At 53.0% G+C, this 49,811-nt stretch carries 41 protein-coding genes and 1 pseudogene; 25 read left to right on the top strand and 17 right to left on the bottom strand.

The features are described 5' to 3' along the window. Positions 1-129 precede the first annotated feature (129 nt). The 10 genes from J7M22_03140 (at position 130) to J7M22_03185 (ending at position 10,414) form a co-directional block, all read left to right on the top strand. The gene (locus tag J7M22_03140; protein ID MCD6505600.1) at positions 130-2,643 is read left to right on the top strand and encodes an Ig-like domain-containing protein; all 2,514 of its coding nucleotides are present in this window, start codon (positions 130-132) and stop codon (positions 2,641-2,643) included. A gap of 14 nt (positions 2,644-2,657) precedes the next feature. Then, positions 2,658-2,813, top strand: coding sequence for a hypothetical protein (locus J7M22_03145; protein MCD6505601.1), 156 nt, complete (start codon positions 2,658-2,660; stop codon positions 2,811-2,813). A gap of 87 nt (positions 2,814-2,900) precedes the next feature. Next, positions 2,901-3,629, top strand: coding sequence for a hypothetical protein (locus J7M22_03150; GenBank protein ID MCD6505602.1), 729 nt, complete (start codon positions 2,901-2,903; stop codon positions 3,627-3,629). Continuing rightward, positions 3,605-5,452 carry a hypothetical protein gene (locus J7M22_03155; GenBank protein ID MCD6505603.1) on the top strand — a complete coding sequence of 616 codons (1,848 nt, stop codon included), beginning with the start codon at positions 3,605-3,607 and terminating at the stop codon, positions 5,450-5,452. The genes J7M22_03150 and J7M22_03155 overlap by 25 nt, the downstream gene beginning before the upstream one ends. A gap of 152 nt (positions 5,453-5,604) precedes the next feature. Beyond that, a complete protein-coding gene (locus tag J7M22_03160; protein MCD6505604.1) occupies positions 5,605-6,555 on the top strand; it encodes a M28 family peptidase in 951 nt (316 codons plus the stop codon). Beyond that, positions 6,552-6,893 carry a hypothetical protein gene (locus tag J7M22_03165; protein ID MCD6505605.1) on the top strand — a complete coding sequence of 114 codons (342 nt, stop codon included), beginning with the start codon at positions 6,552-6,554 and terminating at the stop codon, positions 6,891-6,893. The genes J7M22_03160 and J7M22_03165 overlap by 4 nt, the downstream gene beginning before the upstream one ends. A 244-nt stretch (positions 6,894-7,137) precedes the next feature. Then, entirely contained in the window at positions 7,138-7,584 is a 447-nt protein-coding gene (locus tag J7M22_03170; protein MCD6505606.1) for a GatB/YqeY domain-containing protein, read from the top strand. Beyond that, positions 7,581-9,011, top strand: coding sequence for a sigma-54-dependent Fis family transcriptional regulator (locus J7M22_03175; protein MCD6505607.1), 1,431 nt, complete (start codon positions 7,581-7,583; stop codon positions 9,009-9,011). The genes J7M22_03170 and J7M22_03175 overlap by 4 nt, the downstream gene beginning before the upstream one ends. 61 nt (positions 9,012-9,072) lie before the next feature. After that, positions 9,073-9,471 carry a hypothetical protein gene (locus tag J7M22_03180; protein ID MCD6505608.1) on the top strand — a complete coding sequence of 133 codons (399 nt, stop codon included), beginning with the start codon at positions 9,073-9,075 and terminating at the stop codon, positions 9,469-9,471. Next, positions 9,455-10,414: a MoxR family ATPase gene (locus J7M22_03185; GenBank protein ID MCD6505609.1), complete on the top strand. Its 960-nt coding sequence runs from the start codon at positions 9,455-9,457 to the stop codon at positions 10,412-10,414. Before J7M22_03180 ends, J7M22_03185 begins: the two co-directional genes overlap by 17 nt. Here the strand turns inward: J7M22_03185 and rpe are convergent. Beyond that, a complete protein-coding gene (gene rpe, locus J7M22_03190; protein MCD6505610.1) occupies positions 10,380-11,093 on the bottom strand; it encodes a ribulose-phosphate 3-epimerase in 714 nt (237 codons plus the stop codon). The two genes, J7M22_03185 and rpe, sit on opposite strands and share 35 nt — an antisense overlap. Positions 11,094-11,291: 198 nt before the next feature. On the opposite strand from rpe, the gene J7M22_03195 reads away from it, so the two are divergent. Both J7M22_03195 and J7M22_03200 read left to right on the top strand, forming a co-directional pair. Beyond that, positions 11,292-11,792 (top strand): hypothetical protein, encoded by a 501-nt coding sequence (locus J7M22_03195; GenBank protein ID MCD6505611.1) that lies wholly within the window; start codon positions 11,292-11,294, stop codon positions 11,790-11,792. A 20-nt stretch (positions 11,793-11,812) separates the two neighbouring features. Beyond that, positions 11,813-16,456, top strand: a complete 4,644-nt coding sequence (locus J7M22_03200; protein MCD6505612.1) for a T9SS type A sorting domain-containing protein — start codon at positions 11,813-11,815, stop codon at positions 16,454-16,456. A 156-nt stretch (positions 16,457-16,612) separates the two neighbouring features. On the opposite strand, the pseudogene J7M22_03205 reads toward J7M22_03200, so the two are convergent. Further along, a pseudogene (locus tag J7M22_03205) lies at positions 16,613-16,894 on the bottom strand (LamG domain-containing protein). After that, positions 16,864-17,283: a hypothetical protein gene (locus tag J7M22_03210; protein ID MCD6505613.1), complete on the bottom strand. Its 420-nt coding sequence runs from the start codon at positions 17,281-17,283 to the stop codon at positions 16,864-16,866. Before J7M22_03210 ends, J7M22_03205 begins: the two are co-directional and overlap by 31 nt. Positions 17,284-17,435: 152 nt before the next feature. On the opposite strand from J7M22_03210, the gene J7M22_03215 reads away from it, so the two are divergent. From J7M22_03215 to rsgA, 6 genes are all read left to right on the top strand, one after another. Next, positions 17,436-18,422 (top strand): ATP-binding cassette domain-containing protein, encoded by a 987-nt coding sequence (locus J7M22_03215; GenBank protein MCD6505614.1) that lies wholly within the window; start codon positions 17,436-17,438, stop codon positions 18,420-18,422. Further along, positions 18,419-19,144, top strand: a complete 726-nt coding sequence (locus J7M22_03220) for an ABC transporter permease subunit (GenBank protein ID MCD6505615.1) — start codon at positions 18,419-18,421, stop codon at positions 19,142-19,144. The genes J7M22_03215 and J7M22_03220 overlap by 4 nt, the downstream gene beginning before the upstream one ends. A gap of 5 nt (positions 19,145-19,149) precedes the next feature. Further along, the gene (locus J7M22_03225; GenBank protein MCD6505616.1) at positions 19,150-20,754 is read left to right on the top strand and encodes a GldG family protein; all 1,605 of its coding nucleotides are present in this window, start codon (positions 19,150-19,152) and stop codon (positions 20,752-20,754) included. Positions 20,755-20,757: 3 nt separating this feature from the next. Continuing rightward, positions 20,758-22,518 (top strand): DUF4340 domain-containing protein, encoded by a 1,761-nt coding sequence (locus tag J7M22_03230; protein MCD6505617.1) that lies wholly within the window; start codon positions 20,758-20,760, stop codon positions 22,516-22,518. 261 nt (positions 22,519-22,779) lie between these two features. Beyond that, complete coding sequence (locus J7M22_03235; GenBank protein ID MCD6505618.1) at positions 22,780-23,814, top strand: Gfo/Idh/MocA family oxidoreductase; 1,035 nt, start codon at positions 22,780-22,782, stop codon at positions 23,812-23,814. 120 nt (positions 23,815-23,934) lie between these two features. Next, positions 23,935-25,029, top strand: coding sequence for a ribosome small subunit-dependent GTPase A (rsgA, locus tag J7M22_03240; GenBank protein ID MCD6505619.1), 1,095 nt, complete (start codon positions 23,935-23,937; stop codon positions 25,027-25,029). A gap of 40 nt (positions 25,030-25,069) precedes the next feature. Here rsgA and J7M22_03245 read toward each other — a convergent pair whose 3' ends face one another. From J7M22_03245 to polA, 6 genes are all read right to left on the bottom strand, one after another. After that, a complete protein-coding gene (locus tag J7M22_03245) occupies positions 25,070-25,603 on the bottom strand; it encodes a flavin reductase (protein MCD6505620.1) in 534 nt (177 codons plus the stop codon). 22 nt (positions 25,604-25,625) lie between these two features. Continuing rightward, positions 25,626-26,378, bottom strand: coding sequence for a hypothetical protein (locus J7M22_03250; GenBank protein MCD6505621.1), 753 nt, complete (start codon positions 26,376-26,378; stop codon positions 25,626-25,628). Between the two features lie 98 nt (positions 26,379-26,476). Then, positions 26,477-27,505, bottom strand: coding sequence for a hypothetical protein (locus J7M22_03255; protein ID MCD6505622.1), 1,029 nt, complete (start codon positions 27,503-27,505; stop codon positions 26,477-26,479). Between the two features lie 43 nt (positions 27,506-27,548). Further along, positions 27,549-28,466 (bottom strand): hypothetical protein, encoded by a 918-nt coding sequence (locus J7M22_03260; protein MCD6505623.1) that lies wholly within the window; start codon positions 28,464-28,466, stop codon positions 27,549-27,551. A 97-nt stretch (positions 28,467-28,563) separates the two neighbouring features. After that, the gene (locus tag J7M22_03265) at positions 28,564-29,211 is read right to left on the bottom strand and encodes a dephospho-CoA kinase (GenBank protein ID MCD6505624.1); all 648 of its coding nucleotides are present in this window, start codon (positions 29,209-29,211) and stop codon (positions 28,564-28,566) included. Further along, a complete protein-coding gene (polA, locus tag J7M22_03270) occupies positions 29,208-31,892 on the bottom strand; it encodes a DNA polymerase I (GenBank protein ID MCD6505625.1) in 2,685 nt (894 codons plus the stop codon). The genes J7M22_03265 and polA overlap by 4 nt, the downstream gene beginning before the upstream one ends. Positions 31,893-32,089: 197 nt before the next feature. Between polA and J7M22_03275 the strand changes: the two genes are divergently transcribed. Then, complete coding sequence (locus J7M22_03275; protein ID MCD6505626.1) at positions 32,090-32,818, top strand: creatininase family protein; 729 nt, start codon at positions 32,090-32,092, stop codon at positions 32,816-32,818. Positions 32,819-32,891: 73 nt separating this feature from the next. Then, positions 32,892-33,884: a hypothetical protein gene (locus tag J7M22_03280; protein MCD6505627.1), complete on the top strand. Its 993-nt coding sequence runs from the start codon at positions 32,892-32,894 to the stop codon at positions 33,882-33,884. 8 nt (positions 33,885-33,892) lie between these two features. Here J7M22_03280 and J7M22_03285 read toward each other — a convergent pair whose 3' ends face one another. The 3 genes from J7M22_03285 to mfd form a co-directional block, all read right to left on the bottom strand. Next, positions 33,893-34,879, bottom strand: coding sequence for a DUF4185 domain-containing protein (locus tag J7M22_03285; GenBank protein ID MCD6505628.1), 987 nt, complete (start codon positions 34,877-34,879; stop codon positions 33,893-33,895). Positions 34,880-35,006: 127 nt separating this feature from the next. Next, entirely contained in the window at positions 35,007-36,839 is a 1,833-nt protein-coding gene (locus J7M22_03290; GenBank protein MCD6505629.1) for a peptidyl-prolyl cis-trans isomerase, read from the bottom strand. Next, positions 36,836-40,303: a transcription-repair coupling factor gene (mfd, locus tag J7M22_03295; protein MCD6505630.1), complete on the bottom strand. Its 3,468-nt coding sequence runs from the start codon at positions 40,301-40,303 to the stop codon at positions 36,836-36,838. Before mfd ends, J7M22_03290 begins: the two co-directional genes overlap by 4 nt. A 233-nt stretch (positions 40,304-40,536) precedes the next feature. Here mfd and J7M22_03300 point away from each other — a divergent pair, with 233 nt between their 5' ends. The 4 genes from J7M22_03300 to J7M22_03315 all read left to right on the top strand — a co-directional run bounded on the left by J7M22_03300 (position 40,537) and on the right by J7M22_03315 (position 43,080). Continuing rightward, entirely contained in the window at positions 40,537-41,334 is a 798-nt protein-coding gene (locus J7M22_03300) for a LamG domain-containing protein (protein MCD6505631.1), read from the top strand. Positions 41,335-41,415: 81 nt separating this feature from the next. Continuing rightward, complete coding sequence (locus tag J7M22_03305) at positions 41,416-42,393, top strand: glycosyltransferase family 2 protein (GenBank protein MCD6505632.1); 978 nt, start codon at positions 41,416-41,418, stop codon at positions 42,391-42,393. After that, positions 42,390-42,755, top strand: a complete 366-nt coding sequence (locus J7M22_03310) for an EamA family transporter (protein ID MCD6505633.1) — start codon at positions 42,390-42,392, stop codon at positions 42,753-42,755. The genes J7M22_03305 and J7M22_03310 overlap by 4 nt, the downstream gene beginning before the upstream one ends. A 10-nt stretch (positions 42,756-42,765) precedes the next feature. Further along, the gene (locus J7M22_03315; protein ID MCD6505634.1) at positions 42,766-43,080 is read left to right on the top strand and encodes a hypothetical protein; all 315 of its coding nucleotides are present in this window, start codon (positions 42,766-42,768) and stop codon (positions 43,078-43,080) included. Here the strand turns inward: J7M22_03315 and J7M22_03320 are convergent. After that, positions 43,073-43,399, bottom strand: coding sequence for a hypothetical protein (locus J7M22_03320; protein MCD6505635.1), 327 nt, complete (start codon positions 43,397-43,399; stop codon positions 43,073-43,075). The two genes, J7M22_03315 and J7M22_03320, sit on opposite strands and share 8 nt — an antisense overlap. A gap of 361 nt (positions 43,400-43,760) precedes the next feature. Between J7M22_03320 and J7M22_03325 the strand changes: the two genes are divergently transcribed. Continuing rightward, on the top strand, positions 43,761-44,024 hold the full coding sequence (locus J7M22_03325; protein MCD6505636.1) for a zinc ribbon domain-containing protein: 264 nt from the start codon (positions 43,761-43,763) through the stop codon (positions 44,022-44,024). A 2-nt stretch (positions 44,025-44,026) separates the two neighbouring features. Here J7M22_03325 and J7M22_03330 read toward each other — a convergent pair whose 3' ends face one another. From J7M22_03330 to J7M22_03345, 4 genes are all read right to left on the bottom strand, one after another. Next, positions 44,027-45,046, bottom strand: a complete 1,020-nt coding sequence (locus tag J7M22_03330; GenBank protein MCD6505637.1) for a dihydrodipicolinate reductase — start codon at positions 45,044-45,046, stop codon at positions 44,027-44,029. Beyond that, entirely contained in the window at positions 45,034-47,301 is a 2,268-nt protein-coding gene (locus J7M22_03335) for a hypothetical protein (GenBank protein MCD6505638.1), read from the bottom strand. The genes J7M22_03330 and J7M22_03335 overlap by 13 nt, the downstream gene beginning before the upstream one ends. Before the next feature lie 14 nt (positions 47,302-47,315). After that, positions 47,316-48,059 (bottom strand): hypothetical protein, encoded by a 744-nt coding sequence (locus J7M22_03340; GenBank protein ID MCD6505639.1) that lies wholly within the window; start codon positions 48,057-48,059, stop codon positions 47,316-47,318. 5 nt (positions 48,060-48,064) lie between these two features. Beyond that, positions 48,065-49,811 (bottom strand): hypothetical protein (locus tag J7M22_03345; GenBank protein ID MCD6505640.1); only part of this gene is annotated, 1,747 nt, incomplete at its 5' end.

A 49,811-nucleotide genomic window follows, 5' to 3' on the forward strand; every position in this document is an offset into this window, starting at 1 on the left:
AAAGCAAGGTATTATATATCTGATTGATCGTCACAGCACACCTCCTGAAGGGATTTTCCTGTATTATCCCTTTTATGTGCTGTGACTTTCAACCTCTACCTCATCTCCAAAACTGTCAGGTAGCTAGGTATGGATTTAAAGGAGGAAAATGGTGGAGGAATATATATTGATTACAATAACAAGGTCGACATCGAAGGTTGCTTGATAGTAGAAAACACAGCTCGGAATGCTCCTGCGATTTATTTTCAAGCCAACGAAGACGATAGCGAAAGGCGAATTAAGGGTAATCTCATCACAGGGAATATAGCAACGGGGCATCAGGGATCAACCTGCGCCGTTTACATCAGTGGCTATCCATCTGTCAACAACAACGATATTTACGGTAACACAGCAGATTACGAAGTCTATATCGGAAACAACTACACCCCGGGTAGAGTCGTTAACCTTAAGAACAATTATTGGGGCACGGCTGATGAATTTGAGGTGATAAGCAAGATCTACTGCTGGTTTAACGATTCCAACAGAGGTATGGTAGAATACCAACCTTTCCTAACTACACCTGTTTGGGAGGAAAAACAAGACACAACTCCGCCAGCGAAGATTCAAGATTTAACGGTTATCGGTAAAACTAAGACTTCTATCACCCTTCAATGGACCGCCCCAGGAGATGATGGAAACACCGGAAGGGCTTCCGCATACGAAATACGCTACTCCACGACGTCTCCGTTCAACTGGGATGACGCTACTTCTCTTTCTAATCCGCCAACGCCCCGACAGGCAGGCGCAACCGAACAGTTCACAGTGGGCGGACTCTCCCCAGGTACAACATACTATTTCGCTCTGAAAGCAGCCGATGAAGCTCATAACTGGTCAGAGATCTCCAATATAGCTGAAGGGAAAACAGAAACTCCGCAGGCCGCCACAAGTATGAAGAAGATCTCAGGGGATGGACAAACAGGGGTAGTCGGCACGATACTTCAACCGCTCGTCATTATGGTAACAGATCAAAACGGTAATCCAATAGCGGGGGTATCTGTAAAGTTTGAAGTGATAGAAGGTAGCGGAACACTGTCAACGGATGAAACCGTAACGGGTGACGATGGCAAAGCGAATGTTGAATTAACGCTGGGTAGTGTGCCTGGGACCGTGAAAGTGAAGGCGTATCTGAGGAACAAACCTGATGTATTCGTGGAATTCATATTGACAGCTACCCAGCAGACAGAAGGTTATCCTCCGATTGCTCCCAGACTTGATCTAGATACCGTCAGACCTGGACAGGAATTCTGGCTGGAAATTATTGTGGGAAGTAAAAACTATCCCGTTTCCAATCTCTTCGGGGTAAGTTTCGTTCTGAATTACGGTACCGATTATCTTGACGCTAAGGAGGCCTCTCAGGGCGATCTTCTGGAAAATGACGTGTTATTCCTCCCACCGACGGTTGATGATGTGAACGGTAAGGTTCCGATCGGCATAACCCGTAAAAGGCCAAATCCTGGAATTAATGGATTTGGTGTAGTGGCTAGGGTCAAATTCAAGATTGATGAAAACGCACCAAGGGATACTATCCTTAACTTCTCACTGAGCGAGGTAGTAGCTAAAGACCCAAATGGAAATGAAATACCGCTTACGCCTCAAACCTTACAAATTAAAGTTGGAATTACAATCATGGTCTGGCCTGGCGATACGGATAATGACGGGAAGGTTGACCAAACGGATGTTTTGCCTATCGGACTTCACTGGAATAGAGAGGGACCTGCAAGAACAAACGCGAGTATGAGTTGGCAAGGGCAAGCTGTAGAGCCTTGGGATCCAGAGGATGCCACTTATGCAGATGCGGATGGTAGCGGTAAGGTCGATCAGGCTGATGTGCTTCCTATTGGGTTGAACTGGAATCTAACACACGATAGCGGTGGTTCACCAGCTCCCACTGGATTCTCAGAGGATCGAACAGAGGCTACTTTAATACTACTACCACCTTATGCAAAGGCCGGAGAGGAGTTCTATGCTGAAATAGCGGTGATTCAACCCGATGAGATACTCGGTCTTAGCTTTGTTCTCAAATATGATCTCGACTTAGTGGACGTGCTTTCAGTTGAGAAGGGGGAATTGCTGGGCAGCGATGTCCTTTCCCTGTATAGAGTTGAAAGTGGTAAAATTTCGATCGGAATCACCCGTAAGGTAACCGCCGGAGGAGTAAGTGAAGCTGGCGTTGCTGTTAGAGTTAGAATGAGATGCCGAATGGAGAAGCGCACTGAAGCACGATTCGAGATGAACGAAATCATGATAAGCTATGCAAATGGGAAAATGAGAAAACAGAACGGAATACAAAAGATGCTTAAGCTTGTACCGACGAAAACAGCTCTGTTTCCAAACTACCCTAATCCGTTCAATCCTGAAACTTGGATACCATTTGCTCTGGCAGAGAATAGTGAAGTAATTGTGCGGATTTACAATCTACAGGGGAAGTTGGTTCGTGAGATGAACTTGGGCGAATTATCAGCGGGCTATTACCTGAGCAAAAACAAGGCGATCCGGTGGGATGGGCGGAATAAGGTGGGCGAGCGAGCAGCAAGCGGAATATACCTCGTGGAGATGAAAGCCGGAAAAAAGCGGTCTGTAAGGAGGATCGTTATGATAAAGTGACAAAGAGGTGGAACATGACCAGATCAGCGGTTACCATTATGGTTTCCCTCCCTTCCGAAGAAAAGAGGGAAGAGGGAAGGGCCAGAAGCGAGCTTGTGAGGGAAGCGCTGAGGAGATACTTCGAGGAGCAGGAGTGGTCACCCGCTGTTGAAAAGATCCGGCAGATGTGAGATAATATCGTCGGTTCAAATCGGTCGGAGAATCGGGGTCTCCTCGAGGTTAGCTAAGAAGAAAAACTAAAAAGGAGGGATGATGGAATGCGCCTGATGGCGTGCGTATCGATCGGTTTGATCTCCATCATGTTTCTTCCCCTATCGGAGGGCAAGACGCTGTTCGAGACCGACTTCAGCGAGGGTTTCGATGAGTCCAAATGGGTCGTGCTGGGCAACCCTGAAATCGAGGTGGTTGAGGACAAATCCGCACCGGAATACGGTCCGAAGGTCCTGAGCATCGATAACGGCGCCTCGATAATGGGCATCTACGTCAAGGACCTGGTCTTCGAGGATGGGATCATCGAGATATTGTGGAAGGATATGGAGGTGAACCAGAATCCCGATAGGGACGCTGACGGACCGCTGTTCGCCAGGGCCGACATAGAGCAATCGGTTCAGAAGAAGATGTGGGTGGGATACGTGATGGAGCTGGATGCCGATTCGGGTTTCCACGTGAACGTGGGGGACGGAGCGCAGGCCCCCGTGCTCGCCATCTTGCCCGATCTCAGAAGCAAAGGGGAATGGAACTGGGTGAAATGGAGGTTGAAGGGCAACTCATTACAGCTCAAGACCTGGAACGCCGGCGAGCCTGAACCTGAGAAGTGGATGCTGGAGGCGGAGGATAAAACCTACTCCTCCGGCGAGGTCGGGATACAGGTGTGGTCCGGGAAGATCCACGTCGCCCTCTTCAGGGTGACAGATCTGGAGGGACCCTCCCCGGTCGAACCGGAAGATAAGCTGTCGACGATATGGGCGAGCGTGAAACTCCGCTGAAAATCTCCCTGACTTTGACGGCGCTGTTCGCCTTGGCCCTCTTCGTGACGGTCTGGCGAGGGTATTCGTTCGGCATCTCCGATCATGCCGTGCACATACCGTTCATGAAGCATATCATCGACCCGACCCTGTATCCCAATGACCCGATGATAGCGACCTCCAAGAGGTATGTCAGCTATTTCCCCCTGTTCCTCTCCGTTCTGATACGGATCTTCGGAAACCTGGAGATCATCTTCTTCACGATCCATCTGATCTCCGTGACCCTGTTTCTCCTCATTCTGTATCGGCTGAGCCTTCAACTGTTCGATGACCGGTTCAGCGCCGTCCTGCTGCTCACACTGATGTTGCCTAAGAGGCTGGTGCTCGGCAAAGGCGCCATCTACCTGGGAGGGATGTATCCATCGTTCGTCCTCCTGCCCTTTGGTCTTCTCGCCATACACCTCTTCCTGAAGGGGAAACGCGTGATGGCGTTTTCGATCCTGGGTGCGACGGCAAACTTCCACATGCTCGTCTCCTTCTACGCCTTCTGCATGTTGAGCCTTTGCACGCTTTTCGAGGTCGGCCGTGATCTGCTCCGCGGCCGTCGGGAGGCCGGCTTAAGGAGGTTTCTGATCGAACGGATCGTTTTCCCGTTCTCCGCTTATCTGATCCTAGCGTCGCCCGTCCTGATATGGAGTTTGAGGTCGTATACACCCGCGACGGACGAGTGGGTGAGACTGCTGAGGATTCGATCCTCCCATCACAGTTTCCCCTTCTCCTGGAGGAGGGAGCGCTTCGTGGATTACCTCATGCTGCTCGCCTTTTTCGTTCTAGCCATGCGCTATAAACCTCCATCCGCCTTTCACAGGAGGGTGATCCTCTTCTGCTGTGCGATCACCCTCCTATGCATTTTAGGTGTGATCTTCGCGGAATATCGTCCGGTACAGCTTATCCTGCGCGCTCAACTGTTCCGGAGCACGGTATACCTAACCATCTTCTCTATGCTCTACATCTCCAACTACCTGAGGAGGGTATGGGAGGGATCAACCTTTCATAAGTTAGTCGCTCTCCTGAGTTTCGCCGTCCTCTTCTTCCCGCAGTATTATCCCTTTGTCCCGCTCGCCCTCGCCCTGTTGTTAGCCCTCGAATGGAGGGAAGGGGACAGACATCCCGGCGTCCTGATGATCGTTTTAGGATCGATGCTGTTACGAATGTATGTGAAACATACTCAATTCCCTGGCTCGGTCGCGTTCGATCCCATAGTTGGCCTTTTGAGGACGATCTTCGAGAACCGCCTGCTTCTTTTGGCCCTCATGATGGTGCTTCTATCGCTGTGGGTCAAAACGATCCCCTATCAAAGGCTAAAGCTCGGTTTGACCGTGCTGATCGCCGGTTTCTCCCTCATATACTTAGCTCCGGCCGCTTTCTCCCTGTTTCATCCACCCGACAGGTTCAAGGAGAGTTGGCGGGATGTGCAGCTTTGGGCCAAGCGAAACACACCGAGGGACGCCCTGTTCATCACGCCACCTTACAGGGAGGGGTTCAGGATATTCTCCGAGAGGGGGATAGTCGGGGATTGGAAGGATGGGACGCAACAGTATTTCGATATCGAATACTCATACGAGTGGTGGAGGCGGATGAGGGATCTCGGCGGGGGAGGAAGGGGGTATGACTCGCTATCTGAGGAACGATATATCGATCTGGCCAGGAAATACGGCGCCTCATACCTGGTAGTGCCTAAAGGTAGAAGGCTTGATCTGGAGAAAGTTTACGAGAACGGAGGGTATGCCGTCTATCGGTTGCCCATCTCCATAACAAAACGCCATCGCTCTTATTTCCCTTGAGTGTAGTATCTATGGCCAATTGTCCGCCGTCCACAATAAATGACGACAAATGACAATATAATGACCTATAAGCGGCGGAGGGTAGCTTTAAAAATCTCCGCTACACTCAGCGATAATATGAGCGAACGTCCTTGAAGGCAAAGGAGGGAAAAATGCCTGGCTCTGAGGAAGAACGAATTCGCAGATTGCTGGAGGGAGTAAACGCGGAGCGGATGCGGGCGGAGCTGTTTTATCTCGCTAAAGACCCGCTTCCCTTCCGCAAGCTGAACTTCACCCTGCCTGGGCACGGGAAGAACACGCTTTATGAGGCGGATGACCACATCCAATCTCAGCTGGAAGCCTGTTCTTACACCGTCTGGAGGGAGGAATGTAAGGTTCAGGCCTTTCGACCAGGTGCGGTGAAACCTCAGTTTGAGCGACCCCATCCGGATGATCCCTGGTATGTCGCCTACAACCTATATGCCGAGCGGAGAGGGACGGTATATCCCGACGAGATCATACTGTTGCTCTCGCATAAGGATTCGCAGAGCTGGATCGACTCGCCCGGCGCTTACGATAACGCCGTCGGCACGGTCGCCAACATGGAGATCGCCCGACTCCTCTCCGATTACGAGCCCAAACGCACGATCCGGTTCCTCTTCTGTAACGAGGAACATACGCCTTGGACCAGCCTCACAGCAGCGAAAAATGCCAGGGAACGAGGCGATAACCTCATCGCCATCATCAACATCGACAGCCTCGGGGGCAAATCGCAGGAGGCGATAGAGGCCGGGTTGAAGACCAATGTGACCCTTTACACCACCCCAGAGGGTGAGCGGCTGGCGGATCTGATGATCGAGTTGAACGAACGGTATCACATCGGACTCGTTCAAAGCAAGGCGCGCCGAGAGCGACCGGGCGATGACGATGGTTCGTTCATCATGAAGGGATTCTCGGCGGCGGTGGTGAACGTCGGCTCTTTTCCCTACGCCGATCCGTGTTACCATCGGGAGTGCGACGAACCGGGGAGGGTGGACATAGTCAACGTGCGCCTCGCGACCCAATTGACGCTCGCCGCCTGTCTGTATCTGGATGCTCACGGTTTCCCCGAGGGGGAATCATGAGTTCATATGGGGAGGCGGTCGATGGGAGACTCCTCTGGGAATATGCCGACCGGGTGCACATCTGTTGGGGTAAATCCGCCATCGGGGACATCGACGGTGACGGAAAGTTGGAGATCATCTTCGGAACGGAGTACGCTAATTCCAATGGCACCTCATCCGTTGTGGCGCTCAATTATGATGGAAACGTGCTATGGCGATATGACGGCATCCCCGGCGATTGCGGATCCAGCAAGGACATCTCCCTTTGTCAGCTCGTCTTCGACGTAGACGGCGACGGAAAGAAGGAACTCCTCGTCTTCTGCGGTAATGGAACTATAACGGCATTTACCGATTTCTGACTGAAACGTCCCGTCTACATGATTATGAAGGAGAAAGTTCCCCAACAGGCTAACAGGCAGGGCTTTTCAATGATTTGGCATAATCAGGCGTGGTAAGGGCGTTTCCCTGTGCGTGCCTCCGAATCCGGCAGGCACGGGGCCTGCCGCTACAGCGCCAGCGGAAAGCGTTGAAAACCCCTGGCTAACAGGCTTGAAAACCCACCCCTTGGTATGTTATAACATAAACCAGATGAGGAGGTGAGGCATGACCCTTAAGGAGAAATTGCTCGGGGATCTGAAACGGGCTATGAAGGAGAAGGACAGATCCGCCCTGAACGCCATCCGGATGATCACAAATGATATAAAGAACCGGGAGATAGAGCTGCGAAGGGAACTAGATGACGGAGAGATCGCCCAGCTTATATCAGCCCAGGTGAGAAAACGCGAAGAGGCCATAGAACAATTCCGAAAGGGCAGCAGGATGGACTTGGTTGAGGAGGAAAGCAGACAGGTGGAACTCCTGAAAAGCTATCTGCCAAAGCCCCTCTCACAGGAGAAACTCTCTCAAATGATAGATGAGGCGATCGAGGAAGCGGGTGCGAAATCCCCGAAGGATTTAGGTAAAGTCATGCGTCTGATAATGCCTAAGGTAAGGGGCAGGGCGGACGGAAAACTCGTAAATCAGATGGTTCGGAATAAGCTCGGGGGATGAAGGGCGAAAGGGTTATCCTGGTTGCCGATAACGATAAGAGGCTTAGAGAAGCGATATCCTACGCTGTGGATGCTGAAGGATGTCGTGTGATACCGGTTTGTAATCAGATCGAGGCGCTCAATTGCTTGGAGAGAGAGAACGTCGATGTAGTGATAGCTGCCCTTAAGGAGCCAGATATAGACGGCATAAAGCTGCTAGAGGTGGCTAAGTTGAGAAATCCCGATGTCGGAGTGGTCCTTGTGACCGAGCGAAACACGATAGATGTGGATTTGGCGGTTAAGGCGATGCGGGCGGGCGCGACCGATTTCCTCACCAAACCGGTCAACCTGGATAAGCTCGCCATCATCATCAATCGGGTCTTCCAACAGCAACGCCTTATATCCGAGAACAAAGAGCTACACAAGCAGATCGAGGAAAACTACGACCATCTGTTAACGGGACGATCCGAGAAGATAAGGGAGCTGAGACGTAAAATCTCTCAGATAGCCCCTACCAACGCCACAGTTTTAATACAAGGTGAAAGCGGCACCGGTAAAGAGTTGGTCGCACGGGCCATTCATCTGCATAGCTTCCGAAAGGATAAACCCTTCATCGCTTTCAACTGTGCCGCCCTCAACGAGAACCTGGTCGAAAGCGAACTTTTCGGTCACGAGAGGGGAGCCTTCACAGGCGCATACAGAACTCGTATGGGCAGATTCGAGCTCGCCGACGGCGGGACGCTCTTCCTAGATGAGATCGGCGAGATGGATCTCAGGGTGCAGGCGAAGCTGCTTAGGGCTCTAGAGACAGGTGAATTCGAGAGATTAGGCGGCACGAAGCCGATAAAAGTCGATGTCAGAATCATTGCCGCCACGAATAAGGATCTGGAGAACGAGGTGAAAAGAGGTAGGTTCAGAACCGATCTCTATCACAGGCTTAAGGTCGTCACCGTTCAGATGCCACCTCTTAGAGAGAGACGAGAAGATATTCCTCTCCTGGTTGAGAGATTCATCGAGGAGTTAGGCCGGAAGAACGGCAAGAGGGTTAAAGGCATAACCGGAGCTGCCCTTAAAGCGCTGATGAGATACGATTGGCCGGGAAACGTAAGGGAGCTCAAAAATTGCATCGAGAGCGCCCTGGTGGTGACCGATGGGGATAAGATCACGCTTGACGATCTGCCCGATCACGTGTTACACTCCATCGGACGGAAACCCATGGATATCCCTCCCGCTCCCGCCACTCAATCCGATCGCCTCGGCCCCGCTTATCCCAGGATCCAGGTCGGAATGAGCATGGAGGAGGTCGAGAGAGAGATCATAAGGGCAACCCTTGCATATACCGGCAACAATAAAACCCTTGCGGCCAAGATCCTCAATATCGGCAAAAAGACGATCTTCAGGAAGATCAAGAAGTATGGGATTAAGATGGATGAGATAGAAGGGTTGTGATAGAATGCAATGGCTCTCAACTTTTATGTTCGTCATTCTACCCTCTTTTGTTCTTTTAGGTTTGGGAACTGTTCTGCTCAGGTTCTTTCGAAAGGGTAAAGAGGAAGCTCATTCCCAGGAATCCCACGAGAAGGATCAGGAGGATGAGCTGGCTACCGCTGTTTCAATTCTCAATGCCAAAGGTCCCGTCGAATACTGCGCATATCTGGCCTCGCTTGTCAGAAAGCATCTCAGCCAGAAATATGAAATAGAGGCCGGAAGCATGACCACCGGTGAGATAATCTCGAAGCTGCTGCATAATCTGTCAAACGTCGATGCCGATTATGCCGGTGAGATACTAAGAATGTGTGAGATGGTGCAGTTCTACGGATATAAACCTTCCAGATCCGAGATCAAGCATCTCTATCAATTGGCCCGCAAACTGGTCTCTGAACGTGAAGAAGATGCGCCCTCAGGATGAAGCTTCGATCGAAAGGCTTTTGGAGGAGATCTCCAAGGTCATAGTCGGTCAGGAACATCTCATCGAGGGGTTGATAATCGGCCTGTTCTGCGCAGGTCACATCCTGATAGAAGGTGTTCCTGGGTTGGCCAAAACGACAGCCGTTAAAACCTTAGCTTCAGCCATCGATGTCGAATTCAACCGGATCCAATTCACACCCGATCTCCTACCGGCAGATCTGATAGGCACGATGATCTACAATCCGGCCGATAGAAGCTTTCATCCCCGAAAAGGACCTATATTCACCAACCTGCTTCTGGCGGACGAGATAAACAGGGCACCGGCTAAGGTTCAGAGCGCTCTGCTTGAAGCTATGCAGGAGAGACAGGTCACAATAGGCGATATCACCTTTCCACTTCAAGAACCCTTTATGGTGCTGGCCACGCAGAATCCCATAGAACAGGAGGGAACTTATCCGCTCCCGGAGGCGCAGATCGACAGGTTCATGTTAAAGCTGAAGCTCGACTACCCCTCCAGAGAGGAGGAGCTTAAGATCATGAGGCGGATGAGCAAAGGGGAGGAGTTCAAAGTGGAACCTGTTATCGGAGCCCCAGATATACTGCGCATGAGGGATGAGGTGCGCAAGATCTACATCGACTCGAGGCTGGAGGAGTACATTGTGGATATCGTTCGGGCAACCAGATCTCCCTCCCAATTCGGCTTGGCCGATCTCGAACCGCTTATCGAATACGGGGCATCACCGAGGGCAAGCATCTATCTCTCGATGACCTCTAAAGCACATGCATTCTTACAGGGACGGGATTTCGTCCTGCCCGAGGACGTACAAGCCATGGCGATGGACGTGTTGAGACACAGGATCATCCTATCCTATGAGGCCGAAGCGGAGGAGATAACGCCGGAGTGGATCATCACCCGGATCCTTGAAACGATTGAGCTTCCATGATCTGCAATCCCAGGGATATCGCCTCTTTAAGTCGAAGAGCGTTTTCGAAGAGCGTTCCTCCTTTATGAAAGAGACTGCTCGTTCCGGCCACCAGGATATCCGCCCCGGCGGCGATCATCCCGGGTATATTCTCAAAGCTGACGTTACCGTCCACCTCTATGGGTATGTTCAGCTCGCTTTCATCGAGGAATTTCCTGCAATCTTTTATCTTGCGAAGGGCATAGGGAACTGCCTTCTGACCGGAGAAACCGGGGTTTACGGTCATGATGAGGACAAAATCGATCCGCTCCAATACATATGTGAGGGACGAGATCGGTGTCGAGGGATTAAGCGCTGCCCCAGCTTTGATCCCATGTTCCCTAATGAGCGACAGAAGGCGATCAAGATGGATGGCCGATTCGACGTGAACAGCGATCTGATCAACTCCGATGGGGATCAACCTCTCGATGAAAAGCTCGTTATTCTCCACCATCAGATGCACGTCAAACGGTAGATCGGTTATAGATCGGAGCTGTTCCAAGATCGCCAACCCCAACGGTATATTCGGGACGAAGTGCCCGTCCATCAGGTCGAAGTGAAGAAGATCCACACCGATCCTCTCCAGACGACGAACCTCATCCTCCAAATGACATAGATCGGCGCACATCAGTGAAGGCGAAATCTTAACGGAGTTCGCCATCTATGATATCCCTCCGGGGTCAAGCCCACGCTCGGGAAATCCCCATATTCCGAATTATACTGAATCGTTAAAAACCCTGTCAATGATTTGAAAATTCCTTCCGGAAGTAGTATAATTAAAGAGCCCCCCTGAATGGGACGTCCTTCCGCGTTATTCCCGGTCGGGGAAAACAACAAACGACAGAGGTGAGGTGAAAAGGTGATCTTTTTAGCAACGTCGGTGTTAATCCTGGCCCTGACGGCAAGTGAGGGCGAGGTTTACATCCCTGATATGAACCTTCAACCCGATGTCAGGCAGATCTCCGTTCCCGTGAAAGTCGAAAACGTAAAAGGGGTGATGGCGATCTGGCTGGAGATAGATTTCGATCCGATGATGCTTGAAGCCACTAAGATCCTCCTCTCAGATGCGACGAAAGGGATGATAAGCTCGACCAATATAACGAACGGGACGGTTATGGTCGCGATGGCTGGGATCAACCCGATTGACCTGGACGGCGAACTCTTCAAGATCGAGTTTAAATTGACCGACAAAATGAAGGAGGGTGTGGTGACGAAGCTGAAGATAGTAAAAGCCGATTTCAATGAGGGTGCTATCCAAGTGGAGACAAAGGACGGCCGGATATCTCTAGGTAAACCGTCGGCCGTTGTGCCTAAACATAAGAGGATAAGCATATGGGCTGAGATGAAAAAAGCAGGTTAAATCCGCAAGGGAGGTGAGGTATGAAGAGGGCAGTTTCATCCGTTTTGCTTGTAATATTGGTGGGGATCGCTTTTAACACGGCGATCCATCTCGACGCCCAACCGGTCACACCTGCAGATATAAACGCCGCTATAGCCCACGGTCTGAGATGGCTCAGGGCACATCAAAACCCAAACGGGTCTTGGGGCTACGCCTCCTTAGACCCGAGGCCGGGGAATCCCCCACACGATAATGTCACGCCAGGTGATGTCGCCCTTACTGGGTTGTGCGCCCTTGCGTTTTTAAACCATGGTATCACCGAAAGCGATCCCGCCGTAGCCAACGCCATTAAGTATCTGCTGGCGAACGTCCGCGCCGATGGGGCGATAACCAACGGCGATTATCCTACATATCAAACCTCCATAGCCATCCTGCCCCTCATCGCCACGGGTAACCCCGCGTACACGACGGTGATCCAGAACGCCAGGAATTTCCTGCGCGGCATCCAGAACACATCTATTCCCACAAGCGATCCCGCCTACGGCGGATGGGGATATGGCTGGGAAGGTTGGGAGCCGCCGGGTGAAGAGAACGGCGATCTGATCGTGAGAGATAACCCTAACGACTGGGGCGTAACCCCGTCATCGCCCCCTTTCTGGCTTAGCCCGGATATATGGGTGGACAACGACGGTGATGGCGTTCCGGATAAGATAATCCCCGGAAAGACAAACAGGCTGTTTGCTGCCGTGCACAACATAGGTTCGGCACAGCTAACCAACGTGACGGTCGAGTTCTACTCGGATTTCGTGACTGCCGGATTTGACTTCAATTCCGCCGTTCTGATCGGCACGGCCACCATTCCATCTATCATGCCGACCAGCACCGAGATCGTGGAGGTTCCCTGGAACGTCCCCCTGCCGAATCCACAGCCGGGTGAAGGGGGACCGCTTTGTGTGGGGGTGAGGGCTTTCAGCTCCGGCGATCCGCTTACCTCTCCTAACAGCGTTCCATATGATAACAACATCGCCCTGCGTAACTTCTTCCCAATAAAGGCACGACCGGGACAGACGGTGAATTTCGATTTCAAGGTACATAACAACCAGACCACGGCCGGAAGCGTGTCGCTCGATCTCAACCTGAATGTGCCTTCGGGATGGAAGGTCTCCTTCGACAAGCCCGGACCTTTCAGCCTTTCACCGGGAGACAGCCTCTTCGACATCCTGAAGATCGAGATTCCCCCCGCCGCTTCGCCAGGCGATAGGGGTGAGATAGATGTGATCGAGAAGATCGGATCGAATGTCATCGGCGGATTCAGAGTGGCGGTGTTGGTCGTTCCCAAGAAGGTGGGCATAACAAACTTGAACGTGCAAAGTGGAAAGCAATATCAGATCTCCGATGCCGTTCCCGGCTCGTTATACTATATCGACCGGGATTACAGGTTTGTCTCGCTGCCTACGCCGTTGATGGATGGTGTGCTGATAATGACGGCGGATGAGGATGGAGACTCATGTGCCACCGATTTTCTGACTTTTGACGTCGACGTTCCCGTCACGCTTTACCTCCTGCGCGACAGCCGCGGCGATGAGGATAAAGGCGGCAAACCCCCTCAGTGGCTTTCAAGCGGTTTCGAGCGGATCACCGGCTGGCAGGTCGAGACGACGGACCCCGGTATGGGATATTTCACCGTCTGGAAGGCCGATTTCGATGCAGGGACGATTCAGCTCGGCGGAAACGCATGCTCACCCGCGGAGGGGCAGGAGTCGAACTACGTGGTGATCGTCATGCCTCGATCCGTCGGCCTTGCGGGGCCGCAGATGCCCGAACTGCCGCCTGTAGAGACGGTGATCGGATGGGATGTGTGGAACCCGGGTCCGATCTATAAGCTCCCAGGATCACCGTATCCGACGGGGAAACACTGGGCCGATCTCTCAAACACCCAGTGGGCGATAATGGCCTTGGAGCATTTCCCACCGCCCGGAACGCCGTGGCGGGATAAGGCGCTCGTGTTTGTCGAGAATTGTCAGAAGGATGATCCCACCGACAGGCCCGGAGGCTTCATCTACAGCCCTGTCCCTGGAGCACCTAGATCGACTCACCCCTTCGGCAGCATGACCTATGCCGGGATATGGTCGTATAGGCTACTTGGGATTCCCGTCTCCGATCCGAGGGTTCAGGGCGCCTTGAGATGGGTGGAACATCACTACTTTGTGACCGAGAATCCGCCTTACGCCGACTGGGTGCTTTACTATAACTACCTCACAATGGCCAAGGCACTAAGGCTTTGCGGGATAAAGTATATAACCTCGGGTGGGGTGCCCCACGATTGGTATCTGGAGCTCGCCACCGTGCTCGTCCATAATCAACTTTTTGACGGCAGCTGGGTCAACTCCGCCGATCCCTCGTTGGGCGAGTGGAGTCGAGCGCTGTGCACAGCGTATGCGCTCCTGACGCTTGAGACGGGGATTCTGCCTCCCAGCCATCCCATCGTGGTCACGGTAAGCCTCACCACATCCCCACTTGAACTGCACATCTACGATGCCCTCGGCAGACACACCGGCCTTAAAGACGGCCAGGTTGAGGAGGGGATACCGGGAACGACCTATACCTCCACAGACGGAACTGTCGAGATCGCCCTTTCAGACCCCGACGTCGGCGGGTATATGATCGTCGTACGTTCCACGGCTGACTCCGATCATGATTTCACGCTCACGATCAGAGGGAAGATGGATGAGGAGGAGGTATACAGTAAGGAGTTTACGGGGACTTTGCCCCCCGGAGGAAGCAAGAGGTTCAACATGTTCCTGTCGTCGATCATGGGTGGGTTGACGCTTTTCGCCGAGGAGACCGGCATGCCCAAAGCCAGCATCTCCGTCGATCCCTCCGCCTTACATATCGATGCGGCACAGGGTGAAACCGGATCAGCGACGCTCGACATCACCGAGACGAGCGGGAACGACGTAGATCTGCTGCTCGTTGCGACGGAGATGAAAGGCGAAGGGGATATCACGCTTCCGATCGAGTTCATAAGCTTCAGCGAACCGGAATTCAGCCTTAAGGCCAACGGCACACATCAGGTGGAGGTGAGGGTCAAGGTGCCCGCTGATCTGCCCGTGGGCCAATATACGGGCTCCCTCATAATCCTCGACTCATCCAGATTCGTTATGGCGAGGATCCCCGTTGATCTGGCGGTATCTCAGGGAACCCCAGCTCAGATATCAGGTGTGGTGGAGGATAAAAATGGAGAGCCAATCCAGGGCGCATCGATATCGATGATCGACGAGAGGGGGATATATACCGAGCTCGGCGTGACGGACGAAAACGGAGGCTTCAGCTTCGACGTCATTAAGGGTTCCTCCTTCATACTGAGGGTGTATAAGGAGGGATATATACCGTATGTCATCGGGATAACCGCTCCGAGTGAGAACCTGAAAATCGTCCTTGAGGATCTACCCAAGGTACCCGAGATCGCCAAATTACCTCACACCTCGTGGGTTTCCGGGAAAGCTGAGATAAAGGTTCCAGGGAAGGGTTTCATACCTGTAAGGCCCGGCGATGTGGTGATAGCTGGCGATAGTAAAAACGGGGCGCTGGCGATCTGGATCGTCACCCAGGCAGGGAGATACGGCCCGATGCCTATCCCCGGGGATGATCCGAACACACCCGCAGATGAAGGCATGACGGAGAATGAGGAGATCCTCTTCTGGATAAACGGCAATCCGGCCACCCCGCTTGGCCCCGATCAGGCGTCCTGGGCCCAGGGCAGATCGCTGACGATCAATCTGGGAGGGAAGGAGTATAAAATCCGACTGGGGGATGTCTCCGGCGACGGAAGGGTCACCTCCTTCGACGCCTCGCGAATCCTACAGTATCTCGTTGAGCTATACCAGATTCCATCTGAAAGGCAAGAGCTCGCCGACGTAGATGGGAATAGGGAGATAGGACCGATGGATGCCGTGTGGATATTGAGGTTCGTCGTGGGTATGATTAGCAGCTTCGATGAGGTGTCATCCAGGTCCGGGATCAATCCAGCGCCGCCGGGTAACCTCTCCATATCGATGCCTGATTCGACGGCTGACGCGGATGGCCTCGTCAAAGTGCCGATCTCGATCAAGGCGACAGGGTTGTGTGGCGGAATGATGAAGCTGAGCTACGACCCTGCCATTCTCACGCCGATCGACATCTCATGTGATCTGCCTGAGTTCGCTTGGGCCAAGAACGGCGGCGAACTCACGATCGCCTTCGCTTCCGCCGCGGAGATCGAGGAGATCAAGGCGGTGATAACCTTCAAGGTTGAGGATAAACTCGACACATATCTCCGGATTTCAGATCTCATCCTGAATGAGGCACACTTAAATCCGTCAAGTCTAAGGGCGAGGATCGATGTGATACCTGAGGAGACGGTCCTTCTCCCCAACTTCCCCAATCCGTTTAACCCTGAAACGTGGATCCCGTTCAAACTGGCTCATGAGTCCGATGTGAGGATCGAGATCTACGATCTGTCAGGCAGGCTGGTGAAGAGGCTAAACCTAGGACGGCTGAAGGCGGGGTACTATACGGCGAGGGGAACAGCGGCACGCTGGGATGGACGGAACGAAAGAGGCGAGAGAGTCGCGAGCGGCGTTTACATCTACCAACTCCGAGCCGATGGAAGGAGCTTCTCCAGGAAGATGGTCATATTGAAATGATGGATGGTATTTGCGGGGAGCCAGGGAGGTCTTGATCCTCCATGGCTCCTCCTTTACTTTAACGTGATTTAAGGGTGGCCCATGTGACGGCGAGCTTACCGGATGGTTCAACGGGGTCACGCCGAGCGCCCTTCCAACTCCATCGTTCATGATGGTCTGGATGTCGCTCTCTTCCAATGCCACGTTGAAGATCGCGACATCATCGATAACGCCGGTGAAGAAGTTTCCCGTTCCATCGAAAACACCGCAGCCGCCGATATTGACCTTAAAGGCCGAGCTTCCGTGATTTGGGACATTCACGCCCTTCTCTGCCACCTGTTTGCCGTCGAAGTAGATCTTCAGGGACTTGGTCGTTCCGGTAGCCGCTACATGATGCCATTCCCCCTCGGGGAAGGTCCAGGTAGCGTTTAGCCCTGTTCCTGCACCTTCCGACCAGATCTGGACGGTTTAGGCTGTATGAAGCCGAATTCAACGGTATCGTTTTGACTGACCAGTCCTATCCTGTTGGCCGTTATCTTCCCTTTGCTAACCCAGAGCACTATCGTGAACTCCGGTACCTTCTCAAGCAGAGCTTTATCGGTGCTGACACAACTGTCCACACCGTTGAATTCCAGAGCCTTTCCGAATTTGCCGTCAACCCATTTGGCGCCGCCCTTTATGGTGCCGTCGTTCCCGTTGCCCGAGGAGTCCTTGGCTACAGTGCCTGACCCCTCATCGAATAACCACGCTCCCACGCAGGTCGCAGGATCAAGCTTAGCGGAGCTCGATCCAACCGATAGGAGAAACAGGATAGCCGTTAGGCTTAAACACACCGATATGATCTTCATTGTTGACCACCTCCTGCGATTTTAGCTATCACACATTATACTCGAAAACTGAACGGCGGATCAAGCGAATCGTTTAACCTGTCAACCTAAGGCCTCCATCTCCAGTTAAATCTAAGTTGTAGTTAGAGATCATCGGAGGTGGAGGGTCGCTCATGATAGATGTTCGTAACCTCACCAAGTATTACGGCAACTTCGTCGGTATACAGAATGTCTCCTTTCATATAGACAAGGGGGAAGTTGTCGGGTTCCTCGGTCCCAATGGGGCGGGGAAGACCACCACGATGAGGATCCTCACCTGCTTTCTGCCCCCTACCAGTGGAAGTGCCTCCATCGCGGGATATGACGTGTTCAAACAATCGCTGGAGGCCAGACGCCATATCGGATATCTGCCGGAGAACGTCCCCTTGTATCTGGAGATGAGGGTGGAGTCATATCTCAGATATATGGCAAGGCTGAGGGGTGTTCCGCGAAGGAAAGCGAAGGAACGGGTTGAAATCGTGATGGAACAGTGCGGTTTGACGCACATGCGCCGCAGGATCATCGGCCATCTCTCCAAGGGATACCGTCAGAGGGTGGGATTAGCCCAGGCGCTGGTGCATGATCCCGAGGTGCTGATCCTGGATGAACCGACCATCGGGCTCGATCCGAAGCAGATTGTCGAGATAAGAGAGCTGATCAGGGATTTAGGGAAAGAGCATACCGTCATCCTCAGCACGCATATTCTGCCCGAGGCAAGCATGATCTGCAGAAGAGTGATCATAATCAACGAGGGCAGGATAGCCGGGAACGTGTGGCTTGGAGATGGAAGGGTGGTCTCAGTGCAGACCGGCGAAGGAGCTGCGAGACAGGTGGGCGATAGAAGATCGATCTTCATCGAAGCACGGGCGCCGTCCGATCTTCTCAGGGAGAAGATCGAATCGATCCCCGACGTGATAGAGGTGCAGCTCCAGGAGACACCAGACGGGACCGTAAAGCTAACTGTAGATCATACGCCACAGGCCGATATCCGCGAGGAAATCTCCTCCCTGATAACTTCCAGCGGATGGGGACTGCTTGAGATGAGACCGGTCGAGATAACCCTGGAGGAGATCTTCCTGAGATTGGTCTCCAGAGAAACGGAGCTGGAGGTGGCAGCATGAGGAACATCTGGACGATCTTCCTGAAGGAGATCCATACCTATTTCGTATCCCCGGTGGCCTACTTCGTCCTCTTCGTCTTCGTAGGCATAACCGGATTTCTCTTCTCCTCATCGCTTATCATCGGTGGGATCAACCGGATGATGACAACCGAGGTACTCAATGTTACCTTTCTCAACATGAGCGTAACGCTGCTTTTCTTCGCCCCCGTGATGACGATGAAGCTTTTCGCCGAGGAGAAAAGGCTCGGCACGATAGAGCTGCTGATGACCTCTCCGGTGAGGGATGTGGAGGTGGTTTTGGGGAAATATCTGGCGGGATTCGCCCTTCTGCTCCTGATGCTCGCCCTGACACTGGCCTTCCCGATGATAACCTCCTTCTATGGCAGGGTGGATGTGGGGCCGGTCATAAGCGGATATGTCGGTCTGATACTCTTGGGGGCCTCCTTCCTCTCCATAGGCATACTGGTTTCCTCAATGACGAAAAACCAGATCGTCTCTGCGTTGACCAGCTTCGGCGTCCTGTTGTTGCTGTGGGTGATCGGGTTCATCGCACGGGGACATGGCAGATTCGGGGATGTGTTGAGATACCTATCGCTGGTGGAGCATTTCGATGATTTCGCCCGAGGGGTGATCGGCCTTAAACACGTGATCTATTACCTCAGCGTGACGATCCTGTCTCTCTTCGCGACCGTCAGATCGGTCGAATCCTCCAAGTGGAGGTGATACAGATGAACGGCGATAAAAAACCTCTATACAAGATCGGAACCCTATGTGGTCTGTTGGGGATTCTGGGGTTGATGTTCGCCTTAGCGGTAAGGCTGGTTATGGGGAGGTTTGGGGTTCTGTTCTTCATCTCGACGGGAGTTACGCTTGCCTGCTGGACGGTTTACGTCGTAACACATCTGAAGGGGGTGCTCTCCGCCCTCAAAAGCAGACAGGCGGTATACGGATCGAACGTCTTCATCACCGTGGTATTGGCTCTGGCGGCGGCGGTAATAGTGAACGTGATCATCGCACAGGGGTTCGATAAAGACCTGGATCTGACCTCAGAGAAGCTCTTCACCCTTACCGATCAGACCAAGGAGGTATTGAAGCAGGTTAAGGAACCGATCAAAGTACTGGCTTTCTTCAGCGAGGACGAGACGAACCCGCGTTTTGTGAAGATGCGCAAGGACGCCAAGGATCTCCTGGACAGATACGAGAAAGGATGTAAATTGCTGGAGGTCCAATGGATCGATCCCTTTGTCGACAGGGAGATGGCGGATAAATACAAGGTCGATTATAACGGGACGGTCGTTTTCGAGATGGGCAAAAGACGCGAGACGGTGACGGAGACGGATGAGCAGAAGTTCACAAACGCCATATACAAGTTGATCAAGGGCGAGGTCAAGAAGATCTACTTTCTCAGAGGACACGACGAGAAGGCGCCGGACGATTATGACGAGCGAAAGGGTTATAGCGACGCGAGAGAAGCCTTGGAGAACCAGAACTTCGAGGTGAAGGATCTGTATTTGGCCGCTGTTGGAGAGGTGCCCTCCGACTGCGCGGCACTCGTCATCGCCGGTCCCCAAAAGCCACTTTCGGATGTCGAGGTGAGGGCGATCGAAAGATATCTGAATAGAGGCGGCAAGCTCCTGGTCATGATCGATCCCCCCAGCGATAGGTTCCCGAAGCTGGTTAAGCTGCTCGATAAATGGGGGGTAAAGGTGGGGAACGATCTTGTGGTGGACAGGAATATCTTGGCCTCCTATCTCGATCCGCGGGTGCCCCTCGTCAGGGACTTCGAGTATCACGTGATAACCAAACATCTCTCCCCCGTCCCCTTCTCCTTCTCCTGCTCCGTCACCCCTGAGGATAAATTACCCGAGAGGGTTACCGTCACGTCATTGGCCAAGACAACTCCCGCAGAGGGGGTGAGCTGGGGTGAGACGAGCAGAAAGAAGTTCAAGTATGATCCCGATAAAGACACCAAACCCCCTGTTTCGCTCGCCGTAGCGGTCGAAAAAACCGCTCCCCCCAGAAAGGCCGGTGAGGGGGAAACCTCCTCACAAAAGCAAAAGAAACCCCTGACCAGGATGGTGGTCGTCGGAGATTCGGATTTCGCGTCAAATCAGTTCTTCAAAAACACCGGCGGCGGGGATCTGTTCCTCAACTCCATAAGCTGGCTGACGATGGAGGAGGATCTGATAAAGATCAGGGCGCAAAAGCCGGAGAACAGAGACCTGAGACCGATCTCGCCCGGCGAAGCACGGCTGGTGCAGCTTATGTCTATCTTCGTCATCCCCTTCCTTGTCTTCGCCGCCGGAGTGATAGTCTGGTGGACGAGGAGGTGAAGGATGAGCTTCAGGACAACCCTCATCGTCGGGCTGATTTTCATCGTAGCTCTCGTCGGATACTTCGTCTTCAAGCAGATTCAACCGTCACTCTCTAAAAACGAGCTCGTGGATATAAAGACCGCTTATAACATACAGCGAGATAAGATCACAAAGATTAGACTCTCTTACGGCGATAAATCGCTACTGCCCATAACGCTTGAAAAACGCGGGAACGAGTGGTATCTCTCCGAGCCGGTAGAGGCTCCGGCCGATCCGGATAAGATAAAATACCTCCTGGATGACCTGTTGAATAAAAGGGTCAAAATGAGATTCAAGACCAAAGACCTCGCCAAATACGGGCTGGATAAACCTCAGATAACCGTCTCCATCTGGATAGAAGGCTCAGGGGAGAACCCCTACAAGAGCTTCCTCATAGGTCGCAAGGGCATCGAGTATACCGTCTATGCGAAGGAGAAAAGCGAACCGGACGTCGTGATAGGGATCGAGTCCTCCGCGCTGGACGACTTCACCAAATCCCCCTCCGATATGCGTCAGAGGAAGATCATGCGCTTCGCCTCGAAGGAGCTCAAATCGATCAAAATCTTCCGAGCCGGTAGGGTCGATATAGCCCTTCAGAAGGATGAGGAGGGCAACTGGAAGATGATCGAACCGGTCAAGGCGCGCGCCGATAAGGATGAGGTCGATAAACTAGCCGAGGCGATCAGGGGGATAAGGGTGAGGGTGTTCGAGGACGATAACCCCAAAGACCTGAACCGATACGGTTTGAAAACCCCTTCTCTCCAGGTCGAGGTGAGATACGGGGAGAGCTCCAAAAGGCTGCTCATCGGTTCGAAAGACCCGAAGACGGGACGTCTCTACGTCAAGCTCGCCTCCCAACCCTATGTCTATTCGATCGATTCCGACCTGCTCGACAAAATCCCAAAGGAGCCTTTCGACCTGAGGGATAAGACGGTGATCTCCTTCCAGAGGTTCGACGCCGATAGGCTCAAGCTCATCAGGCCGAAGGAGAAACTCGCCCTCAGGAAGAAGGGCGAGGCGAAATGGGAGATCCAGGAGCCGATCAAGGTGGAGGCCGATGAGGTGGCGGTGGATGACCTGTTGTTCGCCCTGGACTCGTTAAAGGCGAAGAGATTCGTGTCGGAAAAGGCGGATAACCTGGTCAAATACGGGCTCAAAAATCCGCGTCTCGAGATACAGGTACAGGAGGCCGGAAAACCCGATATCTATTTCGTTAAGATCGGTGGAAAGACCAAAGATGGATATTATGCCTTGGGAAGCTACTCGAACGCTGTGGTGCTGATAGGCCAGGATGATTTCAAAAAGCTGGATAAGGACTTCCTGGATCTCAGAACCAAGACCGTCTGGGATATCACCACCAGTGATGTGGCTGAGGTGGAGCTGAAGCATGATGAAACGGATGTGAGATGCATAAGAAAGGGATATGACTGGCATATCGTCTCACCCGTTAAGGAGAAGGCGAACAACTCCGAGGTGAACGATATACTCTATAAGGTCCACCAGTTGAAGGCCCTCAGGTTCCTTCCAAAACCTCAAAAGCTTTCCCAGTATGGCCTGGATAAACCTCAGGTATATCTGAAGATGACGATGCGCGACGGCAAGACGAACTATGAGCTTATCTTGGGCAAGGAGAAAGATGGAGAGATATACGCCAAAGCGAGCACCTCGGAGTATCCCTTCACGGTCGATAAGGACGTGCTTGAGAAGCTTCAAAAGACGGTCGAGGATCTGAGGGAAAAGTAGTTGCCGATCCTTGAACTTGGGGTTTCGGACATGTAAAATAAATTCGCTCAAATTTCCTTTGAGTGTAGCGGTTATCCATGAGGAGGAACGAGGAGAAAGGAAATCCGTTACACGTTCAACGTTTAACGTTGTAACGTTTTCCGCTCCTGGTTCCTAGTTCCTTTTCTCCCAGAGAAATAAGCATTTCTGACCTCTCAGATCTCCGCTACACTTAACGATAATATGAGCGAATAAATTAAACAGATCCTGAGGAGGAAGGATATGGCCAGGAGAAAGAGGAAGATGAACTTCGCCGTGATAGGTGCTGGGTTTATCGGTAAGTCACACGCCCAGGCATATAAGTCCTATGATAGGGCAGAACTCTTCGCCATCTGCGATGTGGATGAGGAGAGAGCCAGGGCGTTGGCCGATGAGTTGGGAGCGAAATACGTCTTCACCGATTATGAGGAGATGCTGAAAGAGGAAGATATCGATGCTGTCAGCGTCTGTCTGCCGAACAAGTTCCACGCCCCCGTCTCCATAGCCGCCCTCGAAGCCGGCAAACACGTCCTATGCGAAAAGCCCATGGCGACCAACGCCAAGGAGGCTCAGGCGATGGTCGATGCCGCGGAGAAGGCCGGGAAGGTGCTGGCGTTATCGCTGAACTTCCGATATATGGGGCCATCCAGAACCCTGAAGAAGCTCGTGGAGGATGGCGTTCTGGGTGAGGTATACTACGGTAAGGGAGCGATGTTGCGGAAGATGTCCATCCCCAGAGGGTGGTTCCACGTTAGGAAGTGGTCCGGCGGCGGACCGCTCCTGGATCTGGCCTCACATATACTGGATGTGACGTGGTGGGTGATGGGATGTCCCAAGCCGAAGTCGGCCATGGGAGCCACCTTTAGCAAATTCGGCCCAAGGGGCGAGGGGATGGGATCATGGGGCGTCGGATTCGCCGATGGGCCGGTGGATGTCGAAGATCTTGCCGTGGGGATGATCAAATTCGAGAACGGCGCGACGCTGTTCGTGGAGGTGAGCTGGGCGCTTCACCTGGATGAAGGTAGAAACTACTCCTATGTCTACGGAACCGAGGCGGGAGCTACGCTGGTGCCGGAGCTCAAGCTCTACAGACAGGATAAGGAGATCGAAACGCCCAAACCCGAGCCAACGATAAGCCCCGTTCTGGCCTTTGCAAAGCACCTGTGCGAAGGCACCGAGCTGCTCTCACCCGGAAAGGACGGGGTGGTGGTGATGAAGATGCTCGATGCCATCTACCGCTCCGCACGAACCGGAAGAGGAGCGATGATATCAGTTTAATCGGAAGATAGGGGATCGGAGACAGGAGGCCCGGAAATAAATTTCCCTTGCCACCCGCTTCCTGTCTCCTTCCAACCCTGAGAAATAAGCATCGCTCATATTATCGCTGAGTGGAGTGGGATGCGAAAACAGGTTAAGGTGGTCGAGAGTCGAGAGACAAAAAGGACTCTAGACTCTTGTCTCTCGACCTTAACCTCAGCCTTAACCTCTGATCGTGAAAGGGATAGGACGTTGATTGCCACCGTACGGGCGAAAAATCCTTCGCCCCTACCTACACACAAGGGAAATATAAGCGAAGGAAAAGGGGTGGTCATAAGATCCAGCGCGGGATATTATCACGTTCGGGTCGGGGATAAGGTCTATATATGTTCCCTGCGCGGCAGGATTAAGAGGGAAAACCTGGACGAGAGAGGACGTCCGATATACGCCAATCCGGTGGCCGTAGGCGATGAGGTCGTGGTCTCGCTACTGGATGATCGAAGTGGGGTCATAGAGGAGATAATGCCGCGCAGGACGAAGTTCTCCAGACGGCTTCCCGGACGGCAGCCGCTGGAACAGATCATCGTGGCCAACGCCGATCAGGTGGTGGTGATCCTCTCAGCCAAGATGCCGGAGCTGAACCTGCACTTCCTGGACAGATTCCTGATCCTAGCGGAGGCCGGCGGGCTGAATGCTGTGGTATGCGTCAACAAGATGGACCTTGTCGCAGATGAGGAGCGGAGAACGATTGAATCGGAGATGAAGGTCTATGAGGATCTGAACTATCGCCTCTGCTACACCAGCGCCCTCACAGGTGAGGGGATGGAAGAGCTCAAAGGGATTTTAAAGGACAGGTTCTCGGTCTTCGTAGGAGCGTCGGGCGTCGGTAAATCCAGCCTTTTAAACGTTATCCAGCCCGGCCTGTCCCTGAAGATAAGGGAGGTCAATCCCAAAACGGGCAGAGGAAGACATACCACCAGTTCCGTTCAAATGGTGGAACTCCATTTTGGCGGTTACGTGGCCGATACACCTGGGGTAAGGGAGGTAAAGCTCTGGGGCGTGGATAGGGACAACCTTGACCTCTACTTTCCGGAGATGAGGAGTTTCATCGGCAGGTGTCGATACAGAAACTGCACTCATATCCATGAACCCAGGTGTGCCGTCAAAGAAGCGGTCATAAGAGGTGAGATAAGTCCGAAACGGTATGAGAGCTATCTCAGGCTGAAAGGATCATGAGAAAGGGGCGATTCCACCCGATCGCCCCTCATGATGTGGATCAAATCAATTTTGACTCGGCCCCTTCATCAGCATACACATCCAATATCTCGCCGAAATAGAGCCTATGAAAATCGCCCGCCGGATACGCAGTTGATATGATGCTCTGAGCGAGGTTATCGGGGATAACATCGTTGCGGTGGACCACCTTGCATTCGTAATGTATGACACATTCGGCGATTATAGGGGATTTGACCGTCTTGCCCTGAACGGCGGTCAACCCTTTCTCGGCGAACTTATCATAATCCCTGCCTGAAACTGTCCCGCAATAGGTGACGATATCCTCCATGCCCTTAGCGGGGACGTTGACCGTGAAGTCACCCGTGTGCTCGATACATCCGAAGGTGTATCGTGAGGGGCGGACAAGCACGACGAATATCGGCTTCCCCCAGATTATCCCAACGGTTCCCCACCCGATGGTCATCACGTTAGGCCTGCCGCTCTTATCGAGCGATGCCAGCAGAAGCCCTTTCTCCCTCATCACTTTGAGCGACAGGGGCAGATAATCGGTATAATCTATCCTTCTCTTGGCCATCCTATCATTTCCCCTCCTGTTTTTATTCGAATTTCAGTTCCCCTCCTGAAGCGATAAGCCTTTGCTTTGGTTTCTCCAGAAGTTCAGGGACCGGTTTATCGGGGAATATATTAGGATAAAGAGCGTGTAGAATTCTCTGTGCGAGATGCTTCCTCAGATCGGATATGATCTGCTTATCCGGCACAGGTGGTTTTTCGGGCGCTTGAGATTGGAAAGCCCTGACATACTTAACAGCGCCCTTCATCTTGACCGACCAAATCGGCTCAGCGGTCTTAGCATCTATGATGTTGACCGTCGCATCGATCGATCCTCTCTGATATAACAGGGTATATCTGTTGGCACCTGCAACGCCGACTTTGGTCATGTCGTAAACCGGCCTGTCATCCTCCCTTTTCGACAGCCGCGGCGAGCTCAGGTGAGCGGTGATTATCAGATCGGCATTGAGACCCTTTGCCACCTCAGCCGCCAATTTCGGCGAGGTGAATATATCCTGTGGTGTTATGTTCTTCTTCTTGAGATAGGAACCGACCGGGCTGACAGCATCCGATTCGTCGAAAACCCAATTAACCTTGTCCATCTTCAGCTTCAATTGCGTGCCTATCGTGTAGGGAAGGAACATCCTCATCTCCTTGGACTTATCCTCGGAGTCGAAGGGAGCGATTATGACCGTGCTGCCCTCTTTTATGGTCGGCGGCTGAACCTGTTTGCCCCCACAACCTAAAGCTCCGAAGATCAGGGCAATCGCCATCCCGATAAGTATAAATCTTCCCTTCATGAGCGACTCTCCTTATACGGTTTTGGATTTTTTCCGGTGGAAAGCATAAACAAATATATCACACACCTCCGGAAAATTCAACAGTAATCTAAAGCCACCTATTGTCCCCTTAGCCTCCCCCACACCGTAAGCAGTTTATCTCTCGGTGAGATCGGATCGATCTGTATTTCGCCCTCAGGGAGCTCCGGTATAACCGAGGATTGGATCAGAACCATCTCCGATATCCCGCCGCAATCAGCCAAGGCAACCCCCGGGATAAGGGAGTATTTGATCCACCTCCGACCGTCGTAGACAACCCTGTAGTTCCAGCCGGCATTTCCCCTGACGGCGAAGCGACATATGTCCTCGATATCTTTATCTGTCAGCTTTCTCACGATTCCGTTCTCCCTCAGCCACTCCAGCTCCACCCTCATCGCCTCGGGAAAATCGAACTTGGTTTCATCGATATCCACGGCCTTGACGACGTCAAAGCTCGTGAACTCATCCTCATGGACCTCCAACCTCTTCAGAACGAGGGGATCAAGCCCAAGGTCATGGATCATCGCCTCGAACGCCTCCTTGATCTCCTCATATCGCCTGTCCGGGAAATATCCCCGTATGTTAAGCCTCTTCCCGTTCCTGGTCTTATAGCCGGCGATGTGAAATTTCAGATCATCCTTCATGATATCAAGGCTGATCTCATCCTCAGAGTATGATCGCACGTTGAGCTTATATCCCAGCATCCGAAGTTTCTCCTCATCGAGCTTGAACTCGGACCATTTGAGCGGCAGATCGATATCCGTACGAACTCTCTTCCATTTCAACACCTTCATCGGTATCTGTATCCTCACGCTGATCCCCCAGAGACCGTTTGGGGCCTTTATATCCTCCAGTATCGCAGCCATCCTCGAATCGTAGTGCGAGCGATACACGAACGCCCCTTCATATTCCTCGAAGAGGAGATATCTGTTTTTCTTAAGCCGGTTGACGTTCCTCCCTCGCTTTATCGGTTCGAGATTGAAGTAGATCCCGGGCCTGCTGAGCACCACCTCCGTGGCGAAATCGTCCTCGAACCACGAACACGGGAAACCGCTGAGGAGAGGCGCGAGCATGATGAGAATCGACAAAATAGCCTCTCTCAGCCTCATATCGGATCACCATCCCGATTTTATCCTTCCCCGCGCGGCTGGATTATGCCATGTGTATCTCCACGTTCTCCGCCACGCCTCCCAAAAGCGTATAAGTTGTGGGAGCCGTTTGGAGTATCGAACCCGGCACGTAGGTGTTAACGGGACCATGTGCGACGAGCCTAGCTATGAACCTCTGCCAGCTCACCCCTCCGCCGATGTAACCGTCGAGCCAGAAGCTGCGGTATTTCGCCCCCAGAATCTCCTTAGGCCCGATCGTGTAGGCCTTGGGCGGCACCAAAGACCAATCGCCGCTGAAGGAGTGAAGGGCGTTTTGCATTATGGTCATGGGATGAAGCTCGACAAGGCGCGCTGTGGCCTGCTTGTAAGCTTCCAGATCATCGCCGAACTCATCGCCCAGATGGGCCTCCCAGAAGGCTATATGTCCGCACCAGCCTATGCCGCCGTAACAGATGTCCGCTCCGCCCAGATCCTCGATCATCTTGCCGTAATCGGCGATGTTATCCCTGCTGGGGAAGTGGATGTTCTCCTCAGGCGGACGAAGGTCCTCATCTATCAGTAGGAAGAAGTTCTCCATCATCGCCTTCTGGAACGATCCGGGCCAGTCCGGAGGGGCGGAATTGCCGTCCTGATCGGCATATTCATCCATGTTGAAGGAGATCAGATGCTTGCACGGTATCCTCATCTCGTTTATCATCCTAGCCGCTATCGGATATTGCGGCATCGGGCCGACGGGGAAGATCGCCACCAGATTCCTTCCCTCATCCAACGCCCTTTTGAGCCGTGTGACGATATCCAGGGCGAACTCGAAATAGAACCTATCCTTCTCCTCGATGATTCTTATCTTGAAATCGGGATTTGGATGATTGCAGATCTCCTCCTTTTTAATCGCCCTGACCCTCTCACATACCTCCCTGTCCCTGAACGGAATGAACTTCGCCAGATCATATTTCCATTCCATCTCCCTACCTCCTATCCAAGAGATAAACGCACGGATAAAGGATAACCTATTTTCAGCTGAAGGACAAGGGGGCGGAGCTCATCGTTGTCTTCGTAACCTATGTTTTATCCGGGGTTTTCCCTGAGAGCAAGCGTAGTTTTCGCCATAGCTTCCCAACTTCCTCTCGAAGTTTTTCGATCGATCCGTCGTTCTCAATAACGAAATCCGCCATCTCGATCTTACGATCGAGCGGCATTTGAGCTCTTATCCTGGCCAAAGCCTCCCTCTCGTCCGGCTCCCTGCCCATCCTCCTCCATCTCTCAAGCTGCCTCTCCACCTGCTTCCTCTCGTCCGCCGTCACCACGACCGTGACGTCCACCTCTCCCTCCATCCCCACCTCAAAAAGCAGAGGGGCGTCCAGAACTACGATTCCGCATGGATTTTCCCTGGCGAACCTCCTCGCGCGCTCAAGCGACGCTTGAATTATCCGCGGATGGACGATCTCGTTTAACCTCTCCCTCATCTCTGGGTTTTGGAAGACAAGCCTGCCGAGCTTCTCACGGCTGATATCCCCGTTTTCATCCAGCACTTCCATGCCGAAGGTCTCGATCAGATCATCATAGGCGGGGCTTCCCCTTTTGAGCATCTCATGTCCGATGCCGTCCACATCTATGACATATGCCCCCTGCTCCTCCAGCATCCCCGCCACGGTGGTCTTGCCGCAGGCTATTCCCCCTGTGAGTCCCACTATAAGCCCTCGTTTCATTTCGCCTCAAGCCAGTTTTCCCCCACGTTTATGTCCACTTTGAGAGGAACCCTCATCGGCAGAACCCCCTCCATGATCTCCCTCACCTTATCCCTCACCTCATCCACCTCATCCTCAGGCAGATCGAAGACCAATTCGTCGTGCACCTGTAGGATCATCTTCGCCCTCTTGCCGGTGGATTTCAGGTAATCGTAGATTTTGATCATGGCGAGCTTGATGATATCGGCGGCGGTTCCCTGGATCGGCGTGTTGATCGCCAATCTCTTGCCGTATTCCGCCGTCACCTGCCTGGCGCTGCGGATCTCAGGTATATATCTTCTCCTTCCAAGCAGGGTCGTGACGTATCCGTTCTCCAGGGCATCCTTAACGGTTTGTTCCAGATAAGCTTGAATTCCGGGATATGTCTTGAAATAGCTTTCGATGAACCGTTTGGCCTCACCGTAGCTTATTCTGAGCTCCTGGGAGAGCCTGTTGGCGCCCATGCCGTAGATGATCCCGAAGTTTATCGTTTTGGCCTTGCGCCGCATATCGGGCGTCACCTGATCTATGGGCACGCCGAAGATCAGGGATGCCGTAGCCGAGTGGATGTCGAGCCCCTTCTGAAAGGCCTCGACAAGCCTCTCATCCCCCGTAATATGTGCCAGTATTCGAAGCTCCACCTGGGAGTAATCGGCGACAAGGAGCAGCCATCCCTCTCGAGAGGGGATAAAGGCACGCCGTATCTGGCGGCCCTCCTCGCTTCGGACGGGGATGTTTTGGAGGTTCGGGTTACTGCTTGACAATCTCCCCGTCGCCGTGGCCGCCTGATTGAAATCGGTGTGTATCCTGCCCGTTTTGGGATTTATCAGCTGAGGCAGGTTGTCCACGAAGGTCGATTTCAGCGTCGAAAAGTGCCTGTATTCCAGAACGAGCGCGGGGAGCTCATGCAGTTGGGAGAGAGACCTGAGAACCTGCTCGTTCGTCGAGTATCCGGTCTTAGTTCGCCTCTTTTTGGGCAGTTTGAGCTTCTCGAAGAGGATCCTGCCGAGCTGTTTGGGTGAGCCTATGTTGAACTCCTCGCCCGCCAGCTCATATATCTTTCCCGCCAGTTCCCTCAGCTTCGCACCCATCTCCTTGGAGAGCTTCCTGAGGTAGTCCACGTCCACCTTGACGCCCGTCATCTCCATCTCGGCCAACACGGGCACAAGCGGCATCTCTATCTCGTAAAACACCCTCTCCAGCCCCTGTTCTTTCAGCTTTTTCGCCAGGACGGCCTTCAGCTCGTATGTCACCTCGGCATCCTCACACGCATACCTGCTAACATCCTCTACCGACACCTGACTCATCGATATCTGATCCTTCCCCTTGCCAATGAGCTCATCTATGGATATCATCGTCCTATCGAGGTGCACCATGGCGAGATTATCGAGGTTATGCGAGGCGGTGGGATTCAACACGTATGAGGCCAGCATCGTGTCGAAGTTTAAGCCTTCCATCTTAACCCCGCTCTGCCACAGCACTTCCAGGTCGTATTTGATGTTCTGTCCGATCTTCCCGTAATCGGCCGACTCAATATACGGCCTCAGCTTCTCCAAGACCAACTCCTTGGGGAGGAGCTTTGGAGCGCCGATGTAGGAGTGATATATCGGGATGTAGAAGGCCTCACGGGGTTTGACGCTTATGGATATGCCCACTATCTCAGCCTTCATAGGATCTAGCGACGTCGTTTCAAGATCTATAGCGAACTCCCCCGCTTCCTCGATCCTTCCTATCACCTCATCCAGCTCCTCCTCACTCATGACGGTGTGATATTCCAGGGGAAGCTCATCCTGAGAGGGTTTCAGGGCTTTGATCTCATCCAGGAGGCTGTTGAATTCGAGCTGCATGAAGAGATCAAGGAGCTTATCGTGATCCGGGTTTTTAACCCTCAAATCCTCGAGGTTGATATCAAGGGGGACGTTTACGTCAATGGTAGCCAGTTCCTTGCTCAGCCTCGCCATATCCGCTCCCGTACTCAGCTTTCCCCTGAGCGATTTGCTCTCGATCTCATTCAGATGATCCAGGGTATTTTCCAGGGTGCCGAACCGTCTGAGAAGTTGGAGGGCGGTCTTAACTCCGACCCCTTTCACCCCCGGGATGTTATCGACGGGATCGCCCATTAGCCCCAGAAGATCAGGGATTCTAGCGGGCTCCACGCCGAATCTCTCCTTAACCCTTTCCTCGTCGTATATGAAGTTCTCCCTATGTATGCTCCTGACTTTGACCTTTTCTGAGACAAGCTGGAGCATATCCTTATCGCTACTGATTATCTGGACGTCGATCCCCTTCCTCTCAGCCATTTTGGCCAGTGTCCCTATGATATCGTCCGCCTCCACCCCTTCGATCTCGATGAACTTCACGCCGAGGGCCTCCGTCACCTCTATGATGAAGGGGATCTGTTGGATGAAATCATCAGGGGTTTCAGGCCTATTGGCCTTATACTCCTGGAACAGCCCCTCGCGCTTCTCGCTCCCCCCCGCGTCAAAGACCACAGCCATATACTCCGGTTTCTCCTGGCGGAGGAGTTTAAGCATCATGGTGGTGAAACCGTAGACGGCGTTAGTAGGGATGCCGGTGGAGGTTCTAAGGCCGCTTATCGCATGATATGCCCTGTAAGCATACGCCGTTCCGTCTATTATGTAGAACCTTTCTGCCATATCCATAACACCTGCCCTGTGTTTCGTTTCACTCCTATTATATCAGCAACCGAACGGTTGGGCAAGAAGGAACCACGTTTCATCAATTCGCTCTGAAGTAGATGCCGGTGGCCCTGAAATCATTGAATTTGATCCATCCTGCGTGGTAAGATTTCATGTCATCTTATCCGACTTACGGATCCGATTGGACGAGGAGGTTTGAGATGGAAAGATATCTACCACAGGAGGTTCAGATGCAGTTTATGCGTCCAGCTCAGCTAGAGTCGGCGTTGCGTAAGTTCCCTGTTGTGTATGTTCCTTTTGGGCTGATCGAATGGCATGGCAGGCATCTACCGCTAGGCAACGATGCCCTTAAAGCCCATGGGGTTCTGGTCAAATGCGCTGAGATGTTCGGCGGTGTCGTCTATCCCCCGGTCTATCTCCACTGTGGGTTCAACCTGGAACATCTCATACCAATTTTAACTGAACTATTCGAGAGGCTTAAAAGGACAGGGTTTCGAGTGATCATAGGAGTCTCCGGACATAACGTGCAGGGGCAGATAGATATGATCAACAAGGCGCTCGAGCCAGTTTTAGCAGATGGAACTGTCGCAGGGATAGGTCTTTGGGAGGTTAGCCTGAGCGAATGCGAGGAATCGGGAACGGATCACGCTGCCAAGTGGGAGACATCCAATATGATGTTCCTCTATCCGGAGCTTGTAGATATGTCCGAGCTAGGCGATGGGCCGATAGATTTGGACATGAGTCCGCCTTTTGGGATCGGCGGGCAGGACCCTCGTAAACATGCCTCGCCGCAAATCGGGATGCGGAACATCGAACTGGCCGCGCGAGCGATCGGCGAAAAGGCGCGCCAACTGCTCGAATCCCTGCCTCCAGATCAAAGAGAGCCGGGGTTGAAGTCTATAGACCCCGAGAATTGGTGGTTGATATAACTTTGATAACTTGATAACTTAGCCTTCATCTGGTAAGATGCTTCTTTGAAGCCGCTCTGAAGGGAGGTTCATCATGGTTGCTTTACCGAGGTTAAGGGTGGATGCGGTGCGAAAAGTATTCGACGATGGAAACCATAACGCCTTCACCGACCTTTGTCGCTTCGGCGACCGTCTGTACCTCACGTTTCGCAGTTGTCCGGACGGCCATGGCGTCTTCTCGACATCAAATATCGTCATACTCTCAAGCGAGGACGGCGTGATGTGGGAGGAGGTCTTCAGGTTCGGGGTTCCGGGGAGGGACACTCGAGACCCGCACTTCCTCGTTTTCCGCGACCGGCTCTTCGTTTACACCGGGACATGGCTTGTGCCTCCGCCTGGGGGCGAGCGTGATCTCAACGATCACTTAGGGTACTGCGTCTGGAGTGAGGACGGCCTCACCTGGGAGGGGCCGAGGATGTTAGAGGGCACATATGGTCACTACATCTGGAGGGCCGCCTCCTATGGAGGAATGGCTTACATCTGTGGCAGGAGACGGAGGGAATTCGCCCCCTTGTTGGAGGGTGAGTCCACCCCCGAGCTCATAGAGGCCGCCCTGCTTGAAAGCGAGGATGGACTGATATGGCGATTTAGGGGGCTGTTCGCCGAGAGATATGGAGACGAGACGGCGTTTCTCTTCGAGGAGGATGGCTCCATACTGGCTCTTGTCAGGGATGGGAAGGGTAAGAAGGCCCTCTTATGCCGATCTAAACCACCCTACACGGAATGGATAAGGAAGGAGCTGGACCGCAACGTCGGCGGCCCTATGCTTGTGAAATGGGGGGAACGTTATTTAGCCGGAGGCCGAAGGACGATGGGCCCCGAAGATCCCAAGACCGTTCTTTACTGGCTCGCAGGAGATGAGCTTCATGAAGCCGCTGTGCTTCCGAGCGGAGGTGATAACTCCTATCCCGGTTTTGTGGCCTTGGATGAACGCCGCGCCTTAGTCTCATACTACTCCAGCCATGAGGGGAGCGGCACATCCCTACCGCCTTCGGCGATATACCTCGCGGAGATAAGCCTCATATAGAACCACCCCTATCTGAGCTTCAGTCTTATCCTGCGCACGCAGAAGGCATCGTATCTGCCTCTGCCCGAGAAGAGAAGATACATCTCCCTACCCTCCCTGCCGATCCACTTGGTCGGGAGGCGATAGGAATGTGTATCTCCGCAATCCCAACGATCCGTGTAAAAGGCGGTCGTCCATGGCCCCCATGGTTCAGGGGCGTCGAACAATCCCCATCCGCCCCTGTGGTTGAACCCCAGCGTCATCAGGTATCGCCCGATGCCGGGGTTATAGACGACATCTAACCTTTGGCAGTTGCCGTGAAAGGCGAAGACATGAGCCCGGGCCTCTATATCATCCGTCCAAAGGGGCTTCCCCTCATCATCCATCCCCCTGAAGAACTCATATGCCTCTCTGTCCCTTATCCTGGATTTCGGAACTCTGGCCAGCACGATCCTATCATATGATTCGTATGCGCCCGGACCGTCCTGAGAATAAACGTAAACGTAGTCATCGCGGGCGCCCCCATAGTTTCTGCCGAAATTGAGGAAGGTGGGACAGCCAAAGCTCGTCCTGAATCGGAATCCGTAGCTCCAGGTTTTACCGTGATCCTCCGACCAGGCGAGCCTCGAATTGCCGACGTTGCGTATCCACATGTATAGCACGCCGTCCACCATAAGCATCCCGCTGGCCTTCGCGCCTTTGGGGCCATCCCCGATATGCTCGCCGGTGGAAGTCCGGATGTTGACGCCGCGGAAATCAGGGGGAAATCCTATGATCTGGGCGATCCCCAGACTGAGCTTTCTCTCGGTTTTGGGCTCGAATCCCCATCCATCGCCATAGGCGGTATAGAGGCGGTCGTCGTCCCCCCATGTGATCGGCCAGTTGTCGCTGCCTTCAGCCTTTATGATGATCCGTGAGGATGGATCGAAGGAGACCGATTCGATAATGGGACTCGGAGGATAAGGCGGTAAAGCTGAAAGGCATAAGGGCGCGAACATAATGAAGGCGGTTATCATCTTCGACCCTCCGTCATCGTGTAGCGATCATTCGTAGTCGTTGAGCCATTCGGCCTAGCCGTCATTGAAACATCCGCCGCCCAGAAGCTTTGGACGGCGGATTCTGAACAGATCCCTCGATCTTCCGCTATGAGCTCGTTGCGGCCTTCTTCGGAGGCGGCAGGCGGTCGAGATAGATCTTGAAGTTGGCCCTCTTCTTCAGGCCGTTGAGCCAGCTTTCCAGGAGCTGTCGTCTCTTCTCCCTCTCCAGCTCCCTCCTGATCTCCCTCTTTACGTCCTCCTCGGAGAACTTCTTCTGTCTTTTGGGTTTTCTCTCCTCGCACCTGAAGACCATGTAATACTTCGTCCCTCTGATATCCTGTTCCAGGACGCCCTCATACATCTGACCGGGTTTGAGCGAGAAAGCGGCTTTGGTGAACTCCTTAGCCATCGGATATGTATCCCTGTCGAAGAACCCCGTATCACCGTTGTTTCTTCCGCCGGGACCCATGTTTTCGCCCTTGTCCGATATCTCCTTGGCGATCTTCTTGATATCCTCCCCTTTCTCCTTGATCCTCTTGTATATTTCCTCGGCCTTCTTCTTGGCCTCTTCCTCTTTGCCCTTCTCAGCCTGGATCGTTATGCAGGTCAGCCTGATCTTCTCCGGCTCGACAAATTCGTCCTTATGTTCCTCGTAGTACTGCTTCATCTCATCCTCGGTCACGTTCACCTTGGCATCGACCTCATCCTCCACGATCTTCTCGACCATGAGTTGGTTGAGGTACTCCGTCGTCTTACGGGCTATATCGAGATCGACGTTATACCCTTTGTCCTCGGCGGCCTTAACTTTAAGCATATCCTCGAGTATCTCGTTGAGCCGTTTCTCAATCCCCTCCTTGCCCTTGTATCTGCTCCGCTTGTATTTCGACATCTTGTTGAAGGAATCCTGAACGTCCTGGAGCGTGATCTTATATTTCCTCCCACCCCACTTGAACTCGGCCAGGACGATCTCAACGGGAGATTTCTTAGGGGATTTCACATCCTCAGGGATTCTATCCGGATAGAGTTTCACCTTTGCTTTCTTCTTTAGCGAGGATATCCACTTATTCGTGAGCTCCTCCCTTTTCTGTCTTTCGAGCGTTCTCTTTATGCTTCTTTGCACGTCCTCCTCGCTGAACTCCTTCTGCCTTGCGGGCTTTCTCTCCTCACATCTGAAGATCATGTAGTACTTTGTCTCCCCGATATCCTGTTCCAAGATACCATCGTACATCTGACCGGGTTTGAGCGAGAAAGCGGCCTCCGTGAACTTCTTGGCCGAGGGGAAGCTATTGCGAGAGAAGAACCCCGTATCACCGTTGTTTCTGCCGCCGGGGCCCATGTTTTCGCCCTTGTCCGATATCTCCTTGGCAACCTTCTTGATGTCCTCCCCCTTCTCCTTGATCCTCCTATAGATCTCCTCGGCCTTCTTCTTGGCCTCCTCCTCTTTGCCCTTTTCAGCCTGGATCGTTATGCAGGTCAGCCTGATCTTCTCCGGCTCGACGAATTCGTCCTTATGTTCCTCGTAGTACCGCTTCATCTCCTCCTCAGTCACCTTGATCTTCGACTCGACCATCTCGTCCGTGATTTTCTCTATCATCAGGTCACGCAGGTAATCATCGACCTTATCGAGCAGGTCATCCCTGGCGCCGTATCTCTTCTCCTCGGCGGCCTTAAGCACCAATCTGCTTTCGGCCATCAGCGTCAGATATTCCTTCCTCCCCTCTTCGGTGGCGTATTTCCTCTGCTTATACTTGGGCAGCTCACTGATCTCCTTCTCGAGCTCATCCAGGGTGACGGTTACCTTCTCGCCGTTCCAGGTGAACTCGGCGAGTATGACCTCATCGGGCTTGTCCTTCTCCCCGGCAGACGCCAGAAGGGTTGTAGTTAAAGCAACGGCAAGGAACACAAGCAGGAAAAACGGATTTAATCTACCGACCTTCATGTAACTACCTCCTCATTAGGATTTTGTGGAAAAGGGCGAGGTATCGCCCCTAAATTCTCTAACACCTCTCTTACGGCCTTGCATATTTCCCCCTTCTTCATTCTCCTTTCCAGCTTCACGGTGAGTTTTCCCGGCGGCGTCAGCGAAAACCGCCTGTCGGACTGCACGAGCGATATGATCCTTTCAGGATCGACCTTCGCCCTCCTCTCATCGAAGACGATCCTGATGTATTCGCCGTCTGAGGAGATCGCCTCCACGCCGAGCCGACCCGCCATGCGCTTGATATCGGCCACCTCAAGCAACGTTCGGGCCGGCTCGGGTATCGGTCCGAACCTGTCTTCCATCTCCTCCCTGAGATCCTCCACGTCCTCCCTGTCCCTCACGGACGCGATGCGCTTGTAAAGGGAGACCTTCTGGAAGGAGTCAGGCACATATCCATCCGGTATGTAAGCTTTCAGAGGTAGGTTTATCCTGGTTTCGACCTCTTCCTCCACCTCCTCGCCCTTAAGCTCCCTGACGGTTTCTTGGAGCAGCTTGCAGTAAAGCTCATATCCCACGGCGTTGACGTGACCGTGCTGCTCAGGGCCGAGGATGTTCCCCACGCCCCGTATCTCCATATCCCTCAGCGCTATCTTGAATCCCGATCCAAGATCGGTGAACTCCTCGATCACCTTCAGCCTCTTCTGCGCCCCTTCGGTTATCGATCGCGCCTTAGGGTAGAAGAGATATCCGTATGCCTTCTCATCTGATCTGCCGACCCTTCCCCTCAGCTGATATAGCTGTGCCAGACCCAGCATATCGGCCCTGTCGATTATTATCGTGTTGACGTTGGGCATGTCCACGCCCGACTCGATGATCGTGGTGCAAACCAGAACGTCATATTTTCGCGCTATGAAGTCCAGGACCACCTTTTCCAACATCCTCTCGGACATCTGACCGTGGGCGACCGCTATGCGTGCCTCGGGCACCAGCTCCTGAAGCTTGAGAGCCGTGGAGGCGATCGTCCCAACCCTATTATGGACGTAGAAAACCTGCCCTCCCCGCGCCATCTCGTTGAGGATGGCCTCCCTTACGACCTGGGGATCATACTCCATGACGTAGGTCTCTATCGGCTTTCGGTTTTCGGGAGGGGTCTCTATCACGCTCATATCCCTTATGCCGGATACGGCCATGTAAAGGGTCCTCGGAATAGGCGTGGCGGTCATGGTCAGAACGTCCACCTCCTTGCGCAGTTGCTTCATCTTCTCCTTTTGCCTGACGCCGAACTTATGCTCCTCGTCGATGATCAGCAACCCCAGATCTTTAAATTTCACGTCGTCTTGAAGGAGCATGTGCGTTCCGATCACTATGTCAACGGTTCCACGCCGGAGCCCCTCCAGGATCTCCCTTTTCTGCTTGAGCGTTTGAAACCTGCTGAGCATCTCGATCCGTATGGGGAAATCGACGAACCTTTCGGTGAAGGTCATGTAATGTTGCTGTGCCAGCACGGTTGTCGGAACCAGCACGGCCACCTGTTTGTTATCCATGACGGCCTTAAAGGCGGCCCTCATGGCGACCTCCGTCTTGCCGTATCCCACATCGCCGCAGATCAATCTATCCATCGGTCTGGGCTGCTCCATATCCCGCTTGACCTCCTCTATCGCCCTGAGCTGATCCGGCGTTTCCTCATAGGGGAAGAGGGCCTCGAACTCCCTCTGCCATGGGGTGTCCCGGGAGAAGGCATGGCCGGGAAGCGTCTGCCGTGCCGCATACAGATTTAAGAGCTCCTCGGCGAGCTTCCGGACCGACTCCTTAACCCTCTGTTTGACCCTCCTCCATGACGTGCCGCCGAGCTTGTCTATCCTGACCCTCGCCTCCTCCGATCCGCCTATATATTTCTGGACGAGGTTGATCTGATACGTCGGCACGTAAAGCCGATCCCCGCCCGCATATCTTATCGCCAGGAAATCCTGAACCGATCCCTCGACCTTCATCCTCCTGAGCCCCTCATAGATCCCGATGCCGTGGGAGACGTGGACGACGTAATCCCCCTCCTTCAGATCGGTATAGCTCAGGATCGGCGCTCCCTCCCTGAATTTCCGCCGCCTGTGGACTCTATACCCTCTTCTATCAAAGATCTCGGCGTCGGAGAAGAGGATCATCCTCAACTCATCCGAGACGAAGCCTGCCGAAAGGCTTCCGATACTCAGCGATATGGAGGATCTATCGAGGTTATACGCCTCGATCACCTCCTCCATCCGCTTCATCTTTCCCTCGCTTTCGCAAAAGATATGTATCGAGTAACCCCTCTCCTGCCATCTCCTCAGCTCCTCGAGGAAAACCCTGACGTTGCCGTGGATTCCGGGCGATCGGGTGTCGAAGATCACTCCGTCCCCGTCCGGACGTGCCGTCAGCGAAAGGGATATCGAGGTGAAACGGGATATCCGCTTGAGAACCTCATCATACCCCAGGAAAGCCCCATCGGGCGGCACGGCAAGATGCCCTAGATCCCGTCTCTTACGATAGATCGTCCTCATGCTCTCCATCAACTTCTCCGCCTCCCTCTCGATCCACACCGGTTCGTCCATGAGCACGAGGCTGTCTTCGGGCAGGTAGTCGAGGATCGTCCCGGCATCGGGATATATGAAGATCAGATACGGGTCCAATCCCTCCAGATCCTCCACCCCGCTGATCCTCATATCCAGCTCCTCAAGCTTCTCGCGGATGGCGGGATTTCGCTCCTGGCTGTAGAGCCTTTCGAACCTCTCCTCCCACTCCTCGATCGCCTCATCCTCTAACACGAACTCCCTTGCGGGCGGGATTGTGATCTCATCCATGTGGGAGATGGAGCGCTGGGTGGACGGATCGAAAGATCGGATGGAATCTATCTCATCGCCGAAGAACTCCAGCCTGACGGGCAGGTCGGCCGTCAACGGATAGACGTCCAGTATCCCGCCTCGAAGGGCGAACTGCCCCTTCACCTCAACCATCGGCACCCGATCATATCCGGATCGCTCAAGCCTTTCGGCCAGCTTCAGTGGAGAGATCTCAGTGCCGCGGCGAAGTCTGAAGAGGTTTCGGGACAGGACCCTCTTGGGGATTATCCTGTGCATCAGGGCGGCGATAGGGCAGATCGTCACGGTGCTCTCACCCTCTATCAACGCCGCCAGGGCCGACATGTGATCGGCTATAACCCCCTTAGGCGGGGAGGTATCGGCATATATATGCGAATGCCACTCCGGGAAGATCCTAAGCCTCTCCTCGCCGATCCAGCTCAGATCGGCGAACAGCTTCTCCGCCTCCTCCTGTGATGAGGTGATCGTCAGTATGGGGAGGTTCATTTCCTCATGCAGCGAGGCCACAAGCAGCGATCGGGCTGAGCCGTACAGCGAATGTACGGATATCAACCTCTCGCCCGATCTCAACCTATCCGTGAGCTCCGCATATGCCCTTAGCCTTTTAAATCTATCCAGAATATCCCTCATACCTACCTTCCCCAACCTCACGGCTGAAAAACGATGAAGGCCGAGTTCAGTTTACCTAAGGGTGTATAAGAAAGGAGAGGTTTTATCCTTATCTAAGCGTTGAAAAGCCCTGGCACTTTACGGCGTCCTCTTGACGATGAAGATCGAAGGGGATTATAATTTTGCAGGCGAATTTGCTCCTCTCTGTGCGAGTGGGAGCGTTACTTCAAAATTCACATAAAGGGGGGTAGTTGATGAGAACTGTTATTTTTGTCCTCACGATGTTCTGTTTGGCGGGCTCGCTGCTTTCAGCGGGTGTCGCGAAGCTCTCAGATGACAAGGCTTTGATCCTGTATCTGCCCTTTGATGAGGGAAATGGGGACAAAACCTATGACCTGTCGAAATCCGGTCTCGTCGGAAAGCTGGTCAAGAATCCGAAATGGGTGGATGGGAAGTTCGGCAAGGCGCTGGAGTTCGATGGCAAGAGCAATTATGTGCAGATCGATGAGGATTTCAGCCCACAGGCCGAGGAGGAAGAGGGGGAGCTCTCCATCTGCGCCTGGGTGAAGGTGCTCAATGTAGCTACCGACGCGCACTCACAGACCAGACAACCCATCGTCATGAAGGGGTTCTCAGGGGAATGGGAATATGCATTATATGTCTATGACGACCTAGGCGCTGGATTTTCCCTGTGGCAGTGCGGTGGATCGGGTCATAGCGAGCCACATGGTGGGGCACTGACCAAAGATGAATGGCATTTCGTCGCCGGAACCTATAAGCTGAAGGGGGATACCAAGGTCTACATCGATGGTAAGGTTGTTATCACCGATTCGAGCCGAAGGGGCAAAGCCTGTAACGGAACCAGGCCCATAATGATCGCTCACAGGGAGGACGGCCAGTTCCTCAATGCCGTGATAGATGAGGTGAGCATGTGGTCAAGGGAACTGAGCGAGGATGAGATCAACCAATTGATGAAAGGTCCTCTGATGGTAGCCGTTAACCCGTCAGGACTTTTGACAACCTGTTGGGGACGGCTGAAATCGGAGAGATAGATTTCCGACATGGCGGGGAGACAGGCGATTCCTGTCTCCCTTGAAGATCCTTTACATCAACGATATATATGGAGTCCGGGGATGAAAAAGGTGGAGATATCGGTCGTCGTTCCAGTCTATAACGAGGTCGAAAATCTGGAGGAACTTCATCGAAGGCTTACCGAGGAGCTGAGGAAACTGAACAGATCATATGAGATCATTATAGTGGATGACGGCAGCGATGACGGCAGCTATGAGCTGCTGAGGAAATTGACCGAGAAGGATCGACATCTTAAGGTAATTCGGTTCAGGCGGAATTTCGGACAGACTCCTGCTCTGAGCGCGGGATTTGATTTCGCGAAGGGAGAGATAATCATCACCATGGACGGCGATCTGCAGAACGATCCGGCTGACATCGGTCTACTGATAGAGAAACTCCAGGAGGGATATGATCTCGTGGCCGGATGGAGGGCCGACAGGAAGGATAAACTGCTTCTCAGAAAGATCCCCTCATGGCTCGCCAATCGTCTGATCAAAAAGAGCACAGGGATCAAGTTGCATGACTTCGGCTGCACTCTGAGGGCGTATAAAAGCGATCTGGTTAGGGATATCAAACTTTATGGTGAAATGCATCGATTTATACCTGCTCTGGCCGCACTGGCCGGGGCGAGGATAGCTGAGATCAAGGTCAGGCATCATCCCAGGCTACATGGCAGGTCGAAGTATGGCATCTCCCGAACGATCAGAGTACTCCTCGACCTCATAACCGTTAATTTTCTCCTCCGTTATGCCACAAGACCCATTCAAGTCTTCGGGCTGGTCGGGCTGATATCAGGGACGATCGGGTTTCTCATTTGCACCTATCTCTCCATAGGCAAGCTGTTCCTCCCCGATCCGTATAAGATCTCTCTTCTCGAACACATGCCGCTTCTGATGCTTGGGATACTGCTGATCTTGGTCGGCGTCCAGTTCATTTCAATGGGGCTGTTGGGTGAGCTGATCGTCAGAACCTATTTCGAATCCCAGAATAAGCCGATATATTATGTGCGGGAGGTAATCGGCAGGGAGGAAAGAGGATGAGGGATATAGCGCTTATATTGGTCAACGTGCTTTTTACGGTGATGGGGCATACGATGTTAAAGCAGGGGATGAGCCAAGTAGGTAGGATAACGGGAAACCTGGATGTGATCAAGAGCTCATTTATCAGAGCAGCATCAAACCCATTCGTCATATTTGGGCTTCTGATCTTCGTCTTCACCTCGATGTTATGGCTGGTGGTTCTGTCAAGGGTTCCGCTGAGCATGGCATACCCGATGTTAAGCCTGAGCTATGTGTTCGCCATATTCATCTCATGGTTTATATTTAAAGAACACATACCATGGACGAGGGTGGTAGGAGCGGTCATCATCTGCGGCGGGGTATACCTCGTATCACTGAAATGAGGAGGAGGAAATGGCGGAGATAGGAACTGGAAAGCCCTCGTGGAGGGCGATGCTGATGTCGCTCTTCCTGCCGGGCTCTGGGCAGATTTACCTTCGAAAATGGGGTAAGGGAATCTTGATCCTTATCGTGGTTTTATCTGGAATCCTCATCTCGTATATCAACGCTTATCCCTCCAAGGAGTATCTCATCTGTAACTGGAGCGGAGGCAGAAAAATAGTCTTCAGGCCCGTCAGATATCTTTTCTACACTGGAATAGCTCAAGCCCTGGCCGCATGGATATGGGGTGTCGTCGACGGGTGGAAGGGAAGGCGGAAAATTAAATAGGCGGTACCCCTCCCCCACCGCTCGTTTCATCCCTGTAACCACCGGATTCGTTGTCGTTCGTGCCTCCTCCGATATTGCTGCTACCGCCGTCGAGATCCGTGCCGTTGACCTGGCTTTGGGGAAACACCACATCTAAATCGGATACCCCGTCATCTATCACATCCATATCCTGCATCAAATCATTCCAGATATCCATTATCTGGTCGCCTACATTGGCTATCGTCGCCGTCAGAGCTAATCCGATCAGCCCCGTGATTATCGTATACTCCACTATCGCCTGACCCCTCTGGTTGAGGAGCCATACCTTGCGAGCGAGCAATTCCCACACCTCCCTTATATCTCTGATGAACCGAGCGGGGGGAAAATCGATGAGATGAAATTACATCGTAATTATATCCCTTTCTTAGATTAAAGTCAAGGAAGCTGCGTGCCCAGCAGGGCTTTTCAATGATTTGGCATAATCAGGCGTGGTAAGGGCGTTTCCCTGTGCGTGCCTCCGAATCCGGCAGGCACGGGGCCTGCTGCTACAGCGCCAGCGGAAAGCGTTGAAAACCCCTGCGGCCTGTTGCTCCATCTTGATGAGACGAAGTCTTATTTGATATAATCTTATCGGTTTTTCAAGGATGAGCTTGATGGCTTTGGAGGTTTAAAGAGAGGTCCGGTCGAAAGGAGGGGTTGAGATGCCGACTTACGAGTATGAATGTAAGAGATGTGGCGTCAGGTTTGAGAGATTTCAGAGCATGAGCGAGGAACCGATCAAGGTATGCCCTGAATGCGGCGGCGAGGTCAGAAGGCTCATAAGCGCAGGAGGTGGGGTGATCTTTAAAGGGTCCGGCTTCTATGCCACCGATTACCGCAGCGAAAGCTATAAGAGGGCTGAAAAGAAGGAAAAGGAGAACGCTTCAAAGTCTGAAAGCTCATCCGGGGAGAAGAAGAGCGAATAGATCTAAACCTTTAACCCCGCCTCCATCTCTGAAAGGAAGGAGATGGAGTTGACGAGAATGGCGGATGTCGCCTGATCCCCTGGGGTTCCGCCCTCAATTCTGAGATGCAAGGGCGGTATACCCTCTATTTTCACCTCGTCGCGTGGATTTTCCGCATCCAGATACATCTCCAAACGTAACCTGATGGGCTCGTTCCCCTTTTTATACCTGCCCGTTGCCCTTTGCCGTACGCCTATCACGCGGCCGGGCGGGACGTTGAAGAACTCCGTCTTAACCTCCCTTCGGGCGATGACAGGGCTGATCTCCTCCTCGATCTCGTCCACCTCGAGACCCAACCTCCAGGCAAGGTAGGCAAGCGACTCGCTCAGGCCGGCATGTCCCCCTTCACCCCGTGATATTCTTTCTATGAACTCCCCGGCCGTCAATCCCGATCCGATCTTTGCCTGAAGGGCCCTGCGCCTCGTTGAAGCGTTGACAACTCTGATCACCTCGATCCGACTTACCTCCTGACACACCTGAGCGAGGAAGGCGGGAAGCCTGTCCATCACAAAGCCCGGGTTCACCCCCGTTGCATATACGATCGTCCCGTTTCGACGACACAGCTCATCCAGCTCATCCGCCATCTCAGGTGAGTTAAGCCACGGGAAGATCAGCTCCTCACAGGAGGTTACGACGTTTATCCCGGCGAGGATAAGCTCCTTTAAGGTGGGGAAAACAGAGGGAAGCGTGGAGGCGGTCGTGAGAATCGCCACATCAGGTGTGGGATGAACCCGTCCGATCTCCTTTACCACCTCAATTCCCGTCCTTCCATCCAATTCCGCCAGATCGGAGAGATCCCTGCCGATGAGGTCAGGCGATATATCCACCAGGCCGACGAGCTCATATCCATCCTTCTTGTAGATCAAGGCCGCCGTCTCGATCCCGATCCGTCCGAGCCCTATCACGGCGACCTTTATGATCCCAGCCGCTTTGGAGCTTCTGGGTTTAAACCTGGATCTCCTTACCACCTTTAAGCCACCCATCTTCTTTCCTTCTTCAGCTCCTTCTGTTTCCTGTTTAGCCATTCCACGGCGTAATGTATCAGGTTTTCCATTATGGGCGCGTTGAGCTTGATGTTATCCGGGGTTTCATTCTTCAAGGCGGTGACGATGAACATGCCGTCGCCATATTCCAGCTTCAGGATGGCAGCGGCCTCCTGGCCGTCGAGTTTAACGGTGGCCAGCACCTCATAGTTATCGCTCCATTTGATCCACGGATCGCTGACGACGAGATGTCCGGATTTCACCTTATTCGGTTTCTGGAAGAGGTTGTCGGCCTGAGATTCGGCATCGAACTCCTGGATCTGATCTGATTTCCTCCCTACAATTGGCTCAGGGAGCCATGTCGTCCTGCATGATCGCCTCGGCCTGCTCTTTTGACCCATCGCTATAACAACGCCGCCATTAGCGACATAACTCTTGATCCTCTTCTCGATATCGTAGTTGAACCGATATCTCTCATCCGAGATCTCAGCATAGCTTATCCAGAGGATATGGGATTTATCGAGGCGAGGCAGTTTTTTATCCTTCGTCCTCTGCAGGATGACCTTCCTGTTTCCGACGGCTTTGACCCTTTGGAGGGCGGCGAATTCCAGATCCTTCACGTTTCCGGTCAGCATCAGGACTTTCACCGGCATGCCGATGCTCCTACCTTTATATTTACCCTTACCGGCAAAGGCCAGGGGGAAGTAAAGGATCTGCGGTTTCGGTCTTCTCAGGTTGCGATCGAGACTCAATATCTTCAACAGCGCCATCTGGGCGACTGTCGCTCCGGTACGAGGGGATTTTATCCTGCCGTTTCCGTTGCCGAGGAGCTTTCCGAGCGGCCTGAGTCTGGAATCGGCATCCTCATATAGCCTCTCCACCTCCCATCTACGTGCGTAGGCGTGTGCGATCTCCTTGACGTCCATCCTGTTCTCCTCGAGATTGGTCACATATCCGTGACGGATGTTGATATATTTCAGGGGATGCCCGTCCTTATCCGTGAGCAGGAAATCCTTCGGCGTCTCGCTCAATATCATCTCGGTGAGCGTGCTGAGGCTCAGCAGCTTGGGTTCATACTTCTCAGAGCGGTGTCTGATGCTGGCGTATCCGCGAGGCATCGTGATATCGGCCATACGGTGGGTTTCGAAGGAGAGCTTTATCTCCTGATATTCATGGAAAGGAATCGGAATCGCCGTTTTAACATCCTCAAAGGGCGAAACAACCACACCTGCAACCGGCCTGAGCGTGATCTCGAACTTGCCGAAGGGCTCGATGAACTTGTATATCTTCCATTCAACATTGGGCCTTCTGCCACGAAACCCCAGCTTCTGAAGCTGAACTCGGAATGGACCGCGGTTATATATGATCAGCTTATCTCCTTGTCTTTCGAACTTTAAGCCGTGAGGATCTATGTAAGCGGTTCCTTTCTTACGATCTCTCTCCCAGACTTGAAACTCCCAGTAATCCCTGTAATTGACCTCCATCAGCTCGATCCACTCGTTGGTGTAGTCCGCAAGCACTCCTTCATATTCCTGCTTACCGGCTGCTACGACGACCTTTGTGCCGACAAGGCGGTCTATCAGCCGGTCATATACCGTTTCAACCGTATACTCCAACGCCTCACGGGAGGTCTCCTCGATGAATTTCTGAGCTTCAACCGCTTTAAAACGGCTTTTAACTTGTCCGATTATCTTCGTGAGAATCTGATTGAGTGCGTTTTTGAGGGTATTAAAGGCAACCTTAATTTTTCTGCGAAGCCTGACGGCGAGTCTGGGATGATAGACCTTCTCGAGCTCATTATCCCTCTCCTGCCTCTCATGCTCCAACATCACGTCATGATATCTGACGAAGGCGTGAACCTGATCCTTCCACTTACCTGAGAGGAGAAAACTTGCCTCTTTGCCCTCAACCCTGAGCTTCTCGGAGACGATCTCGATACCTGTGGTCTCAAGTCTGAATATGCCGTCATAGAATTGCTCATTCCTCAGTTGAAGCCTGACGAATTTGCCGCGGAGCTTCTTGAGGCACTTATCCTTGCGGATCAAGCTGAAAATAGTGGTGACGATCGTGGTAAGTACCACGAAGATAGCTCCCGAAAGCAGTGTGTGATCGTTTATAAAATCGAGGAGTTTCCTCCAGATGGTTTTATCCTGTGCCGTTTCGGATACCGCCGCCGCTAAGGCCAGGGTCGGCAGAACCACACCTATCAGATAGGAAATGACCCTGAGGAATTTCACCTTGATCTTCAACTCCAACTCACCTGCCTCTTTCAATCTTCGAACTGTCCGCCGCATTTGCGACAGAGAATATAAAACTGGATGTCATCCTGCTGGGCGTATTGCTTCATCAGTTCCACCACCTCATCCGGCAGATCTCCTCCGCATTTAGCGCATTTGTAAAGCGAACCTTTAGGCGGTGGAACCTTCGATAGATCGCCCAGCATCTTCCCCCATATCCTAAACTCCTCCGGTATGGGCGTTCCAACCTGTTTGGCTATCTCAAGCCCCCATCTGATCAGCCTTTGGAACTCCTCGAAGCTTATCTCCTTGAACGGCACCTCACCTCTACGCTCGACCTGTTCCTTGAGCTCCTCCTCCGTCAGATCGGCGTCCACGAAGCAATCCCTTATCCCCCTCTTCCAGAGATCAAGCAGGATAAACATGGCCTGCAGATTACCGTCCGGCTTTTTACGGGCTATCACAGCCGAGACCATTCCCTGAAGCATAGAATCGGTTGCCAGACAGGTATAGACCGGGAATTTCTCCTCCGGTAATGCTCTGCTGCGTCGGATCAGCGGTGCATAGTAATAACAGCTCTCATTGCATCCTTTGATGTTACCTCGAAGCCTGCGGCAGCAGGATGGACAGATAACGACCTTCAGCGCCTGACAGTAACGCTTTCCCTGATTTACGCGACAGACACGGCATTTGGTTCTGACACGGCGCCTTTTCTTCTTAAACATCGAGACGAACAGCTCATCTCGGGTTGTCGGTCGAATCTCCTCCGATCTCAATCGGATCAGCCTCCCGCCGGCCCGCCGGTCTGAACCCTAAGCAGATCGGCCAGGTATTGTGCAATTTTATCCGCTATCTTTTCGGCGTCAACCTCAGCGAAGCTGAACAGCTCTTTAAGAATGGGCATAAGGGCGCTGGTATCAAGCAGGCTTGCCGCGACGCGCCCCATCGTGCTCTTGTCTATCCCTTTACCTCCGCTTACGCCCATATCCAGTATCTTGATCTCACCGATCCTCTCAACCGGCTTCATCAGCCGCTCAAACAGTTGAGGTGAGGTCTCGATCAATGAGAGCAATGCCTCCTGAACAAGCACCCTCTGTTCGGCGACGTTTCTGGCCTCCAAGTGGGCCATCTCACCTTGTGCCTTCGCCTTCGCCTCGGCCAGAATTGCCTCGGCGATACGTTCGATAGGTTTAGCCTGGGCCTCAGCGTTGATCAATGCCACCTCACGCTGCCACTCAGCCTCTTTAACGCGTTGAGTAGCTGTGACGTTGACCTCGGCTCCCACCTTCTGCGCGACGGCCTCCAACTGATCCTTCTCGGCGAGCTCCGTGATCTTGTGCTTGTTGAACACCTGGATCTTCCTGTCCTCATCCAACAACGTCACAACCAATTCCTGATTGATCCTCGATTTCTCAACGGCCAGTGTCTTCTCGATCTCGGCCAGTTGGACCTGCCTATCACGTGAGATCTGAGCCAGCTCGACGGCCAAATCCTTCTGGATCTCCCTCTCCCACACCGCCTGTTCCATGTTTACCTTGGAGAGCTCAACGTTCAACATCCTCTCGATCTCCCTCAATTGAACCGTCTGCTCCTGGGCGATACGCGCCGTCTCAACCTTCAAGGTCTTATCTATCTCAGCCAATTGAACCTGTCTGGTCTGATCGATCTGGGAGGTCTCCACAACTAGGTTCTTCTCAATGTCCCTCAATTGCACGGTCTGTTCCTGGTTGATCCTGGCAGTTTCCACGTTCAGAGTTCTCTCGATATCCCTCTCCATGACCTGTTGTTCCTGGGCGATGCGGGCCTTCTCAACGTGCAGCGTCTTTTCTATCTCTCTCTCCAATACCGCCTGCTCCTGCGCTATCCTTGCTAACTCCACCTTCAAGGTCTTATCTATCTCAGCCAATTGAACCTGTCTGGTCTGATCGATCTGGGAGGTTTCAACCACCAGGTTCTTCTCGATGTCTCTGAGCGTGACCGCTTGCTCCTGGTTGATCCTGGCAGTTTCCACGTTCAGAGTTCTCTCGATATCCCTCTCCATGACCTGTTGTTCCTGGGCGATGCGAGCCTTCTCTACGTGCAGCGTCTTCTCTATCTCCCTCTCCAGCACAGCCTGCTCCTGCGCTATCCTTGCTAATTCCACCTTCAAGGTCTTATCTATCTCAGCCAATTGAACCTGTCTGGTCTGATCGATCTGAGAGGTTTCAACCACCAGGTTCTTCTCAATGTCTCTGAGAGTAACGGCTTGCTCCTGATTGATCCTGGCCGTCTCCACGTTCAGTGTTCTCTCAATGTCCCTCTCCATGACCTGTTGCTCCTGCGCTATGCGGGCCTTCTCAACGTGCAGCGTCTTCTCTATCTCCCTCTCCAGCACAGCCTGCTCCTGCGCTATCCTTGCTAACTCCACCTTCAAGGTCTTATCTATCTCAGCCAATTGAACCTGTCTGGTCTGATCGATCTGGGAGGTTTCAACCACCAGGTTCTTCTCAATGTCTCTGAGCGTGACCGCTTGCTCCTGGTTGATCCTG

The organism is Candidatus Poribacteria bacterium (assembly GCA_021162805.1).
In the GTDB taxonomy this organism is placed as follows: Bacteria; Poribacteria; WGA-4E; order B28-G17; family B28-G17; genus JAGGXZ01.

Coding starts and splice junctions, on each gene's coding strand:
- J7M22_03330 (MCD6505637.1), bottom strand. CDS start 45,046: ATGGGTGGCTTAAAGGTGGTAAGGAGATCCAGGTTTAAACCCAGAAGC.
- J7M22_03210 (MCD6505613.1), bottom strand. CDS start 17,283: ATGAAGATCATATCGGTGTGTTTAAGCCTAACGGCTATCCTGTTTCTC.
- J7M22_03280 (MCD6505627.1), top strand. CDS start 32,892: ATGGTTGCTTTACCGAGGTTAAGGGTGGATGCGGTGCGAAAAGTATTC.
- J7M22_03175 (MCD6505607.1), top strand. CDS start 7,581: ATGAAGGGCGAAAGGGTTATCCTGGTTGCCGATAACGATAAGAGGCTT.
- J7M22_03255 (MCD6505622.1), bottom strand. CDS start 27,505: ATGAGGCTGAGAGAGGCTATTTTGTCGATTCTCATCATGCTCGCGCCT.
- J7M22_03300 (MCD6505631.1), top strand. CDS start 40,537: ATGAGAACTGTTATTTTTGTCCTCACGATGTTCTGTTTGGCGGGCTCG.
- J7M22_03260 (MCD6505623.1), bottom strand. CDS start 28,466: ATGGAATGGAAATATGATCTGGCGAAGTTCATTCCGTTCAGGGACAGG.
- J7M22_03310 (MCD6505633.1), top strand. CDS start 42,390: ATGAGGGATATAGCGCTTATATTGGTCAACGTGCTTTTTACGGTGATG.
- polA (MCD6505625.1), bottom strand. CDS start 31,892: ATGGATATGGCAGAAAGGTTCTACATAATAGACGGAACGGCGTATGCT.
- J7M22_03230 (MCD6505617.1), top strand. CDS start 20,758: ATGAGCTTCAGGACAACCCTCATCGTCGGGCTGATTTTCATCGTAGCT.
- J7M22_03150 (MCD6505602.1), top strand. CDS start 2,901: ATGCGCCTGATGGCGTGCGTATCGATCGGTTTGATCTCCATCATGTTT.
- J7M22_03225 (MCD6505616.1), top strand. CDS start 19,150: ATGAACGGCGATAAAAAACCTCTATACAAGATCGGAACCCTATGTGGT.
- J7M22_03235 (MCD6505618.1), top strand. CDS start 22,780: ATGGCCAGGAGAAAGAGGAAGATGAACTTCGCCGTGATAGGTGCTGGG.
- J7M22_03220 (MCD6505615.1), top strand. CDS start 18,419: ATGAGGAACATCTGGACGATCTTCCTGAAGGAGATCCATACCTATTTC.
- J7M22_03250 (MCD6505621.1), bottom strand. CDS start 26,378: ATGAAGGGAAGATTTATACTTATCGGGATGGCGATTGCCCTGATCTTC.
- J7M22_03315 (MCD6505634.1), top strand. CDS start 42,766: ATGGCGGAGATAGGAACTGGAAAGCCCTCGTGGAGGGCGATGCTGATG.
- J7M22_03275 (MCD6505626.1), top strand. CDS start 32,090: ATGGAAAGATATCTACCACAGGAGGTTCAGATGCAGTTTATGCGTCCA.
- J7M22_03200 (MCD6505612.1), top strand. CDS start 11,813: ATGAAGAGGGCAGTTTCATCCGTTTTGCTTGTAATATTGGTGGGGATC.
- J7M22_03325 (MCD6505636.1), top strand. CDS start 43,761: ATGCCGACTTACGAGTATGAATGTAAGAGATGTGGCGTCAGGTTTGAG.
- J7M22_03145 (MCD6505601.1), top strand. CDS start 2,658: ATGACCAGATCAGCGGTTACCATTATGGTTTCCCTCCCTTCCGAAGAA.
- J7M22_03170 (MCD6505606.1), top strand. CDS start 7,138: ATGACCCTTAAGGAGAAATTGCTCGGGGATCTGAAACGGGCTATGAAG.
- J7M22_03265 (MCD6505624.1), bottom strand. CDS start 29,211: ATGAAACGAGGGCTTATAGTGGGACTCACAGGGGGAATAGCCTGCGGC.
- J7M22_03305 (MCD6505632.1), top strand. CDS start 41,416: ATGAAAAAGGTGGAGATATCGGTCGTCGTTCCAGTCTATAACGAGGTC.
- J7M22_03285 (MCD6505628.1), bottom strand. CDS start 34,879: ATGATAACCGCCTTCATTATGTTCGCGCCCTTATGCCTTTCAGCTTTA.
- J7M22_03245 (MCD6505620.1), bottom strand. CDS start 25,603: ATGGCCAAGAGAAGGATAGATTATACCGATTATCTGCCCCTGTCGCTC.
- rsgA (MCD6505619.1), top strand. CDS start 23,935: ATGCGAAAACAGGTTAAGGTGGTCGAGAGTCGAGAGACAAAAAGGACT.
- J7M22_03160 (MCD6505604.1), top strand. CDS start 5,605: ATGCCTGGCTCTGAGGAAGAACGAATTCGCAGATTGCTGGAGGGAGTA.
- J7M22_03290 (MCD6505629.1), bottom strand. CDS start 36,839: ATGAAGGTCGGTAGATTAAATCCGTTTTTCCTGCTTGTGTTCCTTGCC.
- rpe (MCD6505610.1), bottom strand. CDS start 11,093: ATGGCGAACTCCGTTAAGATTTCGCCTTCACTGATGTGCGCCGATCTA.
- J7M22_03140 (MCD6505600.1), top strand. CDS start 130: ATGGATTTAAAGGAGGAAAATGGTGGAGGAATATATATTGATTACAAT.
- J7M22_03165 (MCD6505605.1), top strand. CDS start 6,552: ATGAGTTCATATGGGGAGGCGGTCGATGGGAGACTCCTCTGGGAATAT.
- J7M22_03215 (MCD6505614.1), top strand. CDS start 17,436: ATGATAGATGTTCGTAACCTCACCAAGTATTACGGCAACTTCGTCGGT.
- J7M22_03155 (MCD6505603.1), top strand. CDS start 3,605: ATGGGCGAGCGTGAAACTCCGCTGAAAATCTCCCTGACTTTGACGGCG.
- J7M22_03185 (MCD6505609.1), top strand. CDS start 9,455: ATGCGCCCTCAGGATGAAGCTTCGATCGAAAGGCTTTTGGAGGAGATC.
- mfd (MCD6505630.1), bottom strand. CDS start 40,303: ATGAGGGATATTCTGGATAGATTTAAAAGGCTAAGGGCATATGCGGAG.